The following is a 50,725-nucleotide window of genomic DNA, read 5'->3' on the forward strand; positions in this document are numbered from 1 at the left end:
ACTGCCGACCGGCCGGCCCGACTGGTGGTTCGATATTGTGGACGGGCTGCCCGACCCGCTGGTAAAGGACGGCTATATCGAAGTGCTCGACCGGCCCGGCATGGGGGTTGAACTCAACCGCGACCGTACAGAGCCATACCTGCGCGAAGAGGATAAGGATTTCTTCGAATGACCCACACGCCCGACATCACGCGCCCCGACCGGTCGGTCATCGAGGCGCTTTCCGGCATCGGATCGGCCACCGCCAGCGCCGAGCTGCACCGGCTCGGCATCCGCAACACCCATATAGAGGGGCTGACCAGTTGGACGCCGGGCAAGTCGATCGTCGGCCCCGCGATCACGCTGCAATTCATGCCGTTGCGCGAGGATGTCTATCAGGACGATGAATATGGCGATCCCGAAGCACAGCTGCACCGCCATGCGCTCTATCATGTGCAGGACGGTGACGTGGTCGTCGTCGATGCGCGCGGCAAGCTCGACAGCGGCGTCTTCGGAGAAATGATGATGACCTATCTGAAGGGCCGCGGCGGGCAGGGGGTCGTGATCGACGGCGCGCTGCGCGACTGGCCCAATATCCAGAAGGTCGATATCGGATGCTGGATCCGCGGCGTCACGCCCAACTATCACACCCAGCGCGACATCTTTCCCTATGCGGTCAACGTGCCGATCGCCTGCGGCAACTGCTATGTGGCGCCGGGCGATATCATGGTGGCAGACGATGACGGCGCGGTGGTCGTGCCGGTCGGCATGGTCGATGCGCTGCTGGAGCGGGCCGTGTCCCATGTCGAGTGGGAGGAGTTTTCGCGCCTGAAGCTGAGCGAGGGCGGCGACTTGCGCCGCTATTACCCGCTCTCCGACGATGCCCGTCCGGAATATGAAGCCTGGAAGGCCAAGCAGACATCCTGAAACCCCGGCGCGGTCGCACCCGTCCGCGCCTGTTCCATACCGACAGAGGAGACATGCGGTGAAAATCACCGATCTCAAATGCGCCGTGATCGCGGACAGCCCCGTTCTGCGCATCACCACCGACGAAGGCATCACCGGCTGGAGCCAGATCGAGACGCCGAAGCCCTATCTGCAGCCGATCGTGCTGCAACTGAAGGACTGGATTGTCGGGCAGGACCCGCGCGACGTGGAACGCGTGATGCGCCGGATCCGCGTGCGCGGGGGATTCAAGCCGTTTGGATCTGCCGTCAGCGCCATCGAACATGCGCTCTGGGACATCGCGGGCAAGGCAGCGGGCGTGCCGGTCTACCGGCTGCTTGGCGGCAGGGTGCGGGACCATGTCCGGACCTACCGCACGCTCTACCAGCACGAGATGGGCGTCGGTCACACGCCCGAGGACTATGTGAAATGGGCGGAATATGGCAAGTCGCTGCCCGAGGGCTTCACCATGTTCAAGCTGCCGACGAGTTTCCATTCCGCGATGGTCAGCGACCATCCTAATTTCTTCTACGGCGATGTCCAGACGGACGCGCCGTTCCCCTATCCGCACAAAGGCGTCATGACCGAAGACGGGATGGCGCATCTGGTCGATTGCGTGACCGCGGCCAAGGAAACGCTCGGATCTGCCTGCGGCCTCGCGGTTGATGCGGGCCCCGGCTACATGCCGCAGGATGCGCTCAAATTCGCCCGCGCGGTGGAGCATCTGAACCTGCTCTGGATCGAGGATATGATCACCGGCGACTATTCGCCCTTCGTCAATCACGATGTCTATCGCGATGTGACCCATGCGACGACCACGCCGATCCATACCGGCGAACAGATCTATCTGCGCCAGAACTACAAGCATCTGATCGAAAGCCACGCGGTCAATGTGGTCGGTCCCGATCCGTGCGACGTGGGCGGGCTGGCCGAATTGAAATGGGTCGCGGAACATGCGGACCTGCACGGAATCGCGATGGCCCCGCATGGCACGGCCAACGGCATTCTCGGGCTGGCGGCGCTCATTCAGGTCAGCGCGACCCTGCCGGATAATTTCATCGCCTTCGAATATCCTGCCCGGTTCGAGCCGTTCTGGTACGACATCACCGAAGGGTTCGATGGCGTGCCGGTGAAGGACGGCCGCATCGCGGTGCCGGACCGGCCGGGCCTCGGCGTCGATCTGGTGCCCAAGGAGGCGAAGAAATACCTGTCCGAAGGGGACGCGGACTTTTTCGACTGACGGGCGGGCAAGACCGGCGGGGCTGCGTCAGCCGGTCTTCAGCCCGGCTCGCAGCCGTTCGACCGCGCCGTCAAGGTCGGTCTGGAAGCCGGGCAGGAACAGGTCGCGCACAGCGGCGTTGAGCGCCTCGTCGGCGGCGGCTTCCGCGGCGCTCGCACCACCGGTCAGTTGTTCGAATTCCTCGAAAGCGTCGAGGATCAAGAGCGGCTCGTCGAGCACACCCTGCACCACCATGCTGATCGACATATGCTCGATCTGGTTGTCATTCTCCGCCGGTCCGACGAAACGCGGCGCGAATCCCGAGACCCCCCAGATTTCCGCATCGCGGGCGGGTGTCCCGGTCTCATATTGCCAGATCGTCCCGAGGTGGAAGCGCCGCGCGAACCCGTGATCGAAAATCCGCATCTGCGTCAGCGGGTTGGTCCGAGTCGCGCCGGATATAAGCTGCTGCCACGCGTAGAGCGCCTTTTCCGATGGCGTGTCGAGATAGGGCGATTGCTCCAAGAGATGCTCTTGCGGCACTTCGAAGAGGAGCGCCAGCACCGGCGCGAACATGTCGAGCGCCGTATCGAGCGCCGTATCCTCCACGCCTCCGGTCTTGAAGCTGTGAAACCGCGTCCAGGCCGCACCGAGCGCGTCGAGATACGGCTTCCCCTCGGTCGTATTGAGCGCGGCCACCACCTTGTAGCTCGTCCAGCCGTCGGCCAGCATGTCCGCTGTTTCGGCATCCCAGAACGCTGGCGGGATCGGCTGTCCAGCCGCGGCACTTTTTTCCGTCAGCGCCGCAATGCCCGCAGCATATGCGGCCAGCGTGCTGGCATCGACCGTCCCGTCCGCAAGGCGCGCCATATGGCCCGATACGGCAATATCTCCGAGGCGTGGCTCGGCATGCAGTCCGGCATCGCGCAAAGCATCGGCGATCCGGTCGGGGCTGGCTGGTGCTGCGTCGGCCGGTGTGGCCGGCGCCGACAGGCGATCCTCCGGCAGCCCGAAGAAGATCAGCCGCAATTGCGGCACCATCACCACCGCAAGCGCGAGGATGAGCAGGATCAGAAGGATCGAATAGACCAGCGTTTTCATCGAGCGCCCCACGCGCAGATCATGATTTGGTCAAGTCTAACGCTTGCGGGGCGGCTTCGGTTCAACTTTCCTTGGTATAATCCTCGAACCCTTCCACGGACCCGCCGATCACGGTGCAGTTGCCGGCTGCGCGCACGTCCGGATCGGTCCAGTTCACGTTCCAGTTCACGATCACCGTGTTCCCGTCGCGCGATGCCGGAAAGACCGATATGGCGGCATTGGGCAGCCCGTTGAATTCGGGCACGTCCCACAAATAGTCATGGCACAATTTGAGCGCATTCGTGGTTTCGCGATCAAAGGCCAGAGCCGGCGCTGCGAGTGTCATGGTTGCTGCAAGGGCAACGAACAATGGTTTCATCTGTCAGGTCCTTCCCTGCTGTAATTCTTGATTGGAAAAGTCTTTCGTGGTGCCAGAGCCTAGACACCCGCGCAGGGCCGTCAAATACACAAGCGGGTGATTGCCGATCCGCTACTTTGCACCGGTCCGTTGCGGCATCAGCATGGCGCGGAAGTCTAGCCGCAATACGGCAAAGGCAACCAGTGCCAGCGTGCCAACAATGCCCGGCCAGGGCGAATACCCAAGCGCCGTGGCCGCTTGTCCAACCCCTGCGGCACCCATGCCCCCGTAGGTCCAGAGCATGACATGGCCATGCGTGATCTTTCGTGAAACGCGACCGCGTGAATAGCGCGCGAGCAGCACCCCCGCACCGAGCGACATCAGGCTGACAATCGCCAGGTAGTGGAAAATGCCAAGCGCTTCCGTGTCCTCATGAATGCCGAAGACGATCAGGTTCGACAGGACCATCATGGACACGAACAAATGTCCCATCCGCTTGTGCTGCCCGTCGCCCTTGCGCCGGGCAAGGATCGCCGCGCCTAAGAGGAGCGCGGCGATCATCAGGCCAAGGTGCATGAGGCCGAGAATGGTCATGGGGACGAGGCTCGCAGCGGCGTGGGCAGCCTGTCAACTGAAAGGAGAATTGCTGCAAATCAGCGTGCGCCGAAGCCTTTCAGAACGACCAGAACGGTCCGCCGCAGGATGAACATGTCGAGCCCGAATGATGCCATCTGGACATAGGCCCGGTCATAGGCCGCCTTGCGCCGCACCAGATTTCCGTCGTCGGCATAGCCGTTCATCACCTGTGCCATGCCGGTGATCCCCGGTGTCACCTCAAGCCGCCGGTCGTAATGCGGGACCGTCCGGCAATAGACGGTCGCATGGTCGAACATGTCCGGCCGGGGTCCGACGAGTGTCATCTGGCCCCGCGCGATGTTGATGATATTCGGCAATTCGTCGATCCGGTAGGTCCGCAGCATGGTGCCGAGCCGCGTGATGCGGCCTGTTTCCAAAGGGTCGTCATGCCCGCGACCCCTGTCTGCTGCCGCCACCATCGTGCGGAACTTGATCATCCGGAAGGGCTTTCCATACCGCCCCATGCGGGTCTGGACGAAAAAGAGCGGCCCGGGGTTCCACACCCGGTTCGCCACCGGCAGGACCAGACAACAGATCACCAGCGCGGGCAGGGCGGCGACCAGAAAGACGAGATCAACGGAGCGTTTCGCGAGCCTGTACCGGAGCGGATTTCCGAGCTGTCGCCGACGGCGGGTTTCGCTCTTGAGTTGAGCATCCACCATTCCGTCCAGTGTCTCGGCATATGCTTTCATCAGCTATCCCCAAGCCTGAGAATGCTGCCCGTTTTCGGGTTTCTTCTGACCCGCTTTCGTTCACATCCATACTGACACTAAATCTGGTCACGAATTCGGTGGGGGATGCGCAGCGCAAAGAAATAAGTTGCGCCACGTGGGCAATCACGAGTTCGCTGCGACGGATGCGAGTTCAAAGAATATTAATTAATGTAACGATTCGTCTAGTTTTGATCTAAACTTCAACATTCGGAATGGTGGGAGATTCTGCGAATACTGTCTGATAGTTTCCAATGCAGCGAGAACCATTCAAATGCCGGATAGCTGGATGTGTGGTCCGAGCAGCATTCGGGCGGAGGGACAGGTTTTCTCACCCGGCACGTTTCCTTGTCCACGGTCGGACTTGGACTATCGCATTGGTTGCGCCTTTTTGCGCGCAGGTGCACAAATGATGATCCGGCCGGAAGTCTCGCTTATACTGCCGGGAGGCCTATGAACAAACCAGATCAGTCCTATCGTGGCGTTGCGCCTTCGACCATTCCCGATGGTCGGCCTGTGGATGATGACGAGATCGACCTTCTGGCGCTGCTGAACAGCCTGTGGCGCGGCAAGTGGATCATTCTTGCCGCGACGATCGCCTGCCTGTGTGGCGGCATCTACTACGCATTCGTCCACGCCACGCCGGTCTACACGTCGACAACGGTGATTGCGCTCGACAATCGCGACCAGACGCCGCTGCTCGACATTGCCAGCGTCATGTCCGGACTGTCCGGCGACCAGGCGACGATCAACACCGAGACGGAGGTGCTGAGATCGCGCAACCTCGCCGGACGGCTGGTCGAGGATCTCGGCCTTCTGGAAGATCCGGAATTCAACCGGTCTTTGCAGCCGGTATCGCCCTATGCCCCGAACGCACTGATCGCAACGGCACTTGTGGCGCTCGGGCTGCGCGAGGCCGAGGCCGGACCGCCGCCGCTGGAGAAGCAATTCACCGACACGACCTCTCAGCTGCTCGATGCCACCAGTGTCAGCAATGCGCGCGACAGTTACGCCTTCCGCGTCAGCGCGACGACTGAGGAGCCCCGGAAGTCTGCCGCCATCGCCGACCGGTTGGCGGAGATTTATATCGACGACCAGATGCGGGTGAAGTTCGAGGCGACCGAGCAGGCCGCCAAATGGCTGACGGAGCGGGCCGCGGAATTGCGGGTCACGCTCGAAGCGTCCGAGGAAGAGGCCAAGCGCTTCAATGCGGAAACCGACCTTGTCAGCCCGCAGGCGCTAGAAGGGCTGAACCGCCAGTTGAAGGACATGCGCGACAGGCTGGTCGATGCCGAGGTGGCGCTTGCCGCGGCGGAAAGTCGGTCCGCGGATATCGCTGCTGCAACATCCGCCGGGGATGTGGCGGCCGCCGCTACCACGCTTGACGACCCTATCCTCCGCGCGCTTCTCCAGTCCGGGGACGGGGCGCCAGACCAGTCCGAAAAGCTGCAGGCGCGACTGTCGCAACTGCAGGCGCAGGCCGCGCTCGACGTGCAACGCCGCACCCGCACCGTCCAGACGCTGGAGGCGAGCGTCAGCGACCTGTCGGATCAGGTCGCGAAACAGGGGGGCGACCTCGTCCGGCTGGAGCAGCTTCGCCGGGAAGTCGAAGCCAACCGCATGATCTACGAGAATTTCCTGATCCGCCTGCGCGAGATTTCGGTCCAGCAGGGGCTGCAGACGCCGGATGCGCGCATCATCTCAGCCGCGGTTGTGCCGACTGTGCCCTCGGCACCGAAAAAGGCGCGCATTCTGGCCCTGTCGGCGCTCTTCGGCCTGATACTGGGCATCGGGCTCGTGCTCTTGCGCGAGATGCGGGCCAAGGGCTTCCGGACGGCGCAGGAACTGGAGCAGGAGACCAGCCTGCCTGTGCTGGGGGAAATCCCGCTCATGCCGGTGCGCCGCCGGAACCGTATCCTGAACTACATCATCTCCAAGCCGGCCTCTCCGGCGGCGGAATCCGCCCGGAACCTGCGGACCTCGGTGGAATTGTCGAGTGCCGGAGCGCCGCCGCAAGTCATCCTCTCGACATCCTGTCTGCCCGGCGAGAGCAAGACCACGACCTCGCTCCTTCTGGCCCACCATTTCGCGCGGCTCGGGCGCAAGGTGCTGCTCATCGAATGTGATGTGCGCCGCAAGGTCATGACGACTTACTTTCCTGAAGCCGAACCGGTTCTGGTCGATGTGATCCAGGGGGTGCGGCCGCTGCAAGATGCCGTACACAGCGATCCGGCGCTCGGCATCGACGTGCTGCCCGGTCAGAGCGCGGAAGTGAATGCCGCCGATCTTTTCTCATCCAAGGCGTTTCGGACGTTCATCGCCCAGGCACGGGAAGAATATGACCATATCATAATCGACACGCCGCCCGTGCTTCTGGTGGCCGATGCACGGCTCATCGCGCATGAGGCCGATGCGGTCCTCCTCAATGTGAAATGGGACAGCACCACGCGCCAGCAGGTCGCGCAGGCCCTGCGCGCCTTTGAAACGGCGCGGGTCAAGGTGCAGGGGCTAGTTCTGACGCAGGTAGACTATAAAGGCATGCGCCGCTACGGTTACGGCAAGTCCTACGGCGGATACTCCTACCAGAGTTCCGGATATTACAAGAATTAGGGGACAGGAAAGGGCAGAGAGATGAACGGTCCGGTGCGCAATTACTGGCGCGGCTCGGCAGTTCGGACATATTTTGCCTTTCTCTTGGCCGCTGTTTCAGCCACTGGTGCCTTTGCCCAGTCCGGTCCGGCCTATTCGCTCTACGGCATGCCGGGCATGGTGGATATGCCGTCGGCAGAAACCATTCCCGATGCACGAATTTCGACGATGGGCGTGGTGCGGGACGATTTTTACCGCGTGTCGCTCAGCTTTCAGGCCGCGCCGCGGCTGACCGCGAGCTTCCGCTATTCCGCGCTCGACATGCAGGCCAGCGGCAGCGGCACCAACTATGACCGCAGCCTCGGCTTCGCCTTTCGGTTCATCGACGAGGGCGAGGTCCGGCCGGCCTTTACCATCGGCATCAACGACCTGCTCGGCACCGGGCAATATGCCGGCGAATATGTCGTCGCCAGCAAGACATTCGAGGACCGGTTGACCCTTTCGGCCGGGATCGGCTGGGGGCGGCTCGGCAGCTATGGCAGTTTCCAGAACCCGCTCAGCATCTTCGGATCGAGCTTTGACACGCGGCCCGGCTTTCAGGAGGGCGACCTTGGCGGCCGGCCGACGAGCAGCGACTGGTTCCGTGGTCCTGCGGCGCTGTTCGGCGGCGCGCGCTGGACGATCAATGACCAATGGGCCCTTGTCGGCGAATATTCCTCCGACGCCTATGAGAACGAGGTGGCGCGCGCCGGGTTCGACCGCCGCAGCCCGTTCAATTTCGGCCTGCTCTATCGGCCGACACCGGGGATCGATCTCGGGCTTTACAGCCTCTACGGCTCCAAGGTGGCGCTCTCGGCAAGCTTTGCCACCGATCCCCGCAACCCGCCGCGCCCGGGCGGCCGCGATCCGTCACCGCCGCCGATCATGGCGCGGGCAGATGTCCCCGAAGGACCATGGAGCGACGCGCGGCAGGACCGGCTCGCCGATGCATTCGAGCGGTCGGGCCTGACGCTCCAGCGGATCACGATCGAGGGCCGCCATGCGCGCGTCCTCTTCGAGAACCGCCGCTACGATGCGGAACCGCAGGCCATCGGGCGCGCCGCGCGTCTCCTGTCACGCAGCCTGCCGCCGCAGGTGGACAGGTTCGAACTGGTGCCTGTCTCGCTCGGCATGCCGCTCGTTGCCGTGACGGTCGAGCGGTCTGATCTCGAAACGCTGGCCTTTGAACCCGACCGGGCATGGCAGTCTTACGTCCGGGCCGGGGTTGCGGATGGCGCTGATGTGCCATCTTTCGGCTTCGCGCCGTCCATCGCCGGCCCGCAGCAGTCGTTCCGCATCACGCCCTACATTTCCGCGGCGCTCTTCGATCCGGATGCGCCGCTGCGGGCGGATGCGGGCCTTGACTTTGATGTCGCTTTCGCGCCGGTGCCGCAATTCATCCTGTCGGGCAAATACCGGCAGAAACTCGTCGGCAATCGCGACGAGTCCACGCGCGAGCTTGATACGGTCCTGCCACCGGTGCGCTCCAACGTGGCTGAATATGACCGGCAGGGCAGTTCCTATCTGAGCCACCTGACGGGTGAGCTGTTCCAGCGCCCGGGGCGCGACCTGTTCGGCCGCGTGACGGTTGGATATCTGGAGCGGATGTTTGCCGGCGTGTCGGGGGAATTGCTCTGGCGTCCCGTGCAGGGGCCCTTCGCCTATGGGGTGGAGGTCAACTATGTGCGCCAGCGCGATTTCGACGGCGGTTTCGGGCTGCAGGATTACGGCGTCTGGACCGGGCATGCGTCGGGCTATTTCGACATGGGCGGCGGCTATGAAATGCAGCTCGACCTCGGACGTTACCTTGCCGGGGACTGGGGCGGCACGCTGTCGGTGAGCCGCCGCTTCACCAGCGGCTGGCGCGTCGGCGCTTTCGCGACGCTGACCGATGTGCCGTTTGACGATTTCGGCGAAGGCTCCTTCGACAAGGGCATTTTCATCGAAGCGCCGTTCTCCCGGCTGTCGGGTGAGCCGTCGCGCGACACGTTCGCGGCGCTGATCCGTCCCGTGTCCCGCGACGGCGGCGCGCGCCTTCGGGTCCGCAACCGCCTGAACGATGTGGTGCAGGGCTATCGCGAGCCGGACCTGCGCAACAGCTGGCCGAGATACTGGAGATGAGCGTGCGGAGCTTTCTCTTCCTTCTGCCGCTGCTCTTCGGGGCCTGCACGGTCACCGACCTCGATTGGCCGGGCCAGACGCAGACCGTCACGGTCGACACATCGCAAATTGCGGCCGCCAAGGGGCAGGGCCTGATCGTGCAACTGGTCGACCGTGGCACCGCCAACAGGTTCCGGCCGGTCGGCCGGATCAACGGCGTCGTGACATGGGCCGCGCCCGACGGTGTTTCTGTCAGCCTGCGCGACGGCATGGTTGTGAACACGGCCGGTCTGGCCCCCGACCTTTTTGCAGCCGACACGTCGGGCGTACGGCTAGCGGATGCGCCGGCAAGCTACACGCGGGTCATGCGCTACCTTGACGGAGAAGACCGGATCGCGCTGCGCAGCTACCATTGCGACCTGACCGATCGCGGGCCGCGGCAGATCCCTTTCGGGTCCGGCATGGTGATGGCCCGCCAGATGGTCGAGGATTGCGGCAGCAGCAGCCACGCGTTCGAGAACCTGTATTTTCTGGATAGCGATGGACGAATACTTGGAAGCCGGCAATGGCTTGGTGACGGAATAGGAACTATCATCCTGATACAGCAAGATGCGGGCTGAACAGAGGCAGTGAAAAGGTACAGAACATGATCATCCGGATCGCAATTCTTTCCATGGCACTCTGCCTCGGCGCGTGCGGCGTCGCCTATATCAGCCCCGATGTGCGGGAAGACAGCGTGAACGGGAATTTCGTTCGCGTGGTTCCGATCACGCCCGACACGGTGCGCGTTGCAAACCAGTCGGCCTACCGCCCCGATACGCTGCCCGCGATCTTTGCCCAGACAACCGCCACCGGCAGCCGCCGCGCGCCCGACGGTTCCCTTCCGACGCCGTCGAACGGCCCGCAGAACGGCCAGCCGGTGATGGAATTGCGGGTGCCACCGACCCCACCGACCGAGCCCTACCGCGTGGGCGTTGACGATATTCTGGTCCTCGCCACCCGCGCCCCGGGCAATTCGGTGGAGGAACTGTCAGGCCTTCTTGCGTCCCAGAACCGGCGGCAGGAATACAGGGTGCAGGATGATGGCAGCATCAGCATTCCCGATGTCGGCCGCGTGCGCATCGTCGGCCAGACGATCGACGAGGCCGAGGCGACGATCTTCAACGCATTGGTCGAGGCCCAGATCGACCCGGCCTTCAGCCTGGAGGTGGCACAGTTCAATTCGCGCCGCGTGTCGGTCGGCGGGGCCGTCGGCACGCCCGGCGTCCAGACGATCGGCCTGTCGCCGCTGCTTCTGAACGAAGCCCTGTCGGCCGCTGGCGGGGTGCGGGTGCAGGATATCGATTTCGCCTCGATCCGGCTCTACCGCGACGGCCAGCTCTACCAGATCCCGCTGATGGAGCTTTATTCGCGCCGCAGCCTGCAGCGCATTCCGCTGGCCGCCGGCGACAGTCTTTTCGTGGATACTGACTACCGGCTCGACCGGGCGGAGACCTATTTCCGCGAACAGATCCAGCTGTCCGATGCACGCCGCGATGACCGTCTGGCGGCGTTGAGCGAGCTTGAGACCGAGGTTGATCTGCGCCGGGCGCAACTGAACGAGGCGCGCGACAATTTCCTGACCCAGATCCAGCTTGATGCGGTCGACAGGGACTATGTCTACCTGACCGGCGAAGTGACGCGGCAGCGCCGGATGGTCATGCCGTTCAACCAGACGGTCTCGCTCGCCGATGCGCTTTTTCAGGAGGGCGGGTTCCTGACCGAGTTCGGCAACCCCTCGCAGGTCTATGTGCTGCGCGGGTCGAGCAATCCCCGTGACAATGCTGCCGTTACCGCGTGGCAGTTGAACGGGCGCGACGCGACTTCCTTCCTGCTCGCGACACGGTTCGAGCTTCGCCCCAACGATGTGCTCTTCGTGGCCGAGCAGCCGATCACCCGCTGGTCGCGCGTCGTCTCGCAGCTGACACCCAGCGTCTTTACCCAGCCCGTGATTGCCGCCGTGCAGTGAGGTGGCCCGCCGGTGGCGAGGCCGTGTCGGCTTGAGTTTTTTATGTAAATCAGTGATAATTACCCCGTAATTCGGAGGTAAAAGATGAAAAAAATTCTTTTGTTGACTTCGGTTGCTTCCCTTGCAGGGTCGATTTCTTTCGCTGAAACTATCCAGGAACCGATGACGCTTGCAGTCGAGTCCGGTGTGTGTGGCGAGCGGCCGGTGGCCGGCGCGGTCTATACGGACGCCAACACGCTTGAAGTCCGTTGCGGCATCAATACGGCAGGCGATGTCGGCCCGATAATCGCCGTTGTCGGTGGTGCGGCGCTCTTTGCCCTTCTTATGGCCAATGACTCGAGTGGCGGCACAAACTGACAGACGCGCCCCGGTCGAGTTGCGCCATTTGCGGCTTGAAGGGTCGGCAGATACGGTCGGCGAACGCCTGCCCTGAACAGGTCTTACGCTGCGCAGTCACCGCAACGCAAACCGACCTGAAAGTGACTCCCGCTATAGTCGCGGCTGCGCCGAGCCGTTAACCTTTCGCCCGTTCGACCGGCCACCTTGCCGGATGAACCGCAGGTGCGGGGGGCTGTGTGCATGGCGACAGAAACGAGCCAATCGATGGCGGACCGGCGTGGCGCCCGCCTCGCCAGTCTGACGGGTGTCGCGGTGCTCGCGGTGCTCTCTGTCTCCTTCGCCATAGCTCTGACCTCGATCATTTATGTCGGGCCGCTCAGCGTCCATGCAGACCGTGGGATCGGGCTGGCGCTCCTGGGCGGCATCGCCATGCCGGTCGTGGCGGCGCTGCTCAGTTCCTACCGTGCGCTCGTTTTCCATATCCAGGATATACCGGCACTCCTGATTTCCCTGACGGTCGCCGGTTTTGCCGCCGATCTGGCGCCGGACAGCGCCTTTGCCACCGTGGCCGTGCTGGCGGCGGGGTCGGCCTTCCTGTCCGGTGTCGCGCTCCTTGTCGCGGGCATGCTGAACCTCGGCTTTCTGGCGCGCTACATTCCCTATCCGGTCATCGGCGGGTTTCTCGCCGCGACCGGCTTCCTGCTGACGACCGGCGGCCTTGGCATGATGGTGCGCGAGCCGGTCTCGGCCTTCACGCTCGGTCATCTTGCCGCGCCGGAGTTGCTCAAACTCTGGCTCCCGTGGTTCGGTTTTGCCCTGGTTCTGGTCTGGGCGACCCGCCGCTTTGCATCCCCGCTTGTCCTGCCCAGCCTCATCATCGGCGGCACCGCCGCCTTCTACGCGTGGCTTGGCTTCACCGGCACCGACCTGAACCGTGCGGGCGACATGGGGCTGCTCGTCGGTCCCTTCGCAGAAGGCGGGTTCCTCGACGGCCTGTCGCTGTCCATTCTGTCGGACGCTGACTGGTCCATCATCAAATCCGAACTGCCGACTGTCTTCGCCGTTGTCGCCATGACCTTCATCGGCGTCCTCTTGAACTGCAGCGGGCTGGAAGTGGCGCTCGGCCGCGATTTCGACATGCAGCGCGAACTGCGCGCCAGTGGCGTGGCCAACATTGTCGGCGGCGCCATGGGCGGCATGACAAGCTTCCACCTGCTCGGCGAAACCATGCTGGGTTGCCGGATGGGCATTCGGGGGATCGGCGCGGCCTTGGGAATCTCCGCCGCCTTCACCTTCGTGCTCTTGTTCGGGGCGAGCGCCATCGGCAACTTGCCGATCGGTCTGCTGGCTGCGCTCATCATCATGCTCGGTGTCGATTTTCTCTATGAGTGGCTCTGGGTGAAACGAACGAAATTTCCCCGTGGCGACAGAGCCATTGTCGCCCTGATCGTCGTCGTGGCGGCCACGATCGGTTTTCTGGAGGCATTTTTCACCGGCCTTTTTGCGGCGGCAATCCTGTTCATCCTTTCCTATGCGCGCACCGATGTCGTGCATCTTGTGACCACGGCCGCTGCCCGCCCATCCTCGGTCGAACGCAGCGTGGCGGACCGTGCGCGTCTGGATTCCAAGGCCGAGCGCATCGCGATCTACGAATTGTCCGGGCACCTCTTCTTCGGCACGGCCAACAGTTTGCTGGACCGGATCCGAAGCGACCTGGACGTCGCGCCGCGCGGTGGCGGGCTCATCGTGGATTTCGCACGCGTCACGGGGATTGATTCCTCCACCGGTTTCGTCCTCGACCGCATCGCGGCACTGGCCGCACAGCGGGGCCGGACGGTTGCGCTATCGGGCATGTCCCACGATCTGCAAAAGCGGTTCGCCGCGGAAATCGGTGCCGCCGACGGGCTGCAAGTCTATCCGACACTCGACGAGGCGCTGGTCGCCTACGAGTCCCGTCTACTCGACAACACGGCGCGGGCGGCAATCGATCCCGTCGCGCTCATGGATGGGTTGATGGCCCGCCATCCCGATCTTGATATCGGTGCCTATACCGCGTTGCACAGGCTGGAGGATGGCGAGGCCCTCATCCGTGCAGGCGACCCGTCGAAAGCGGCATTTCGGCTCCTGTCGGGCGGCATGCGCGCCGAGGTCGAAGGGCGCGCCGGCACCCGCTATGTCGTTACCCGCTTCGAGCCCGGCGCTCTGTTGGGCGAGATGGCCTTCTATGCCGATCAGCCGCGCACCGCCGATCTGGTGGCGTCGGGTGCGTGCCTTCTCCTGCGCTACGATCTGGAGGCGCTGAATGCCGATCCGAAGGCAGTGGCGCTGGCCCGCGAAGTGCATCTCGAAGCCGCGCAACTCCTGTCACACCGGCTCTACCGCATGACGCAATTGGCGCGCGACGCCGGACTATGAGCCGGGCACCCCCCTCTCACAGAGCACGGAATGATGAAAGCGACCAGCCGTTGCGCAGCGATGTAGCGAAGGAAGTTGTGGCGCGCAGCTGGATATCGTTGATAAGAAATTCCTATCGTTGCCCTTAGATGATCCAATTAGATTTTATCAATCGCCACCGCTAGCATTGCGGCCAGAGAGAAGATTCCACGCAAAACAGGAGAGTCCCATGGACGGCAATTCACTGACTTCGGGCGGCTGCCCGGTCATGCATGGCGGCAATACCGGAATGGATACCAGCCCGACGCGCTGGTGGCCCAAGGCGCTCAACCTCGACATTCTGCAACAGCATGATGCGCGGGTCAGCCCGATGGACCCCGACTATGACCATCGTGAAGCGGTCAAGGCGCTCGATTTTCAGGGTGTCTGGGACGATGTGGACAAGCTCTTGACCGACAGCCAGGTCTGGTGGCCGGCCGACTGGGGCCATTATGGCGGGCTTTTCATCCGCCTGTCCTGGCACGCTGCCGGGTCCTATCGCCTCGGCGACGGGCGCGGTGGTGCCGGCACCGGCAACATCCGGTTCGAGCCGCTCAACTCCTGGCCCGACAATGCCAGCCTCGAGAAAGCCCGCCGCCTGCTCTGGCCGGTGAAGAAGAAATACGGCAACGCGCTGTCCTGGGCCGACCTGCTCGTGCTGGCCGGCACGGTGGCCTATGCCAATATGGGGCTGAAGGTCTACGGCTTCGGTTTCGGACGCAAGGATATCTGGGGGCCGGAAAAGGACATCAACTGGGGGAGCGACAGCGAGATTCTCGCGCCCTCGAACGAACGCGTAGATGATATTTCCGATGCCGACACGATGGCCAATCCGCTGGCCGCGTCGCATATGGGGCTGATCTACGTGAACCCCGAAGGTGTGAACGGCAATCCCGATCCGGCGGAAACGGCAAAATATGTCCGCACGACCTTCGCGCGCATGGCCATGGATGACGAGGAAACGGCGGCCCTGACCGTTGGCGGCCACACGGTCGGCAAGGCGCATGGCGGCGTGAAGGCCGATCAGGTCGGCCCAGAGCCGGCCGGTGCAGGGCTGGAGGCCGCCGGCTTCGGCTGGGCCGATCCGGGCAATGACGGCAATGCCAATACGGCGCATACGTCCGGCCTCGAAGGCGCCTGGACCAACACGCCGACCAAGTGGGACAATGCCTATCTGAACCTGCTCTTCAAGTATGAGTGGGAGCCGGTCAAATCCCGCGCCGGCGCCTGGCAGTGGGAGCCGATCGACATTGCCGAAGAAGACAAGGTGCCCGATGCGACGGACCCGTCCATCAAGCACAATCCGATCATGACCGATGCCGATATGGCGATGAAGGTCGATCCGGTCTACCGCGAGATTTGCGAGCGGTTCCACAAGGACCCGGACCATCTGGCGAAGACCTTCGCGCGGGCCTGGTTCAAGCTGACGCACCGCGATATGGGACCGAAAGCCAACTATGTCGGCCCCTTTGTTCCCGACGAAGACCTGATCTGGCAGGATCCGGTGCCCGCCGGCCCGACCGGTTGGGATGTGGATGCGGTCAAGGCGCGGATTGCCGAGAGCGGCCTGTCGGGCGCAGACCTGATCGCCACCGCATGGGACAGCGCGCGGACCTATCGCGGGTCGGACATGCGCGGCGGAGCCAACGGCGCGCGCATCCGGCTGGCGCCGCAAAAGGACTGGGCAGGCAACGAGCCGGAGCGTCTGGCCCGCGTCCTATCGGTGCTGGAACCGATTGCGGCGGATGCCGGAGCATCGGTCGCGGATGTGATCGTGCTGGGGGGTGTCGTCGGTCTGGAACAGGCGATTGCGGCAGCGGGTGCGGACGTTTCCGTGCCTTTCACGCCCGGCCGTGGTGACGCGACCGACGCCCAGACCGACGCAGGCTCCTTCGACGTGATGGAGCCGCTCGCAGACGGGTTCCGCAACTGGATGAAGGACATCTATCCGGTGAAGGCCGAGGAACTGCTCCTCGACCGGGCGCAACTCCTGGGGCTGACGATTGCCGAGATGACGGTCCTTGTCGGCGGGTTGCGGGCGCTGGGCGTCAACCATGGCGGCAGCGCGCATGGTGTCTTCACCGATCGTGTCGGACAGCTGACGAACGACTTTTTCGTCAACCTGACGGACATGGGTTACAGCTGGCACCGCACCGATACGGACGGGATCTACGAGTTGCGTGACCGGGCGACCAGTGCCGTGAAATGGACCGCGACCGGCGCCGATCTGGTCTTCGGTTCCAACTCGGTCCTGCGGGCCTATGCGGAAGTCTATGCGCAGGACGATAATGGCGAAAAATTCGTCCGCGACTTCGTGGCGGCTTGGACCAAGGTGATGGAGGCCGACCGGTTCGACCTCGCCGCCTGACGGGGTGTGCCACCATATCATTCGGGACGCCCGCGGCACCGTGCTGCGGGCGTTCTGCCTTCGCTACCAGATTGCGGGATTGTTGAAGGCCGGCACGCATTGGGACGGGCCGGCAACCGGTTTGAACCCATCACCCGCCAGATCCTGCCCGAGCCAGCCATGTGGCTGCTGCAAGGGGAAGGGCGGGGCGGCCTGATCCGTGGTGATCTGCCGGAAGCCGACGCGCCCGTAATAGGCCGGATCACCGTAAGTGATGGCGATATCCACCCCGTCCGACCGCAAGCCGTCGAGCGCATGGCGCAACATCGCCGTGCCGACCCCTTGCCTCTGCCGCTCCGGCGTGACGGCAACAGGCGACATCAGGTAGACCCTGCGCGGATCGGCATCGTACCGGAGCCGCGTGAAGAGCGCGGCAGCAATCAAGCGGCCGCCGTCGTCTGTGACACAGGATCTCAAATCCTCCGCCGGCGTCGTCTCGCAAATGGACCGCACCAGTCCCGCGATCAGCGCGCCTTCATCCGCGCCTTCGGAGGCCGCGAAACTGTCCTGAAAGAGCGCCGCGAGCGCATCGACCTGAAGGTCGCTGTTCATCAGATGATCCATGCCGGGCGCCTCCTGTCATTGCGGACCATCCGACCTTATCCGCCAAAGGCCACAGTGCAAACGCGCGGCACCCGGTCAGTAGGCGGGCTTCAGCGGGAACCAGCCGGGCCGCGCCGGGTCGAGATAGGCGCCCGCGATCTCCGACACTTCAAATTCGCGGATCGCAGCCGGATCGGGTGTGACCCCGAGGCCCGCGGCGGTCGGTGCGAGATACCGGCCGCGCTCCAGCACCGGCGTGTCGGGCGCGATATCGGCGGTCAGATAGGTGCGCTCCGTGTCGATCGCGATGGACAGGTTCGGCACGCTCAGGCCCAGATGCACATAGGCCGCCTGGCTGATGGCAAGTTCCGCACCGGAATGCAGTCCGACAGGAATGCCGCGCGCCTCGCAGATGCCCGCCGCCTTCAGCGTGGTCCAGAGCCCGCCCGCCTGATGCGGGTCGAGCAGCACCACGTCCGCCGCGTCGGCCTGCACGATGTTGGACACATCCTGCAGCGTATAGGCGCTTTCATCGAGCGCGATCGGCACCGACTGAACCTGACGCAGGGCTGCGTGACCTGCAATATCGTCGAGTTCCAGTGGCTGTTCGACATAGGCGGGGTCGAGTTCGGCCAGTTTGCGCAACTGCCGCCGCGCTGTGCCGGGGGTCCATGCGCCGTTCACATCGAGCCGCAGGTCGCGCCCTCCGATCGCGTCGCGCGCGGTGCGGGCGAGTGCAATGTCGCTCTCCGCATCGAAACCGATCTTGACCTTGAACGTCTCGAAGCCGCGGTCCCGGAATGCGCCCAGATGCTCGGCCAGCGCATCGCGGTCGCGCGTGAACGTATAGGCTGCGGCGGGCACGTCCGAGCGGAACCCGCCGCCCCAGAGCATGTAGCAGGGCAGGCCCGCGATCTGGCCGAGCGCGTCCCACATGGCCATCTCGAGCGCGGCCATGGCCATGACGGCTGCGCGTTTGTGGTGGTAATAGCCTGCGCCCAGCATGTGGCGCGAGAAGGCTTCGGCCTCGGCCACGCTGCGGCCGGTTGCCAGCGGCGCGACGACCTTGTCGAAGACGGCGGGGACCGTGTCGATCAGGCAGAGCGTCTCCCCCCAGCCGACCGCGCCGCTGTCGGTTTCGATGCGGCAGATCAGACGCGTGGTGCCGATCCGCGCCCCCGATCCCCAGTTGATCGTTTCGGAGAAGGGCACGCGCACGAGCCAGCGCTCGACTTTTTCTATGATCATCGTTTCGCCTTGACTTGGAACTCAGTTCCAAATTATGTCACGAGGACCGTCAGTGCAACAGGGAGGCGCATGGATGGCCCGGAAAGCAGCAATGGAACCGCGGGAGCCCGCGGAAGAGGCCGGCGCCCAGCCGGGGATGCAGGCGCTCTTGCGCGGCTTGCGAATCCTCAACCTTGTTGCCCAGTCCGACAGCCCGATGCGGTTCACCGCCCTGCTGGAAGCCACAGGCCTGCCCAAGGGCACGCTGCACCGTATCCTGCACACTTTGATCGACGAACGCTATCTGGTGCTGAAGGAAAGTGACCAGACCTATGTGCTCGGCTCGAAGCCGTTCCAGCTGGCGCACCGCGTGTGGGACCAGTTCGACCTGCGCGGCGCGGCGGAGCCGGAACTGGACCGGCTGGCGGAACTGACCGGAGAGGCCGTGCGGCTCGGCATCCTCGACGGTGACAAGGTGCTCTATATCGACCAGCGCGACCTGCCGCGGCAGATCCGGCTGGCCAACGGGATCGGGTCCCGGTCCTCGATCCATGCGACGGCGCTGGGCAAGGCCATGGCCGCGCATCTGACCGCGGCCGAGCGCCAGCGTCTGCTGACCGGCGTCGATCTGGAGAGTTTCACCGACCAGACGATCGTGCAGGCCGGCGATCTCGACCAGCAGCTCAACATCATCAAGGCGCGCGGCTATGCGATCTCCATCGGAGAGCAGCATGATGACGTGAGCGGTGTCGCCGCCGCGATCCTCGACCATCGCGCCCGCCCGCTCGGCGCGATCGGCATTGTCGGACCGTCCTACCGCCTGCCGGCCGAGACGCTCCATTCCTACGGGCGGGAGGTGATCGAGGCCGCGCGGCGCATCTCGGGCAATATCGGCGAACTGGCCATGTCCATCGCGGTCAATCCGCGCCCGCTCGACCTTGGGGGCGATGTGCGCTGTGTCATCCCGGGCGAGGATTTTCTGGGCGAGGGGCCGTTCTGGGACGCCGACGCGGGCCGCCTCCACTGGGTCGATATTCTGGCGCCGGGCGTGGTGTCGGGCGATCCTGTGACCGGCGAGCGCAGCTTCCGTGCCATGAACGAACTGATCGGTGTGGCCATTCCCCGTGCCAAGGGCGGGTTCGTCTGCGCGACCGAGACCGGCATCAAGCTGATGGATGACAAGGGCGACATTTCCGTGCTCGCCACGCCGGAGGAAGACCGCCCCGGCAACCGGTTCAATGACGGGAAATGCGACGCGAAAGGGCGGCTCTGGGTCGGATCGCTGGCGATCAACACCGAACCCGGTCGCGGGCGGCTCTGGCGGATCGAAGGCGACGGCGCGTCGACCATGATGGAAGACCAGATCCACATCGCCAACGGGCTCGGCTGGAGCCCGGACAACCGCACCTTCTATTTCACCGACAGCGGCGCGCGGACCATCTGGGCGCATGATTTCGACCTCGAGGCCGGCACCCTGTCGAACCGCCGTGCTTTCGTGACATTCGATCCCGGCGACGGGGTCCCGGACGGGATGACCGTCGATGCCGAAGGCGGGGTCTGGACCACGCTCTGGGACGGCTGGGCCGTGCGGCGATACCATGCTGACGGCACGCTCGACCGCTCGATCTCCGTGCCGGTGCCGCGCCCGACAAGCTGCACTTTCGGCGGGCCGCAGGGCGAGACGCTTTTCGTGACATCCGCACGCATCCGCCTGTCGGCGAAACAACTTTCCGACGCGCCGCTCTCCGGCAGCGTCTTTGCAATCGAGACCGGGCTCAAAGGGCAGCCCGACCGGCCGTTCGCCGGATAAGGAGGACCAAAATGGCAGATCTGCAAATCAACGGGCTCTGGAAGCGCTACGGCACCGTGGAGGTGCTGAAGGATATCGACCTGAGCATCGGGCATGGCGAATTCGTCGTCTTTGTCGGCCCCTCGGGCTGTGGCAAGTCCACGCTTCTGCGGATGATCTGCGGTCTGGACGAGGTCTCGGACGGGCAGATCGCCGTCGATGGCGAGATCGTCAACGACGTGCCGTCGTCGAAGCGCGGCATCGCAATGGTGTTCCAGTCCTACGCGCTTTATCCGCATATGACGGTCGCCCAGAACATGGGCTACGCGCTGAAACTCGCGGGCGAGCCGAAAGACGAGATCGCCCGCCGGGTGCAGGAAGCCGCTGCGGTGTTGCAGATCGAACCGCTGCTCGACCGCAAGCCGCGGCAACTTTCCGGCGGCCAGCGCCAGCGCGTCGCCATCGGCCGCGCCATCGTCCGCGAGCCCAAGGTCTTCCTGTTCGACGAGCCGCTCTCCAACCTCGATGCAGCGCTGCGCGTCGATATGCGCATGGAATTTGCGCGGCTGAAGGAACGGCTCGGCACCACGATGATCTATGTGACCCACGATCAGGTGGAGGCGATGACGCTGGCCGACAAGATCGTCGTGCTTAACGCCGGCCGGATCGAGCAGGTCGGCTCGCCGATCGAGCTTTACCAGCGTCCGGCCAACCGCTTTGTTGCCGGTTTCATCGGCTCGCCGAAGATGAATTTCCTGAAAGCCGATACGCAGGCCGGCAGCGTCACGCTGCCCGGCGGCCGTCTGTCTGTCGCCCATCCGCCGGCGGGTCTGGCCGAGATCGGCGTGCGGCCTGAACATCTGCGGATCGGCACCGACGGTGACGGCCGGATCGAGGGCGTTCTGGAGGCGACCGAGCATCTCGGCTCCGACACATTCGCGATCCTTGCCGTGGAAGGCGCCGACCGGCCGCTCATGGTTCGCCTTCCCGGCGAGCAGCGGCTCGACCGCCTGTCCCGCGTTTCCGTCACCTTCGATCTGGCCGATGCCTACGGGTTCGACTCGGACGGGCAGGCGGTGGACCTCGCACAGGGTCAGGCCAACGCGGCATGATGCTGGAGACCTCCGACCATCCCGAACTTGTCCCCCATCCGGTGGACGAGGCGCGTTACCCCTCGCTTGACGGCAAGGGCGTCATCATCACCGGCGGCGCGTCCGGCATCGGCATGTATCTGGTCGCGGCTTTCTGCGCGCAGGGCGCGCGCGTCGGCTTTATCGACATAGACGGGCAGGCGGCCGAGCGGGTCGCCGGTGTCTGCGAGACGGCCACCGGCAACCGGCCGGCATTCGCAGTGGCTGACCTGCGCGACATCGAAGCACTGCGCGGCGCTGTCGACACGCTGCGCGAAACATGCGGGCCGGTGCAGGCGCTGGTGAACAATGCCGGCAATGACGACCGGCTGCCGGCGGCCGAGGTGACGCCCGATTATTGGGACGACCGGATGGCGGTGAACCTGCGCCACCAGTTCTTTGCAGCGCAGGCGCTGTTCGATGACCTGGAATCCACAGGCGGCGCCATTGTGAATATGGGGTCGACCAGCTGGATGCAGGGGGCGGCGGGACTCATTGCCTATACAACCGCGAAATCGGCGGTACAGGGGATGACGAAATCGCTGGCCCGCGAGTTGGGGCCGCGGGGCATCCGCGTCAATGCCATCGCGCCGGGCTGGATCCTGACCGAGCGGCAAGTGAGCCGCGCCAAGGCGATCTACGCCGACAAGTTCGATGACTACCTGACAAGGCAATGCCTGAAATCCTTCCTGCTGCCACCGGACGTGGCGCGGATGACGCTGTTCCTCGCGGCCGATGACAGCCGGATGATCACGTCGCAGACCTTCGTCGTGGACGGTGGCGTGACATGAGCCGCCAGCCCGATATTCTGTTTCTGCTGCCCGACCAGTTGCGGCCGGATTTCCTTGGCTGCTACGGCGCGGGGTTCCTGAAGACGCCGCATATCGACGCGCTGGCCGAAGCCGGCCTGCGCTACGAGACCTGTATTTCCCCGTCGCCCATTTGCGTGCCGGCAAGGGCCTCGATGCTGACCGGCCAGTCGGCCATGGGCTGCGGCGTGATGGACAATCTGCACTGGCCGCGCCCCGACCGGCCTGCAATGGGGCTGCGGACCTGGCCCGACCATTTGGCGTCTGCGGGCTATGCGACGGCAGCCATCGGCAAGATGCATTTCTACCCGTGGGACATTTCCGAAGGCTTTGACACGCGCGTGATCGCCGAGGACAAGCGCCACATCCATATCCGCGACGATTACGACGCGGCCCTGCGGGCGGCCGGCCTGCGCAAGGTCCATGCCCGCGAACAGGAAGGCTATGTGGACGGCAAGGGCGCCAGCATCAGCGACCTGCCGGAACCCTATCAGGTCGACCGCTGGGTGGCGGGGCAGGCGGCGGAAGCGATCCGCGCGGCCGACCCCGACCGCCCGCTTGCGATGATGGTCGGCTTTCCCGGCCCACATTGCCCCTACGACCCCCCGCGCGAGGCGCTCGACAGCATCGATCCGGCCAGCCTGCCGGCACCCCTGCCGCGGACGGCCGAAAGCGCGACCCATCACGCGGCGTTCGTCGCCTCCTACAAGCGGGGATGGGCGGATATCGACTATTCCGACCTGACCGACGCGCATGTGCGCGGCATCCGCCACCATTATGCCGCGCTTGTGGAACGGCTCGATCAGGATGTCGGCACGATCATCGCCGCGTTGCGCGAGAGCGGGCGGCTCGACAATACGATCGTTATCTTCGCCTCCGATCACGGGGATTATCTGGGCGATTTCGGGCTGGTCGGGAAAACCTATTTCCATGAGCCTGCGATCCGCGTGCCGCTCATCGTGGCCGATTTCCGCGCCCCCGCACCCGGGGTGGAGGCGCGTGCCGTCTCGCTCCTCGATCTCTACCCGAGCTTCCTCGACTGGGCCGGCGTCGAGGTGCCGTGCCATGCGCGCGGGCGGCGGCTGGGCGACATAGACCGGGACCGGATCATCACCGGCGCGACCGTCCACGGGATGATGGCGCGGGGGCTCGGCTGGAAGCTGGTGCGGTACCGGAACGGCACCGTGGCGCTTTTCGATCTGACCCGCGATCCGCAGGAGCAGCAGAACCGGATCGGCGACCAGCCGGAGATTCAGGCTGTACTCGATCACGCGCTGACCTTAGCCGTGCTTGACGGGTTTGCCGCGGCCCATGCCGACAAGAAAGTGGCCGAGGCGCAGGCCGGTCCGGACCATGATTTCTACGGGCGCGGCTGGCAGCGTCCCTATCCTGCGCCAATAAACTGAAACCGAGTTTCAAAAAACTTGCCGGAACGGCGAAGCTCGGCTAAAAGAGAAATTGGAACTGTGTTCCAAACAATGATTCAGGGAGGAAGACACTGTGAAACTGATTCGAGAAACGCTGACGGCGGGCCTGCTGGCCGCGGCTGTCGCGGTGCCGGCCCAGGCCGACACGGTCGAGTTCATGAACTGGACCTTTACCGAGGATTCCGGACGCGACCGCATCCAGGCGCTGATGGACAACTACGCCGCCAGCTCCGACCATGAGGTCGAGGCGATCGGCTATGCATGGAGCGACATCAACAAGAACGCATTCCTGCGCGCACGGACCAACACGCTGCCCGACGTGATGCAGGTGCAGGGCCGGTTCCTGCCGACCATCGCAAATATCGACCAGATCCTCGATCTGAACGAGGTGTTCGGCAAGGACGCGCTGGAAGCGCAGTTCCCGCCGGGTTTCCTTGCCATGGGGCAGGTCGACGGCAAGCAGGTTGCGCTGCCGTGGATTGCCGGCACGATCGGCATGGTCGCCAACAAGCAGGTGCTGGAAGCCGCCGGCGTTGACGGCATCCCCGAGACGGTCGAGGAATTCCGCGCCGCGCTCGAAAAGGTCCGCGATACGGTCCCGAACTCGGTGCCCTATGGCATGGCCACCAAGAACAACAATTCGATCCTGCTCGACTATCTGATCTGGGCCTGGACCTTCGGCGCCGACGTGATCGGTCCGGACGGCAAGCCGGATGTGAATTCCGAAGCGGGCGTGGCCGCGATCGACTTCATGGTCGGCCTGATGAACGACCGTCTGTCGGCACCGGAAATCGACCGCCCCGACGCGCGCCGGCTCTTCGGCCAGGAAGCAACGGCCTTCTATTTCGACGCGCCGAGCGCCAAGAAATTCGCCGCCGACTTCTCCGGTCAGGGGGACGCATATATCCCCAACGTGATGCCGATGGAAACGCCGACGCTGGCGGCCGACGGCACGCCGGCTGCGATCCAGTGGGGCCATGTGCTCGTCATGTTTGGTGACGACAATGCCAGCGGCGACAGTGCCGCCGCCGGGTTCGTGCAGAACATCCTGTCCGACGAGGTCCTGATCGACTTCGCCGTGGGCGGGGGCGCCCTGCCGCCGACCACATCGGCGCTGGCCAGCGATACGGTGAAAAGCGACGCCTATCTGACCGCTTGGGCCGAGGCCGCCGTGGCTCCGCGTCCGAACCCGATCGCGCCGCTCTCCAACGGTGGTGCCATCTCCGACATGATCGGTGAAGAGGTGCAGGCCGCACTTCTGGGCCAGAAGTCGCCGCAGGAAGCTGCCGACGATCTGCAGGCCCGCCTCGAAGAGGCGCTGGAGTAACTGAAACTCCCCCCGGAGCGCCCGCTCCCGTCCCACGCGGACGGGGGCGGGCATAAAGACCCGACCCCCGGACATACAGGAGTGAGACATGTCTTCGACGACCCAAAGTCTGACGGCCCCTGAACTGGCCGACTATGAACGCGACGGTTACGTGATCCGCAAGGGGTTGCTGTCCGCCGAAGAGGTCACGGCCCTCAATGCGGTTGTGAACAACGACAAATCGATTGCCGACGCCGTCTATGGCCGGACCGACGCCAGCGGCGCGACGACAGAACTGGCGCTCTGGCAGGATCTGGGCGACGACATGTTCGGCGCGCTGGCCCGGTCGCGCCGGATCGTCGACAGCATGAACGCCATGTTGGGCGGCGAAGCGGCCTTTTTCCATTCCAAGCTGACCCTGAAACGCCCCAAGGTGGGCGGCGCCTGGGACTGGCATCAGGATTACGGCTACTGGTACCGCTCGGGCTTCCTGATGCCCGACATGGCGTCGGTCTTCATCGCGCTCGACCCGTGCCGCAAGGAAAACGGCTGCCTTCAGGTGCTGAAAGGCTCCCACAAGCTCGGCCGTATCGAGCACGGGATCAACAAGGAGCAGGTCGGCGCCGACATGGGCCGCGTCGAAGCCGCAATGAAGCGGATGGAGCTTGTCTACGCCGAGATGGACCCGGGCGACGCGCTTTTCTTCCACGGCAACACGCTGCATTCCTCGTCGGCCAACACGTCCGACCGGACACGCAATGTGCTGCTCTGCTGCTATTCGCGGGCCGATAATCCGTCGATCCTCGACAAGCCGAACACCAAGATCACTCCGATCGACCCGCTCGATGATGACCGCGTGATGGACTGGCTCGACAAGCCCATCGACGCGCAACGCCCCTTTGCCAAGGCCTCTCCGGCCGCATGAGCGATATGACCTACACTTCTGAAATGACCGCCCCGACCCGCGTCTCTCCCGAAGCGCGACGGGGCGGGTTGAAAGCGGCGGAGCGCCGGTTCGGACTCCTGTTGCTGGTGCCAGCGCTCGCCGCTTTCGGCATTGTCGTGCTCTTCCCCTTCCTTGAAGCGCTCGGCCTGTCCTTCTACGCCTACACGATCGAAATGTCGGAGCCGGAATGGAACGGCATCGACAATTTCGTCGAGGTTCTGACCGATGGCGCGGTCATTTCCTCCTTCTTCACGACGATGATCTTCGTCGGTCTCGCCACCTTCTTCTCGATCCTGCTGGGGCTCGGCTGGGCGCTGATCCTCAACCATCCGTTCCCCGGCCGCACAGTGCTGCGCGGCCTGTCGCTGATGCCCTGGGTCATGCCCGCGATCGTGGCCGCATTCATCTGGGGGTGGATCTTCAACTCGCGCTACGGGCTGATCAACGCGCTCGGCATGGAGCTTGGGCTTCTGGAACATCCGCTGGCCTATCTGTCGACGCCTGCCGGCGCTATGGCCGCCGTGGTTATTGCCAAGGTCTGGCTCTCGGTCCCGCTCTTCATGGCCTTCTTCATCGCCGGTCTGCAAAGCATGGACCGCGAACAGATGGAGGCCGCCCGCGTCGACGGGGCCGGCAACTGGCAGATCCTGACCCACCATGTGCTGCCGCATCTGAAACCGGTCATCATGGTGACGGTCGTGCTCGGCATGGTCGGCAACCTGCAGCATTTCGATACGATCTGGGCGCTGACCGGCGGCGGTCCTGTCCGGGCCACGACGGTGCTGTCGATCGAGGTCTACCGCCGCGCGTTCGAGCAGTGGGATATCGGCATGGCCGCCACCGTTGGCGTGGTCTGGGTCGCGACGATCCTGCCGCCCGCTTACTTCTACCTCCGCGAATTGATGAAGGGCACGGAATGATGCTCGACCTGACCTCCACCAAGGCCAAGATCGGCTTCGGCGCCACCGCGCTCGTGATCGGCTTCTTCCTGTTCTTTCCGGTCTACTGGCTGCTGATTTCGGCCTTCAAGACCAACGAGGAACTCTACCGGATCATCCCGACCGTCTATCCACACACATGGTCGCTGGAACATTTCCGCTACGCGTTGAGCGAGGGCGGGTTGCTCCTCCAGCTTGGCAACACGCTTTTCGTGTCGCTCGGCTCGGCCGTCATCAACTGCACCATGGCGGTCTATGCGGGCTACTCCTTCGCGAAATACCGCTATTTCGGGCGGCGTCCGATCATGCTCTTCATGCTCTCGGCGCAGATGTTCCCCTTCGGGCTGCTGCTCATCACCATCTACCCGATGTTCACGACTTGGGGGCTGCTCGACACGCGGGGCGGGCTGATGCTGTCCTACATCGTCTTCGCGCTGCCGGTGGCGACCTACATGCTCTACAGCTATTTCAGCCAGGTGCCGAACGAGCTGATCGAGGCGGCGCGCGCCGACGGGGCGTCTGACCTGCGGATCTTCCACACGATTGTCCTGCCGATCTCGGTCGCGCCGATCGTGACGGTGTTCCTCTACAGCTTCATGTGGAGCTGGAACGACCTGCTCTATTCGCTGACGCTGATTGTCAGCGAGGACAAGCGCACCGTCGGGCCGGGCATCCTGCTCACCTATCTCAATGACAGCCATTCGGACTGGGGCGGCGCCATGGCGGCCTCCATCCTGGCGTCCGTTCCGGTCATCCTCGCCTTCATGGGGCTGCAACGGTTCTTTATCGAAGGCGTGACCGCAGGAGCAGTCAAATGACGTTGCGCGGATGTTTTCCCGTCCTTTGCACCCCCTTCAATGATGACGGATCGGTCGCACCGGACGATTTCGACAATGTGATCGACTTCTGCCTGTCGGTGGATGTGGACGGTGTCGTCTTTCCCGGCGTGGCGTCCGAGGTCGATACGTTGAGCGCCGACGAGCGCGCGATGCTGGTCGACCGGCTCGGCCGGCGCGTGAAGGGCCGTGTCCCGTTCATCGTGGGCGCGAGTGACGCCGACCCGGCCGGCGTGGCGCGCCATCTGGAGAGCGGCACCGCCGCCGGTGCGGCAGGGGCCATGGTCATGGCGCCGGGTGTCGCGGGCAAGGATCTGGCCGCGCAGGACGCGTTCTTTGCCGCCGTGACCGGTGCTGCAACCATTCCGGTCATGTTGCAGAACGCGCCCGTGCCGATCGGGGCCGGACTGCCGCCCGAGGATGTGGCACGTCTCGCCGCACGGGACGGGATCGACTATGTGAAGGAAGAGACGATGCCCTGCGGTCAGAACCTGACCCGCATCGCCGATGCAGCGGGCGCATCCATCAAGGGCGTCTTCGGCGGTGCTGGCGGGCGCTACATCACGGATGAACTGGCGCGCGGCTCGCTCGGCACGTTGCCGGCGAGCGAACTGGCGGACCTGCATGTGCGGCTCGTCCGCGCCTGGGCAGCCGGTGACGAGGCCGAGGCCCGCCGCCTCTTCATGGTGACGATGCCGCTCCTGAACTTCCAGGCGATCTTCCGCATGGACATGACCAAGACCGTGCTGAAGGCCCGTGGCGTGATCTCCGCCACACATGTGCGCGGCAAAGGTCCGCGGATGGACACCGGCGACCGGGCAGAGCTTTTCGCGCTGCTCGACCAGATCGCCCCCGAACTGAACGATTATGAACTTGCCCCGAGAAAGGCCGCTGAATAATGACTCGATCCGACACGTCCCCCCAACCGCTTGACCGGATCGCCAAGGTCGAGAGCTTCATCGTCTCGATCCCGCGTGAGGTGCCCTATCTTGGCCCGCTCCGCGACGGCGAGTTCATCAACGAGAAGGGCTATCTGATCCGCAAGGGCAACCGGTCGATCTATCCGGCATCCGACATGTCTGTGCTGGTGAAGATCACCGGCGAGAGCGGCCGCATCGGCTGGGGCGAGACTTACGGCATTGCTGCGCCCGAGGCGGTGACAGCCATCATCGACAATCTGCTCGCGCCGGTTCTGGTCGGTCGCTGCCCGTCAGAGGCCATGGTGATCTGGGAGGATCTCTATGACCTGATGCGCGTGCGCGGCTTCTTCGGCGGCTATTATGTCGATGCTCTGGCGGGCGTCGATATCGCGGTCTGGGACCTTTATGGCAAGGGCGCCAACCTGTCTGTCGCGCAACTGCTCGGCGGGGCGCGGCACCGGACGCTGCCGGCCTATGTGTCGGGCCTGCCGCGCGCCACATTGCAGGAACGCTGCGATCTGGCACAGGAATGGGTGGCCAAGGGCTATCGCGCGATCAAGTTTGCCGCGGCCGTCTCTGACGAGGGGATCGTGGCCGAGATGGCAGCGCTGCGCGAGGCCGTCGGCGCCGAGGTCGACCTGATGGTCGATCTGCACTGGAAATTCGAGGCGAGCGAGGCGATCCGCCTGATCCGCCGGTTGGAGCCCTACAATCTCTACTTTGCCGAAGCGCCCTGCCAGGCCGAGGATATCGAGGGGCAGGCACGGGTTGCGGCGGGCATCGGCGTCCCGCTGGCGCTGGGTGAGGAATGGCGCACGGTCTACGAGGTCCGTCCGCGCCTGATGGCGGCGACCTGCGGCATCCTGCAACCCGAGATCGGCCATACCGGCATCACCCAGTTCGCCCGCATCGGCCAGATGGCGCAGGCCTTCCACAAGAAACTGATCCCGCATGCCTCGATCTCGATGGGGCTCTTCATGGCGGCGAGTCTTCAGGCAACGGCGGCGCTCCAGCGCGTGCCGTATCATGAATACCAGCATTCGATTTTCGACCGGAATCTCGACTTCACCGATGGCGACATGGGCTGCGAGGCCGGTCACTACCGGATCCCGACCGGGCCGGGCCTCGGCGTCGAGCCGAATGACGCGCTGCTGCAGCATGTACGGGGGCTTTCATGACCAAACGCCACGGCATCTACCCGATCCTCTACGCTTTCTGGGACGATCACGGGCGGCTCGACCGCGACGCGATGGCGAGGCAGGTCGACTATTGCATCGATCAGGGCGCGCACGGGATCGCGGTGCTCGGTCTGGTGACCGAAGTGCACAAGATGGACGTCAACGAGCGGCTGAACCTCGTGGAGATGGTCGGCGCGCAGATCGCGGGTCGTGTGCCCTATGCGGTGACCGTGGCCGAACCGTCGATCGAGGGACAGATCGCCTTTTCCCGCGCCGCCGCCGGGGCGGGCGCTGACTGGGTGATCCTGCAACCGCCGCCGATCAAGGGAACGTCAGCTGCCGACCTGATCCGCTTCTTCGGCACCGTGGCCGACGCGATCGATATCGGTGTCGCGGTGCAGAACAATCCGGTCAATCTCGACGTGGCGCTGAGCGCGCAGGGCCTGATCGATCTGCACAAGGCCCATCCCAATATCTCGCTCCTGAAGGGAGAGGGCTGGTCGGTCGACATTGCCCGCGTGATCGAGGGGTCGGACGGGGCTTTCGCGGTCTTTGGCGGCCATGGCGGGATAGAATTTCCCGCGCTGCTCGCCTCGGGCGGGGCGGGGCTCATCCCCGCGCCCGATTTCCTGCCCGCGCAGATCGCCATGTACGAGGCCTGGCGCGCCGGTGACCGTGCGGGTGCGATGGAGATCCACCGCCGCCTTCTGCCGGCAATCGTCTTCATGTCGCGGTCGGTGCCTGGGATGCTCTGCTACGGAAAACGGCTCTTTGCCGAGCAGGCCGGCATCACCATTTCGACCGAACGCACGCCTGCGCTGCAGCCGACCGAATTCGGGCTGGCCCAGATGGCCGAATTTGCGGCCGATATTGCGCAGGCAGCGCGGCTGCGCCGGCCGACCGAAGCGGCCTGACGCAAAGATCTGGCGGCGCGGTCTGCGCCGTCAGTTTTCCGGGCTCGTGTAGGGCACCACAGAGTCGGCTTCCATCGAATAGCTCACCTCGACCGCCAACTGTCCGTCGCTGAGCGTGACATCTTCCACCAGTTGTTCCGACCGGAGCGTGCCTTCGATCCAGACAGGCTCGTAAAGGCCGCCGGCTTCGATCCCTTCGGCAAAGGTCACATGCACCATCTGGTTGGCAGGCGGCGGCGGTACGTGGATGCAGGCCCCGACTGTCGGGACGAGCAGGAACTCGTGCACCTTGCGGCCCACAACGTCGAGCGGCAGCAGGTAGCCCGGCATGCGGATTTGGCGGTCCACGACATCGGCGTTCACGCTGGTTTCCGCGGCACGGCGCGCGCTCATGATCTCGAGCCGTTTCTCGAAGAGCCAGTCGACGTCAAGTCCGTCCGCGGCCAGTTCGGCGCGAATCTCGGCGGCGCGCTCAAGATCGGCAGCGTCGGCAGCATCGCCCGCCGCTTCGAGTCCGAGGATGGTGCGCAGCCCGTTCATCTGGTCCGCGTTCAATTCCTCGAACGGATTGTCGATTTCGAACATCTCAGCCGGCATCAGCTCTTCCCAGCCGATGGTCGCTGGCGCGGCGGCCGCGCCGAGCGGCAGACATGCGATCAGTGCGCTTGCGCAAAGTGTCGGAACCAGTTTCATGCAACTCTCTCCAGTGATGCCGGTCAGAGCCGGATCGACAGGCCGTCGGCCAATGTCATGCGATAGACCCGCGCGGCGGGGATCAGCGCGGCGACAAGGCCAGCGGCGAACAGACCCAACAGGATGCCCAGATCTTGAGGAACGTCAATCCAGAGCGGCAGCGACAGGCCGAACCGTGCCGACAGGACCGGATTGGCAAGCGCCGTTGCGGCGGCGAGCAGGGCAAGGCCCGCCAGAATGCCGCCCGCCATCAGGAGCGCGGCCTCGGTCACGATCATGCCGGTGATGCTTCCCGGCGTCGCCCCGACAGAGCGCAGGATCGCAAATTCGCGGCGGCGGGTTTCCAGCGTGGCAGACAGCATCACGATCATGCCGATCATCCCCGCAAGGGCCACCGCCCAGCCCATCACGAGCATTGCGCGTTCGGCCGTGCCGGTGATCGACCAGAGTTCGGCCAGAGCCACAGCAGGGATCACCGCCGAGACCGGATCGGTCCGCAACTCGGTCAGCTGCCGCTGAAGCCCGAGAATGGCCCGGCGGTCCTTGAGGCCGACATAGATCGCGTTGATCTGGTCCGGCTCGTGCGCATGGTCATGTGGATCCTCCTGATCGTCGCCATGTGCGTCATCCGCGTGATCGTGATCATCCTCGCCGTGACTTTCGTCCGCGTGGCCGTGGTCGTCATGGTCCTCGCCGTCCGCATGCGTCTCGTCGTGCCCATGCTCGGCCTCGGCGTCATGGCCATCCGCGCCCTCATGGTCTACGTCCTGCGCCGGCGCGTCAGGGGCCGCCGCAATACTTTCAGCCGCGAACGGGTCCGCCTCGGGCGGGGTGCGTTCGGCATGGATCTCGTCAAATCCGGCGAGCGAGACGAAGACCATCTTGTCGGTGGCCGTGCCGGTGCGGGCGAGGATGCCCGAAATCTCGAACGGCGCTTCGTCATGCATGTCGAAGGACACGTCGCCAAGCCCGTGCGCGTTGACGATCACGTCGCCGATACCGTAGCCGAACCGCTCGGCTACATCCGCGCCGATCACGGCTTCCTCGGACTCGCCCGCGCCGAAGGGGCGGCCTTCGGCAAATTCGAGCATCTGTCCGCCGGAATGGCGGAAATGGTCGAAATAGCTGCGCTCCGTTCCGATGACCGGATAGCCACGATGATTGTCGCCCATCTGCATGGGCACGGCCCAGCCGACCTGATCGAGCGCCTCGACCGTCTGATACGTGTCCCATGTCAGGCCGGTGCCGGTCGAGCCGGCGCCGAATACCGTGGCCATCAGGATCTGCACGCTGTTGCCGCGCGGGGCCACGATCAGGTCGATGCCGGAGGCCGAGTTGGCAAATCCGTTGCGTGCCTCGTTCCGCAGGCGCTCCACGCCAAGGATCAGTGCGACGCTGAGCGCGATGGAGAGGATCGTGAGTGCCGCGAGGAACCGGCGGTTCCAGAGGCTGCCGAACGCCAGACCAAACATCAGGCTGCCCCTCCGTTCAGCGCCTCGAAGTCGAGCGATGCATCGAAATGCGGTTCCAGACTGCGGTCATGGCTGACGAACAGCAGCGCCGCACCGGCGCTTTCTGCCTCGGCCCGCAACAGGGTGATGAACCGGACCTTGGCGGCCTCGTCGAGGGCGGATGTGGGTTCGTCCGCCAGGATCACCTCGGGCGCGCCGATGAGCGCACGCGCGGCCGCCACGCGCTGTTGCTGCCCGACGCTGAGTGTCCGCGCAGGTGCCGTGGCGAGCGCGGGATCGTCGAGACCGAGCTCTGCCAGCAGCCGGTCGGCGCTTGCCTTCGGGTCCGGTCCTGCCGACGCTTTGCGCCGCGCGGAATAGCGGCAGGGCAGAAGCACATTGTCCCGCGCGCCGAGCCAGGGCACCAGGTTGAAGACCTGAAAGATCATCCCGATATGGTCGGCCCGCACGCGGTCGCGTTTTGCTCCGCCAAGGGATGACAAGTCGATCCCGGCAATCTCGATCCGGCCGGCGCCGGGGTCGAGCACGCCGGCCAGCGCGGCAAGAAAGGTTGATTTCCCGCAACCGCTGGGACCGTAGAGGAACAGGCTCTGGCCCGCATCAAGCGAGAAGGCGGGAATATCAAGTGTCGGAGCCGCCTGTCCGGGCCAGACGAAACGCAGGCCGGAGGCGGAAATAGCGGGCTGTGGGGCGGTCTGGGACATGGGAGAATCCCTAGCCAAAGCCGGATCGGTTTTCCAGCCTGTAAGCCGCCCGTCACGAATGTGTCAGACGAAGAGTTGGTGGCCACGGGTGTGACGATCGGCATGACGCGGCGACCGCTGCCGTGTTATGGCACGGGCAGGAGAGGGAGCTTCGGTCATGAGCACGACGGACACGGTGCGCGAAGACGGCTACAGATGGGTCATTGTCGGGGCGGCATCGCTGCTGCTCGCCATTGCCATGGGCACGCTCGTCAACGGGCTGTCCGCGTTCCTGCTGCCGCTGGAGATGCAGTTCGGTTGGGACCGGGCCGATGTGTCGGCCATCAACAGTTTCGGGCTGGTCGGCATTGCCGTGGGCGGCATCGTCATGGGGTTTCTGGCCGACCGGGTTGCCACCCGCAACATCTGCCTCGCCGGGGCCGCCACCCTGTCGCTCGCGCTCCTGCTCGCCGGACGGGCCGATGCGCTCTGGCAGTTCTACACGCTCTTTTTCATCGCGGGCGCGATCGGCGGCGGCGCGCTCTTCGCTCCGGTGATCGCGCTTGTCGGTGGCTGGTTCCGCAGCGGGGTCGGGCTGGCCATCGGGATCGCATCTGCCGGGCAGGGGCTGGGGCAGGGGCTCGTGCCCTTTGCCGCGGGCTACCTGATCGACGCGACAGGTGTCCAGATGGCCTTCACCATCCTCGGCCTGTTCACGGCGCTGACGCTGGTGCCTCTGTCGCTCCTGATGCGCGACCCGCCTGCGGCCGACACCGCCGCTGCGGGCGGCGCCGAGCCAGCCCCGCTCATCCGGCCCGCAATCCTGCTGCCGGCCCTGTCGATTGCCGTCCTTGGCTGCTGCACCGGTATGGCCGTGCCGCTCATGCATCTGGTGCCGCTTATCCAAGGGGTCTGCGGCGTGGGTGCGGAAGCTGGCGGTCCGCTCCTTCTGATGCTGGGCGCGGCGATTGTCGGGCGGCTCTTCTTCGGCCGCCTATCGGACATTATCGGTCCGGTGCGGGCGTGGATGGCGGCCACGGGCTGGCAGACGCTGTTGATGATCGGCTTTGTCACGCTCGGCTCGATGCAGAGCTTCTGGCTTTTCGCGCCGCTCTACGGGTTCGGCTATGGCGGAGTGATGACCGGCGTGCTCGTCACGGTGCGGGCGCTGACACCAGCCGCGCGGCGCGCGTCCGCGACGGGCATCGTGCTCGCCTTCGGTTGGCTCGGCCATGCGCTCGGCGGCTGGCAGGGCGGGCTCTTCTTCGATCTGACCGGGGCCTATTTCTGGACCTTCGCCAATGCGGTCATCGCAGGCATGCTCAATCTGGCCATTGTCGGCACGATCTGGTGGGTGCTGCGGCAGCGCAGCCGCGCGACCGCCTGAACCGCCGCACGGCGTCGCGGTCAGATCAGGCCGCGTTCCGCCAGATTGGCCATGAACACCCGGATGCCGAATGTCCATTCGGGGCAGTCTGTCGACAGGCGCACCCGGTTTTCCAGCCGCCCCAGTTCGGGGCAGGCGATCGTCACGCGGTCGCCGATCTTGTGGGTGAAGCCGCCGCCCGGCGTGTCGCGATCCTGCGTCGGCGCGAAGAGCGTGCCGAGGAAGAGCATGAACCCGTCTGGATATTGGTGATGCCGCCCGATCGTCTGGGCGACGAGATCCTCGGGCTTGCGGCTGATCTCGCGCATCGAACTGTGGCCGTTGAGCGTGAACCCGTCGGCTTTCCCAGTGACCGTCAGGTCAAGCTCCAGCCCGCGCACCGTGTCGAGCGTGAACCCGTCATCGAACAGCCGGATCATCGGGCCGAGCGCACAGGAGGCGTTATTGTCTTTGGCTTTCGACAGCAGTAGCGCCGAGCGCCCCTCCACATCGCGCAGGTTGACGTCATTGCCGAGCGTCGCGCCGCGTATCTCGCCGCGCGAATTGACCGCCAGCACAACCTCGGGCTCGGGATTGTTCCATGTCGAGATCGGGTGCAGCCCGATATCCGCCCCGTGGCCAACCGCCGACAGGACCTGCGCCTTGGAAAACACTTCCGCGTCCGGGCCGATGCCGACTTCCAGATACTGGCTCCAGAGCCCTTCCTCGATCAGCGCGGCTTTCACCTCGGCCGCTTCCGTGGAACCGGGGGTGATGTTTGACAGGCTGTCACCGATCCGCGCGCCGATCCGGTTCCGGATCTCCGCCGCACGATCCGGATCGCCCGCGGCCTGCTCCTCGATCACCCGTTCGACCATGGAGCCAGCGAAGGTCACGCCACAGGCCTTGACCGCCTGCAGGTCGCAAGGCGCGAGCCAGCTGTGCCCGGCATCGAGCGGGCCGATAGTCTCGCCCTCGGCCGTGCTTAGCCATGCTACCGGATCGTCCATTTCCAGAATGTCGCGCACGGTGGGCGCGGCGCGGCAGGTCACATCGACAAGGGAACCGTCGCGCAGCGTAACGATGGCAGGTCCGATGCCCGCCCGTTCCACACGTCCAAGCCAGCTGCCTTCCGGCAATTCGATCTGCGCCATGGTGACGAACCTCCTGTCATTGAACGCTTTTCGCCCCGAAAGGGGGACGGTTGCGCGATTTTGGGGTGACGCTAGGGAAGACAGGGCGGCGGGTCAATCTCGCTCATACGGTCTTTCCGGTCCTGCACGGGCGCGGTTCAAGAAATCTTGCCTTTTCTTCGTGCCGGTTCGCGCTAGGCTTCGGGCAAGGACCCGCCACCCGTCTCTGCCCACATGGAAGGAGTAGCCCTATGCCTGCCCGGAAAACTCTCGCCTATGCCGCCACAGCCGCTTTGCTCGCGGCCCCCGCAACAGGTTCCGCCGAGGGGGTCGCGGACACGATCTACACCGGCGGGCCGATTGTCACCATCGACGATGATGCGCCGACCGCCGATGCGGTCGCGGTGCGCGACGGCACCATATTGGCCGTTGGACCGCTGGCAGAGGTGATGGCCCATCAGGGCGACGGGACGGTGCTTTTCGACCTTGACGGGCGGGCCATGCTGCCGGGCTTTTTCGACAGTCACGGCCATGTGCTTTTCGGCGGGCTGCAGGCCATGTCGGCCAACCTCCTGTCACCGCCAGATGGCGAGGTGACGGATATTGCAAGCCTGCAAAAGACCCTGTCCGACTGGATGGCGGACAATCCGGACACGCTGGAGAAGGTCAATCTTGTCATCGGCTTCGGCTATGACAATGCGCGGCTTGCGGAATTGCGGCACCCCACGGCTGACGATCTCGATGCCGTTTCCACCGACATTCCGATCATCATCATTCACCAGTCGGGGCATCTGGGTGCGCTCAACAGCGCGGGACTTGCGGCAGCCGGCATCACCGCCGCCACCGAGAACCCGCCGGGCGGGGTGATCCGCCGCAAGGATGATGGCAGCCCCAATGGCGTGGTGGAGGAATATGCATTCTTCAATGCGTTCATGCCGCTTCTGGCCGATCTCGGGGCCGAGGGACAGTTGGCCTTTGCCAAGGCCGGCGCCGAGATGTGGGCGCGGTTCGGCTATACGACAGGGCAGGATGGCCGCTCGTCGGGTGCCTCCGTCGATGCGCTGCGGCAGGTCGGCGCGGCAGGTGATCTGCCCATTGATGTCGTCGCCTTTCCCGATGTTCTGGCCGATCCTCAATCGATCGAGGGCCATGTCACGCGCAATTACGAGAACGGCGTCCGCGTCGGGGGCTGCAAGGTCACGATCGACGGCTCGCCGCAAGGGTTCACGGCCTTGCGCGACCGGCCCTATTATGATCCGGTCGGCACCTATCCGCCGGGCTATCTGGGTTATTCTGCGATCACCGCCGAGCAGCTTCAGGACGCGGTCAACTGGTGTTTCGAGCGCGACTACCAGATCCTGACCCATGCCAATGGAGAGGGCGCGATGGATATGCTGATCGGTGCTATCGGTGCAGCGCGCGACGCCTATGGCGACAAGGACACACGGCCGGTCATCGTCCATGGACAGTTCATGCGCGAGGATCAGGTCGACAGTTTCCAACGGCTCGACGTGTTTCCGTCGGTCTTTCCGATGCACACCTATTACTGGGGCGACTGGCACCGCGACCATACGGTCGGGCCGGAGCGGGCCGACAATATCTCGCCCACCGGCTGGATCCGCACGCGCGGCATGATCTTCGGCAGCCACCATGACGCGCCTGTGGCGTTGCCCAATTCCATGCGGGTGCTTGCGGCAACCGTGACCCGGCGCACCCGTTCGGGCGACATTCTTGGCCCTGCGCAGCGGGTCGACGTGCTCACCGCGCTCAAGGCGATGACGCTCTGGCCCGCCTGGCAACATCACGAGGAGGACCGGAAGGGCAGTATCGAGGTCGGCAAACAGGCGGATTTCGTGATCCTGTCCGACGATCCGACGGCGGTCGATCCCGAAACGCTGGCCGATCTTCAGGTGCGGGTGACGATCAAGGCGGACAAGGTCGTCTACGAGGCTGATGATGCGACGAAGGAGGGCCATCTCGATACGGGTCCGGTCCTGCGGAGCCCAGCGGCTGCGCATAATCTGCTGCACATCCTCTATTCGGGGATGAACCCGACCTGAGGCGGGATTGGCAGCCGATCACGATCCCGCGCGGTCGGCTGTTGCGCGGCCATTGGTCCGGCTATCCTGTCCGGAACGGCGTTTGACGCCATTTCGCGACAGGTCAGGGGAGTCGAGATGCAGAAATCCAGTTTGAACCGCCGCACCCTTCTGGCTGCTGCAGGTGCGACGGCGCTTGTCGCCGGGCCGGCGCGGCTCCTGACACCGGCCATGGCGTCCGGGCGGTTCGCCCCGACGGAGACGATGCGCGGCGGGGCCAACAATTACATGCCGAACGCACCTTTTGTGGACCGGCTTGGCAAGGGGTTCCTGATGTCAGGTCGCGTGATGCGCGCCGGAGACGGGGCGCCGCTTGGCAATATCCGCATCCAGATCTGGGCCGCAACCACGCTTGGCGGGGAGCGCGAGCCGCGCAACCATGGCAGCGTGCTGACCGGACCCGACGGGCGCTACCAGTTGGAGATGGAACAGATCGTGCCGAATTTCGGACAGCCGCATGCGCATCTGGCCTATGATGATGGCGCCTTCAGGACCGTGTTCCTGCGCCCGGTCATGCCCAGCCCGAAGGACACATCCCTGACCGCCGATTTCATCCTCGATCCGGCCTGACCTCCCGAGGATGGCCGGTCCGGACGATCAGCCGAAAACGGGCGGCGCAGGGGTGCGGGCGGGCCGCGTGGCCGGATTGGGTCTGCTGCTCCTGCTGACGGTGCCCATCCTCATCGCGGCGGCGAGCCCGCTGCAATCCTATCGCAGCATTGCCTATGTCAGCGGCAGCCTTGCCGGCGTCACTGCGCTCATGCTGCTGATCGCGCAGCCGCTGCTCGCAGGTGGCCTCTGGCCCGGGTTGACGCGCGCGGCGACCCGCCGCTGGCACCGGCGGGCCGGGGGCGTGCTCGCCGCTTCTGTGCTGGTGCATGTGGGCGGCCTGACCATCGCGTCCCCCGCAGATGCGATCGACGCGCTGATGCTTGTCTCGCCAACGCCCTTTTCCATCTATGGCGTGACCGCGATGTGGGTCACGGTCCTGACCGTCCTGTTGGTGGTCCTGCGCCGCCGCCTGCCCGTCCGGCCGGTCACATGGGCGTGGCTGCACAACGGGCTGGCGCTCCTGCTCGTGGGTGCCACGGTCGTCCATGCGATGATGATCGAGGGGACGATGGGGCCAGTGTCGAAAGGTCTGGCCTGTGCCGCCGCGCTTGTCGCGGGGACAGGGATCATCGCCTATCTGCGGGTCTGGAGGACACTCCGGCACCGCGCATGAGACGGGCGGCCAAACAGGCCGCCCGATCCTGTAGAAACCTCCGGTTCAGACCAGATAGGTCTCGAAATGTTTCAGCGTCCGCTCCCATGCGAGCATGGCCGCGGCTTCGTCATAGCGGGGCGTGGTGTCATTGTGGAACCCGTGATTGGCACCGGCATAGATATGCGCCTCATAGGTCTTGCCATTGGCCTTCAGCGCTTTCTCGTATGCCGGCCAGCCCGCGTTGATCCGCTCATCCAGCTCGCCATAGTGGATCAGGAGCGGCGCCTGAATGGCGGGCACATCTTCGGCTGCCGGCTGCCGGCCGTAGAAGGGAACCGATGCCGCCATGTCCGCATAGGCCACCGCGAGCGCGTTGCAGACCCCGCCGCCATAGCAAAAGCCGACAGCGCCCACCTTGCCCGTTGACCCTTCATGGCCGACGAGAAATTCGTAAGCCGCGAAGAAATCCTCCATCAGTTTGGCCGGGTCGAGTTCGCGCTGCATCGTGCGGCCGTCATCATCATTGCCCGGATAGCCGCCAAGCGGCGTCAGCCCGTCCGGCCCGAAGGCCAGATATCCGGCCTTGGCGGTGCGGCGGACCACGTCTTCGATATAGGGGTTGAGGCCGCGATTCTCGTGGATGACGAGCACGGCAGGCAGCTTGTCCGTCGCGCCGGCCGGTTTGGCCATCAGACCGCGGATTGTGCCATGCCCGTCCGGGCTTTCATATTCGGCCACCATCGTCTCGATCGACGGATCGTCCGGAGCCACCTGCTGCGCGAGCGCATAGTTCGGCTGCAGGCTTTCCAGAATGGCGGCCGCCGTCACGCCCGCAGCGGCATAGCGGCTGGCATTGGTCAGGAATTCGCGTTTCGTCATCTTGCCATGCACATAGCCGTCGAACAGTTCAAGGATATGCGGGTCGAAGTCGGAGGCTTTCTTGCGTTCCATTCTTATTCTCCTCGGGATGATGTGAAACGGGTTGTCACTCGGAATCGATCGTCCGCAGGAAGGCTTCCAGATCGGACGCATCCGCCGGCGACAGGCCGAGCGGCACAAGGATGTTTTCCCCGTCAGCATGGAGCCGCTCCGGATCGATTGTCGAGTAATGCGCGATCACGTCACCCAAAGTTGATAGCGACCCGTCATGCATATAGGGCGCCGTGCGCGCGACGTTGCGCAGGCCCGGCACCCGGAACCGACCGAAATCGGCATGGCTGTCGAGAACAGAGCGCACCGCCCATGCACCGGTGCGGTCGGGGTCATCGCTCCACGAACCATCAAGCGTGTATGGGCTTGCGCGCAGGAGTGTCAGGCCGCGATGCCGCCCCGGATCGACGCCGCCCTGCGGCAGGAAATAGCCCACCGCCGCATCGTGAAACTCGCCATTGGTGAAACGCGGTCCGCTGTGGCAGAGCGCGCAATTGCCCCGCCCGATGAAGAGTTTCAGGCCCCGCTGGGCGGCTTCGGGATAGGCTGCAGCGGCGGTCAGGTCCCCCGCGGCCAGCGCGTCGCGGAACCGGTCGAACGGGGTCGGACCGCTCAGGAGCGTTTCCTGATAGGCGGCAAGCGCCTTTGAGATGTCGATGGCGACGTCTTCCGGCGACCGGTACGCCAGAGGTCCGAAAAGCGTTTCATAGTCCGGCCGCCAGGGCGCGGTGCCGGCGGCCGTTTTCAACCGGCCGAAATCCATGTCCATCTCTTCTTCGTTCAGGAGCGGCAGCAGCGATTGCGACCAGAGATTGTCGCTCCGCCCGTCCCAGCCGAACCAGCGGTTGAACGCGACATCGACGAGTGCGGGACTGTTGCGCGGCAGGCGCCGCGCCTGCGCCGGCGTGGCGCGGCCGTCCTGAAACATCCGGTCGGGTCTGTGGCAGGTTGCACAACTGGTGGCCCCGTCGCGCGACAGGGCGGGGCTGGTGAAAAGGATCCGGCCGAGCGATATTGCGTCCCGGTTGCCCGAGAGCCGGTTGCTCGGATCCTGAGGGGGCGGCGGCGGCCATGGCCCGTGACGGAGCGTGGCGGCAATCTCGTCGGGATCGAGCAGCAGGCGGGGCGGTTCCGCCCCTGCACCCGTGGCCAGACAGAGCACCATCAGGAGTGCGGGCAGGGCGCGGCCTGTCATTCCGCCGTCACCTCCGCAGCATAGCGCCGGGTTTCTCCCGCCGCTTGCAGCACGGCCTCGATCCGCCAGAGCCCGGGCATGTGGAACAGGAGCCCGTCGATCCTGTAGGCTCCGGCCCCGTCCTGACGGATGGTCGGCCGGTAGTTCATGCCGTGCCCGTGCGCCGGCATGGTCGCGGTCACGTCCCGAAGCTCGCCATCCGCGGGGTTGCAAAGGACAAGCAGCGCGGCAAACGGGACGGATACGGGCGCCAAGGGCGTTCCCATGTCGAAAAAGACCGGTGTTTCCGTGCCGCTTGAGCGGAGGGCAATCGCCCCGTCGGGCGGTACACATGCAGCCGACGCAGCGCCTGCCTGAATGACGGCGCCAAGCGACAGGGCGATAGCAGGGCAATGCCTCACTGTGCCGCCTTCAGCATCGCGGCTGCATTTTCGTGGGCGATCCGTGCGGCCAGTCCGTCAGGCAGATCCGCCAGCCATGAGCGTGAAAATTCCGCATGCGGCCCGATATAGTACCAGCGCTCGGGCGCGAACGTGTCGGTGCCGACCATGAACCGGTCGGGAAACTCCTCGAACGCGGCCCGCCAGTCGGGATCGACCTTGCCGTCGCGTGCCATGTCCGACCGGTAGGCGAGGTCCGACCAGAGCGCATCATGCTTTCGGAGCATCCCGCGGACCGCAGCCGGTCCGTCGAAGCCCGAATGCGCCCAGAGCACGCGTGCCTCGGGCCAAGTCTGGAAAATCAGGTCTATGGCCTCCGCGTCGGAATGGGCGTGCAGGAGCAGGTTCCGCTCCCGCGCCAGTTCGATCATGCGTTGGACGACGGGCGTGTTGATGTCTGTGCCGAACGCGTGAAATTCGCCGATCGCGCGGTAGGAAAAGCGCGAGAGGCGGTCCTCCAGATAGTCGATCACGGTCGGGTCATGCATCCAGGTCCCGATCTCGCCGCGCCGCCGGTAGGGGCGCAGCGCCGGAACAACAATGTCGGGTGCGGCCGCCAGAAGCCGCTGCGTGCCAGTGTCGTCCGAACTCGAGACGAGCGCGGCGACGACGCCGGCTTCCCGCAACAGACGCGCGGCCTCCTGCGGCGGCACGCGCTGCACGGCGTCGTGGCTGTAATGCACATGCGCATCGAATATCGGCAGGTCCCCGGCGGCGACAGGGGCGGGAAGGAATTTCGTGGCGATCAACGCGAGTGCGGCAAGGGCTGCGCGGATCGGGTATGTGCGTCTGTCGGACATGGTCTGGTTCCCCGCTTCTGTCTCTACCGGAACAGGATTGCAGAAAGCCGCGCCCGGGTCACTTTACCCTCCCGTCAACCTGCTACAGTCGCGGGGACGCCACGGGTTGACCGACGCTTGGTGGCCCGCATAGTGTAAACTTTGAAAATTTACGCGCGTAGCGATTGAAGGGCCGGAACCTGCCATGTCGAAGACCAAGATCCGCAACATGGAGGAGTTCTCGGCCATCTGCGGCATCTCGCGGCCGACCCTGTCCAAGTTTTTCAACGATCCGACCAGCGTCCGGCGCTCCACCCGCGCGAAGATCGAGGCCGCGCTCGAGAAATACGACTACCGCCCCAACATCTATGCGATGAACCAGAACCGGACCAAGACCCGCACGATCGGGATTCTGGTGCCCTATCTGGCCGACCCGTTCTTCTCCGAGATCGGGCGCGCGGTGGAACTGGCCTGTATCGAGGCGGGCTACAGTCCGCTCCTGCTCAGCTCCCACGGCAGCCGCCAGCAGGAAGTGGACAATCTCGATCTGTTGCGCGGGTTGAAGCCGGCGGGCGTGCTGCTTGCGCCGCTTGGCCGCGATTCCGACGCCGAGGTGATCCGCCGGTTCGGCCGCGATGTGCCGCTTGTCCTCTTTGACGCCAATATCGAGGATGCGGGCGAAGCCTTTGTCGGGTCGGACAATTTCCAGAGCATCGACCTCATGGTCGATTATCTGTGCCGGTCGGGCCAGCCGCCCTGTCTTTTCGAGATGAAATCGCCGGTGAACCCGAATGCCAACAAGCGCCGCGCAGCCTATCTGGACAGTATGGCCCGCCACGGTCAGACCGCGCATGTGTTCCAGGCCGACGGCACCGGTTGGGATTTCGAGGAGATCGGCCTTAATGCGGGCGGCAGGATGCTCGCGGATGGGGCGTTTCCCACCGACACGATCCTGTGCAGCAACGACCGGCTGGCGATTGGGATGCTGTCGGCCGCCTTCGGCCTGGGTATCCGTGTCGGTCACCGGGAGGGGGCGGCGCTGCGCGTGGCGGGTCATGATGACCACCCGTTCGCCCGTTACACCGCACCGCCGCTGACGACCATCGCGCAGGACTATTCTGCCATTGCCGCCCGCGCGGCCTCGACGCTCTTTGCCCTGCTGGATGGCGGAGACCATACGCCATCGCGAGAGGAAACGCTTTTTGACGGCCGGTTGGTGATGCGGGATTCGGCATGAAGGACAGGGTATTCGCCGCGCGCACCAGTTAAAATTAACGCGCGTAAAATTTTAATTGACTTCGCGTCAGCCGACTGACTAGATTTTCCCATCATCCAGCCAAAGGGGGGAATCAGGATGTCTTTGAGGAAATTGCTTGCCGCTGCGACGGCACTCACGGTCGCCGGTGGCACCGGGGCATTCGCCCAGACCATCACCATCGCGACCGTCAACAATGGCGACATGATCCGTATGCAGGGATATACGGACCAGTTCACCGAAGCGACGGGGATCGGCGTCGAATGGGTCACGCTGGAGGAGAATGTTCTGCGCCAGCGCGTGACGACCGATATCACCACCAAGGGCGGCCAGTTCGACATCATGACCATCGGGATGTACGAGACGCCGATCTGGGGGGCGAACGGCTGGCTGGTGCCGCTCGACGATCTGTCGGACGAGTATGACGTGGGTGATATCCTGCCGGCGATGGCAGGTGGCCTCAGCCATGACGGTACGCTCTATGCTGCGCCCTTCTACGGCGAAAGCTCGATGATCATGTATCGCACCGACCTGATGGAGCAGGCGGGGCTGGAGATGCCCGAGGCGCCCACCTGGGAATTCATCGCCGAGGCGGCCCGCGCAATGACCGACCGCGAGAATGACATCAACGGCATCTGCCTGCGGGGCAAGGCCGGCTGGGGTGAGGGCGGTGCCTTTATCACCGCCATGTCCAACAGCTTCGGTGCCCGCTGGTTCGACGAGGACTGGAACGCCCAGTTCGACCAGCCGGCATGGGCCGAGACGCTGAATTTTTACGTCAACCTGATGAACGATGCCGGCCCTCCGGGCTACTCGACCAACGGGTTCAACGAGAACCTCTCGCTCTTCCAGCAGGGCAAGTGCGGCATGTGGATCGACGCGACTGTTGCGGCATCCTTCGTGACCAATCCCGACGAATCCACCGTAGCCGACAAGGTCGGGTTCGCGCTGGCGCCGGATAACGGTCTCGGCAAGCGTTCCAACTGGCTCTGGGCCTGGGCACTGGCCATTCCCGCGGGCACCCAGCAGGAAGCCGAAGCCAAGCAGTTCATCGAATGGGCAACCTCGAAGGACTATATCGCGCTGGTGGCGGAAAATGAGGGTTGGGCCAACGTGCCGCCGGGTGCGCGCACCTCGCTCTACGAGACGCCCGAATATCAGGAAGTGCCGTTCGCGCAGATGACGCTCGACTCGATCCTGTCGGCCGATCCGAACAACCCGACCGTCGATCCGGTGCCCTATGTCGGCATCCAGTTCGCGGCGATCCCGGAATTTGCGGGCATCGCCACCGAGGTGAGCCAGGAATTCTCCGCGGCCTATGCCGGCCAGCAGAGCGTCGAAGAGGCGCTGGAGAAAGCTCAGGCGCTGACCAACGACGCGATGGAAGCCGCCGGCTACCGCTGATCGCGTAAAACCGCATATCCCGGGGGCGGCCATGCGTCGCCCCCGGGGACCCCGCTCTCCGGCCCTCACACCAGATATCCCGAACGTCTCAAGCGGCTGCGCGCCGTGCGACAGGAGAAGACCCATGGCCACCAAGGCATCCAGATCTGCCGCTCGCGTCATGATGGCCCCGGCCGTGGTCCTGCTTCTGGGCTGGATGCTCGTCCCGCTGACGATGACGCTTTTCTTCTCCTTCAAGAAATACCTGCCGCTGCGCGGTGACTCGCTGGAACGTGGCCTCGACTGGGTCGGTTTCGACAATTACATCCGCTTCGTATCGTCGAGCAGTTTCTGGCCGAGCGTGCAGACCACGCTCATCATGGTGGGCGGCGTGCTCGTCATCACGGTGGTGCTCGGCATCCTGCTTGCCATGCTGCTCGACCAGCCCTTCTGGGGGCAGGGGATCGTGCGCATCCTTGTCATCGCACCCTTTTTCGTGATGCCGACCGTGTCCGCGCTGGTGTGGAAAAACATGTTCATGGACCCGGTGAACGGCATCCTAGCGCATCTGTGGCGCTTCTTCGGGGCCGAACCGGTCCTGTGGCTGTCCGATGCCTCGCTCGCCTCGATCATCCTGATCGTGTCCTGGCAATGGCTGCCCTTCGCGACGCTGATCCTGTTGACCGCAATCCAGTCGCTCGACAGTGAACAGCTGGAAGCGGCCGAGATGGACGGCGCGCCGCCGCAAAAACGCTTCTGGTTCATCATCCTGCCGCATCTCAGCCGCGCCATCACCATCGTGATCCTGATCCAGACGATCTTCCTTCTGTCGATCTTCGCGGAGATTTTCGTCACCACCGGAGGGGCCTTCGGCACGCGGACATTGACCTATCTGATCTTCCAGCGGGTGGTGGACAGCCAGAATATCGGGCTCGGCTCAGCCGGCGGTGTCTACGCCATCATCCTCGCCAATATCGTTGCGATCTTCCTGATGCGCATCGTCGGCAAGAATCTGGACGCCTGAGGGGGGAGCGGAGCCATGGCACGAGCAACATCGACGCAGCGCAAACTCGGCACAACACTCCTGGCCTGGGCCGTTGGACTGCTGATCTTCTTCCCGATCTACTGGACGATCCTGACGAGCTTCAAGACCGAGGCGCAGGCCATTTCCGACCCGCCGGTCTTTCTTTTCTTCGACTGGACGCTGGAGAATTACAGCATCGTGCAGGAGCGGTCGGACTATATGCGCTTCCTGTGGAACTCGGTCATCATTGCCGGCGGCTCGACGCTTCTGGGCATCCTGATCGCCGTGCCTGCCGCCTGGTCGATGGCGTTCGTGCCCTCGAAGCGGACCAAGGATATCCTGCTCTGGATGCTGTCGACCAAGATGCTGCCGGCCGTGGGCGTGCTCTATCCGATTTCGCTCATTTTCGTGGAGTTCAACCTGCTCGACACGCGGATCGGTCTGGTGATCGTCCTGATGCTCATCAACCTGCCGATCATCGTCTGGATGCTCTACACATATTTCCGCGAAATCCCCGGCGAGATTCTTGAAGCCGCGCGGATGGACGGGGCGTCGCTTGGCAAGGAGATCCTCTATGTGCTGACGCCGATGGCGGTGCCGGGCATTGCCTCCACCATCCTGCTCAACATCATCCTTGCCTGGAACGAAGCCTTCTGGACGCTCAACCTCACCGCCGCCAATGCCGCGCCGCTGACCGCCTTCATCGCCAGCTATTCCAGCCCCGAAGGGCTGTTCTTCGCCAAGCTTTCCGCCGCTTCCACGATGGCCATCGCACCGATCCTGATCCTTGGCTGGTTCAGCCAGAAACAGCTGGTGCGCGGCCTGACCTTCGGCGCCGTCAAATAGGACCTCGGACCCATGGGACAGATCACTTTAGAAAATGTGACCAAGAGCTTCGGGTCGACGGAGGTCATTCCGCCGCTCGACCTGACCATCGAGGACGGGGAATTCTGCGTCTTTGTGGGTCCGTCGGGTTGCGGGAAATCGACGCTTCTGCGGCTGATCGCGGGGCTGGAGGATGTCACATCGGGGCAGATCCTGATCGACGGGGCAGAGGCGACGACGACCCCGCCCTCGAAACGTGGACTGGCGATGGTGTTCCAGTCTTATGCGCTCTACCCGCATATGTCGGTGCGCAAGAATATTGCCTTCCCGATGCGTATGGCGAAGATCCCGGCCGAGGAACAGGAGCGGCGGATCGAGGCGGCGGCCAGGGCGCTCAACCTGACCGACTATCTGGACCGTCGGCCGGGGCAGCTTTCGGGCGGCCAGCGCCAGCGTGTCGCGATCGGGCGCGCCATCGTGCGTGAACCGGCGGCCTTTCTTTTCGACGAGCCGCTCTCCAACCTCGACGCGGCCCTGCGCGTGGGCATGCGGCTCGAGATCAGCGAGTTGCACGAGCGGCTCAAGACCACGATGATCTATGTCACCCACGATCAGGTGGAGGCAATGACCATGGCCGACAAGATCGTGGTGCTGCGTGCGGGCCATATCGAACAGGTCGGCTCGCCGCTCGACCTCTACCGGGCCCCGCGCAACCTCTTCGTGGCGGGGTTCATCGGTTCGCCGAAGATGAATTTCATCGAAGGGGAGGAGGCCGCGCGCCGCGGCGCCGCGACCATCGGCATTCGGCCTGAACATATCGCTGTCTCGACCGACAGCGGACCGTGGGCGGGCACCGTCAGCGTGTCGGAGCATCTCGGGTCGGACACGTTCTTCCATGTGCAGGGCACCGGTCTGGCCGAGACCATCACCGTGCGCGCGGATGGCGAGGTCGGGTTCCGGCATGGCGACCGCATCCACCTGACACCTCGTGACGATGTGATCCATAGGTTCGATGAACAGGGGCTGCGGATCGCATGACACGTCTGGCTGGAAAAACCGCACTCATCACCGGCGCGGCCCGTGGGATCGGGCGCGGCTTCGCGGAAGCCTATCTGCGCGAGGGCGCCCGCGTGGCCATCGGCGATATCGATCTTGAACGCGCGCGCGAAACCGCCCGCGAACTTGGGCCGGAAGCGCTGCCGCTGCACATGGATGTAACCGATCAGGCCAGTATCGACGAAGCCGTGGCCGAAACGATCGGCCAATTTGGCCATATCGACATCCTGATCAACAATGCCGCCCTCTTTTCCGCCGCCCCGATCGTGGAGATCGAGCGCGCCGACTATGCCCGCATTTTCGATGTGAATGTCGCGGGCACGCTCTTCACCCTTCAAGCAGTGGCCCGTCACATGGTCGCGCGGGGCAAGGGGGGAACGATCATCAACATGGCCAGTCAGGCCGGACGGCGCGGTGAGCCGCTGGTCGCCGTCTATTGTGCCACCAAGGCGGCGGTGATCAGCCTGACCCAATCGGCGGGCCTGAACCTCATTTCGCACGGGATCAACGTCAACGCGATCGCGCCCGGCGTCGTCGATGGCGAACATTGGGACGGGGTTGATGCGTTCTTTGCCAAATATGAGGGCAAGGCACCGGGCCAAAAGAAGAAAGAGGTCGATGCCGGCGTGCCCTTCGGGCGTATGGCCGTGCCCGATGACCTGACCGGCATGGCGATCTTCCTCGCCACCGAGGAGGCCCGCTACATCGTCGCGCAATGTTTCAACGTGGATGGCGGCCAATGGATGAGCTGATCCCGCTTCGCGACGCCCGGCTGGGCGACCTGTCCGTGCCGCGCCCCGGCTATGACCGGTCGCGGCTGAAACCGGGCATCGTGCATATCGGGGTTGGCAATTTCCACCGCGCGCATCAGGCCTGGTATCTGCACCGGCTGATGCAGGATGGCCAGGCACTCGACTGGGCGGTGCTTGGTGCTGGCGTGCGGGACTATGATGCCGCGATGCGCAGCCGCCTGCGGGCGCAGGATTGCCTGACGACACTGGTGGAACTCGGGCCGGACAGCATCTCGGCAGAAGTGACCGGCGCGATGGCCGACTATCTGCCAGTAGAGGCGGACAATGCGGCGCTCGTTGCCGCAATGGCCGATCCGGCGATCCGGATCGTGTCGCTGACCGTGACCGAGAGCGGCTATTTTGTCGATCCGTCCAGCAAGCGGTTCGATGCCGACCATCCAGATATCCGCCACGATATCGCGCACCCCGGCACGCCCCGCACGGCCTTCGGCGCAATGGTTGCCGCCCTGTCGCGGCGGCGGGCGGCGGGGCTTGGGCCGTTCACGGGCCTCAGCTGCGACAATCTTCAGGGCAATGGCGATATCCTGCGCCAGACGATCCTGTCTCTGGCCGGCGCGACGGATCCAGAACTGGCATCGTGGATCGAGAGCCGGATGACTTTTCCCAACAGCATGGTCGACTGCATTGCCCCGGCCACCGGACCGGCGGAATTGGAGCTTGTGCGCGGCTTCGGGATCGACGATGCGGCACCGGTCACCCACGAGCCGTTCCGCCAATGGGTGATCGAGGACCGGTTCTGTGCGGGCCGGCCGGATTTCGACCGCGTCGGTGTCACATTCTCGGACGATGTGCACGCCTATGAGACGATGAAGATCCGCATCCTGAACGGCGGGCATCAGGTGGTCGCCAATGCAGGCGAACTGCTCGGGCTCGACACGATCACGGAGGCCATGCAGCACCCGCGGATCGCGGCGTTCTTCGGCAAGGTGCAGGCGGAGGAGATCGCGCCGACGGTGGCCCCTGTTCCGGGGCGTACGCCGGAGGCCTACGTCGCGCTCATCACCGAACGTTTTGCCAATCCACGGATCGTGGACACTGTGCGCCGCGTCGCCTTTGACGGCTCCGCCCGCCATGCCGGATTTATCCTGCCGGTGATCGAAGATCGGCTGGCCGCGGGCGGGACTATCGCAGGGCTGGCACTGGTCGAGGCCATCTGGGCGCGCATGTGTGCCGGCACGCGTGAGGACGGGTCGGCCATCGAGCCGAACGATCCGCTCTGGACGGACCTGACGGAAGCCGCGGCGGCGGCCCGGTCGGACCCGTCCGTCTGGCTGGCGCAATCGCGGATTTACGGCACGCTCGGCCGCGAACGCCGCTTTGCGGAAGCGTTCGATGGCTGGCTGAACCTGATCTGGTCGGAGGGCTGCTCGGCCGCGCTCGACCGCTATACCAGTCCGCGCTGACTGGACCGTCAGGCCGCAGCCCGCCCTTGGTGGTTGGCTGGCAGCGGGACGACGGCATCCGGTAGGGGCATCCGCGCGGGACTGGACGGCGCATGGGCCGTGACCTGCTTCCGAGGGCAGGCCACGGCCCGCGCCGGCAGACAAGAGAAAGCCGCCCGCCGGGCA

At 64.6% G+C, this 50,725-nt stretch carries 46 protein-coding genes (1 of these 46 running past the window's edge); 32 read left to right on the forward strand and 14 right to left on the reverse strand.

Translation table 11 applies throughout. The annotated features are described in order from the left end of the window. The 3 genes in view from GSH16_RS06315 to GSH16_RS06325 are tightly spaced (at most 58 nt apart) and all read left to right on the forward strand, a layout consistent with a single transcriptional unit that may run on beyond the window. A protein-coding gene (locus GSH16_RS06315) for a mandelate racemase/muconate lactonizing enzyme family protein (protein ID WP_160853169.1) crosses the window boundary here: on the forward strand, positions 1-172 show its final stretch. 1,028 nt of this gene lie to the left of the window's left edge; only the last 172 of its 1,200 coding nucleotides appear in the window; its start codon lies beyond the left edge, outside the window; it ends in the stop codon at positions 170-172. Beyond that, the gene (locus tag GSH16_RS06320) at positions 169-906 is read left to right on the forward strand and encodes an RraA family protein (protein WP_160853171.1); all 738 of its coding nucleotides are present in this window, start codon (positions 169-171) and stop codon (positions 904-906) included. The genes GSH16_RS06315 and GSH16_RS06320 overlap by 4 nt, the downstream gene beginning before the upstream one ends. Before the next feature lie 58 nt (positions 907-964). Further along, positions 965-2,164, forward strand: coding sequence for a mandelate racemase/muconate lactonizing enzyme family protein (locus GSH16_RS06325; protein ID WP_160853173.1), 1,200 nt, complete (start codon positions 965-967; stop codon positions 2,162-2,164). 27 nt (positions 2,165-2,191) lie between these two features. On the opposite strand, the gene GSH16_RS06330 is transcribed toward GSH16_RS06325, so the two are convergent. The 4 genes from GSH16_RS06330 to GSH16_RS06345 form a co-directional block, all read right to left on the reverse strand. After that, on the reverse strand, positions 2,192-3,244 hold the full coding sequence (locus GSH16_RS06330) for a hypothetical protein (RefSeq protein WP_160853175.1): 1,053 nt from the start codon (positions 3,242-3,244) through the stop codon (positions 2,192-2,194). Between the two features lie 61 nt (positions 3,245-3,305). Further along, on the reverse strand, positions 3,306-3,602 hold the full coding sequence (locus tag GSH16_RS06335) for a hypothetical protein (RefSeq protein WP_160853177.1): 297 nt from the start codon (positions 3,600-3,602) through the stop codon (positions 3,306-3,308). A gap of 111 nt (positions 3,603-3,713) precedes the next feature. Beyond that, entirely contained in the window at positions 3,714-4,175 is a 462-nt protein-coding gene (locus tag GSH16_RS06340; protein WP_160853179.1) for a DUF2306 domain-containing protein, read from the reverse strand. A 59-nt stretch (positions 4,176-4,234) separates the two neighbouring features. Next, complete coding sequence (locus GSH16_RS06345; RefSeq protein WP_235913054.1) at positions 4,235-4,909, reverse strand: sugar transferase; 675 nt, start codon at positions 4,907-4,909, stop codon at positions 4,235-4,237. 471 nt (positions 4,910-5,380) lie between these two features. On the opposite strand from GSH16_RS06345, the gene GSH16_RS06350 reads away from it, so the two are divergent. The 7 genes from GSH16_RS06350 (at position 5,381) to katG (ending at position 16,803) form a co-directional block, all read left to right on the forward strand. Next, a complete protein-coding gene (locus tag GSH16_RS06350; protein ID WP_160853181.1) occupies positions 5,381-7,537 on the forward strand; it encodes a polysaccharide biosynthesis tyrosine autokinase in 2,157 nt (718 codons plus the stop codon). A 21-nt stretch (positions 7,538-7,558) separates the two neighbouring features. Beyond that, entirely contained in the window at positions 7,559-9,676 is a 2,118-nt protein-coding gene (locus tag GSH16_RS06355) for a YjbH domain-containing protein (protein WP_160853183.1), read from the forward strand. Beyond that, the gene (locus GSH16_RS06360) at positions 9,673-10,275 is read left to right on the forward strand and encodes a YjbF family lipoprotein (protein ID WP_160853185.1); all 603 of its coding nucleotides are present in this window, start codon (positions 9,673-9,675) and stop codon (positions 10,273-10,275) included. The genes GSH16_RS06355 and GSH16_RS06360 overlap by 4 nt, the downstream gene beginning before the upstream one ends. Before the next feature lie 26 nt (positions 10,276-10,301). Continuing rightward, positions 10,302-11,663 carry a polysaccharide biosynthesis/export family protein gene (locus GSH16_RS06365; protein WP_160853187.1) on the forward strand — a complete coding sequence of 454 codons (1,362 nt, stop codon included), beginning with the start codon at positions 10,302-10,304 and terminating at the stop codon, positions 11,661-11,663. Positions 11,664-11,747: 84 nt separating this feature from the next. After that, entirely contained in the window at positions 11,748-12,020 is a 273-nt protein-coding gene (locus tag GSH16_RS06370; protein WP_160853190.1) for a hypothetical protein, read from the forward strand. Positions 12,021-12,242: 222 nt separating this feature from the next. After that, positions 12,243-14,417: a SulP family inorganic anion transporter gene (locus GSH16_RS06375; RefSeq protein ID WP_160853192.1), complete on the forward strand. Its 2,175-nt coding sequence runs from the start codon at positions 12,243-12,245 to the stop codon at positions 14,415-14,417. Between the two features lie 208 nt (positions 14,418-14,625). Beyond that, entirely contained in the window at positions 14,626-16,803 is a 2,178-nt protein-coding gene (katG, locus tag GSH16_RS06380) for a catalase/peroxidase HPI (protein ID WP_160853194.1), read from the forward strand. 63 nt (positions 16,804-16,866) lie between these two features. Here the strand turns inward: katG and GSH16_RS06385 are convergent, their stop codons facing one another. Further along, positions 16,867-17,406 (reverse strand): GNAT family N-acetyltransferase, encoded by a 540-nt coding sequence (locus GSH16_RS06385; RefSeq protein WP_160853196.1) that lies wholly within the window; start codon positions 17,404-17,406, stop codon positions 16,867-16,869. 75 nt (positions 17,407-17,481) lie between these two features. Further along, positions 17,482-18,633 (reverse strand): mandelate racemase/muconate lactonizing enzyme family protein, encoded by a 1,152-nt coding sequence (locus GSH16_RS06390; RefSeq protein WP_160853198.1) that lies wholly within the window; start codon positions 18,631-18,633, stop codon positions 17,482-17,484. A gap of 73 nt (positions 18,634-18,706) precedes the next feature. Between GSH16_RS06390 and GSH16_RS06395 the strand changes: the two genes are divergently transcribed. The 11 genes from GSH16_RS06395 to GSH16_RS06445 all read left to right on the forward strand — a co-directional run bounded on the left by GSH16_RS06395 (position 18,707) and on the right by GSH16_RS06445 (position 30,805). Next, a complete protein-coding gene (locus GSH16_RS06395; RefSeq protein WP_160853200.1) occupies positions 18,707-20,422 on the forward strand; it encodes an SMP-30/gluconolactonase/LRE family protein in 1,716 nt (571 codons plus the stop codon). An 11-nt stretch (positions 20,423-20,433) separates the two neighbouring features. Then, positions 20,434-21,513: an ABC transporter ATP-binding protein gene (locus tag GSH16_RS06400; protein WP_160853202.1), complete on the forward strand. Its 1,080-nt coding sequence runs from the start codon at positions 20,434-20,436 to the stop codon at positions 21,511-21,513. Further along, a complete protein-coding gene (locus GSH16_RS06405; protein ID WP_235913055.1) occupies positions 21,510-22,322 on the forward strand; it encodes an SDR family NAD(P)-dependent oxidoreductase in 813 nt (270 codons plus the stop codon). Before GSH16_RS06400 ends, GSH16_RS06405 begins: the two co-directional genes overlap by 4 nt. Further along, positions 22,319-23,746 (forward strand): sulfatase family protein, encoded by a 1,428-nt coding sequence (locus GSH16_RS06410; RefSeq protein WP_160853204.1) that lies wholly within the window; start codon positions 22,319-22,321, stop codon positions 23,744-23,746. The genes GSH16_RS06405 and GSH16_RS06410 overlap by 4 nt, the downstream gene beginning before the upstream one ends. A 94-nt stretch (positions 23,747-23,840) precedes the next feature. Then, positions 23,841-25,094 carry an extracellular solute-binding protein gene (locus GSH16_RS06415; protein WP_160853206.1) on the forward strand — a complete coding sequence of 418 codons (1,254 nt, stop codon included), beginning with the start codon at positions 23,841-23,843 and terminating at the stop codon, positions 25,092-25,094. A gap of 88 nt (positions 25,095-25,182) precedes the next feature. Further along, complete coding sequence (locus GSH16_RS06420; RefSeq protein ID WP_160853208.1) at positions 25,183-25,998, forward strand: phytanoyl-CoA dioxygenase family protein; 816 nt, start codon at positions 25,183-25,185, stop codon at positions 25,996-25,998. After that, entirely contained in the window at positions 25,995-26,939 is a 945-nt protein-coding gene (locus GSH16_RS06425) for a carbohydrate ABC transporter permease (RefSeq protein WP_160853210.1), read from the forward strand. The genes GSH16_RS06420 and GSH16_RS06425 overlap by 4 nt, the downstream gene beginning before the upstream one ends. Then, a complete protein-coding gene (locus GSH16_RS06430) occupies positions 26,939-27,775 on the forward strand; it encodes a carbohydrate ABC transporter permease (RefSeq protein ID WP_160853212.1) in 837 nt (278 codons plus the stop codon). Before GSH16_RS06425 ends, GSH16_RS06430 begins: the two co-directional genes overlap by 1 nt. Continuing rightward, positions 27,772-28,692, forward strand: coding sequence for a dihydrodipicolinate synthase family protein (locus GSH16_RS06435; RefSeq protein WP_160853214.1), 921 nt, complete (start codon positions 27,772-27,774; stop codon positions 28,690-28,692). The genes GSH16_RS06430 and GSH16_RS06435 overlap by 4 nt, the downstream gene beginning before the upstream one ends. Further along, positions 28,692-29,891 (forward strand): mandelate racemase/muconate lactonizing enzyme family protein, encoded by a 1,200-nt coding sequence (locus tag GSH16_RS06440; protein ID WP_160853216.1) that lies wholly within the window; start codon positions 28,692-28,694, stop codon positions 29,889-29,891. The genes GSH16_RS06435 and GSH16_RS06440 overlap by 1 nt, the downstream gene beginning before the upstream one ends. Next, positions 29,888-30,805, forward strand: a complete 918-nt coding sequence (locus GSH16_RS06445; RefSeq protein WP_160853218.1) for a dihydrodipicolinate synthase family protein — start codon at positions 29,888-29,890, stop codon at positions 30,803-30,805. The genes GSH16_RS06440 and GSH16_RS06445 overlap by 4 nt, the downstream gene beginning before the upstream one ends. A gap of 30 nt (positions 30,806-30,835) precedes the next feature. Here the strand turns inward: GSH16_RS06445 and GSH16_RS06450 are convergent, their stop codons facing one another. From GSH16_RS06450 to GSH16_RS06460, 3 genes are read right to left on the reverse strand one after another with little or no spacing between them, the layout of a single operon-like run. Continuing rightward, positions 30,836-31,498 (reverse strand): DUF3299 domain-containing protein, encoded by a 663-nt coding sequence (locus tag GSH16_RS06450; protein WP_160853220.1) that lies wholly within the window; start codon positions 31,496-31,498, stop codon positions 30,836-30,838. Positions 31,499-31,521: 23 nt separating this feature from the next. After that, a complete protein-coding gene (locus GSH16_RS15995) occupies positions 31,522-32,970 on the reverse strand; it encodes an ABC transporter permease (protein ID WP_160853222.1) in 1,449 nt (482 codons plus the stop codon). After that, positions 32,970-33,674: an ABC transporter ATP-binding protein gene (locus tag GSH16_RS06460; RefSeq protein ID WP_160853224.1), complete on the reverse strand. Its 705-nt coding sequence runs from the start codon at positions 33,672-33,674 to the stop codon at positions 32,970-32,972. The genes GSH16_RS15995 and GSH16_RS06460 overlap by 1 nt, the downstream gene beginning before the upstream one ends. Before the next feature lie 157 nt (positions 33,675-33,831). Between GSH16_RS06460 and GSH16_RS06465 the strand changes: the two genes are divergently transcribed. Further along, positions 33,832-35,040 carry an MFS transporter gene (locus GSH16_RS06465; protein WP_160853226.1) on the forward strand — a complete coding sequence of 403 codons (1,209 nt, stop codon included), beginning with the start codon at positions 33,832-33,834 and terminating at the stop codon, positions 35,038-35,040. A gap of 20 nt (positions 35,041-35,060) precedes the next feature. Here the strand turns inward: GSH16_RS06465 and GSH16_RS06470 are convergent, their stop codons facing one another. Further along, entirely contained in the window at positions 35,061-36,173 is a 1,113-nt protein-coding gene (locus tag GSH16_RS06470; protein WP_160853228.1) for a fumarylacetoacetate hydrolase family protein, read from the reverse strand. A 230-nt stretch (positions 36,174-36,403) separates the two neighbouring features. On the opposite strand from GSH16_RS06470, the gene GSH16_RS06475 reads away from it, so the two are divergent. The 3 genes from GSH16_RS06475 (at position 36,404) to GSH16_RS06485 (ending at position 39,476) form a co-directional block, all read left to right on the forward strand. After that, the gene (locus tag GSH16_RS06475; RefSeq protein WP_160853230.1) at positions 36,404-38,212 is read left to right on the forward strand and encodes an amidohydrolase; all 1,809 of its coding nucleotides are present in this window, start codon (positions 36,404-36,406) and stop codon (positions 38,210-38,212) included. 117 nt (positions 38,213-38,329) lie between these two features. Continuing rightward, complete coding sequence (locus tag GSH16_RS06480) at positions 38,330-38,821, forward strand: peptidase associated/transthyretin-like domain-containing protein (RefSeq protein WP_160853232.1); 492 nt, start codon at positions 38,330-38,332, stop codon at positions 38,819-38,821. 10 nt (positions 38,822-38,831) lie between these two features. Continuing rightward, positions 38,832-39,476: a ferric reductase gene (locus GSH16_RS06485; RefSeq protein ID WP_235913056.1), complete on the forward strand. Its 645-nt coding sequence runs from the start codon at positions 38,832-38,834 to the stop codon at positions 39,474-39,476. A 45-nt stretch (positions 39,477-39,521) separates the two neighbouring features. Here GSH16_RS06485 and yghX read toward each other — a convergent pair whose 3' ends face one another. From yghX to GSH16_RS06505, 4 genes are all read right to left on the reverse strand, one after another. After that, a complete protein-coding gene (yghX, locus tag GSH16_RS06490; RefSeq protein WP_160853234.1) occupies positions 39,522-40,409 on the reverse strand; it encodes a YghX family hydrolase in 888 nt (295 codons plus the stop codon). Between the two features lie 34 nt (positions 40,410-40,443). Beyond that, the gene (locus GSH16_RS06495; RefSeq protein ID WP_160853236.1) at positions 40,444-41,583 is read right to left on the reverse strand and encodes a cytochrome-c peroxidase; all 1,140 of its coding nucleotides are present in this window, start codon (positions 41,581-41,583) and stop codon (positions 40,444-40,446) included. Beyond that, entirely contained in the window at positions 41,580-41,849 is a 270-nt protein-coding gene (locus GSH16_RS06500; protein ID WP_160853238.1) for a hypothetical protein, read from the reverse strand. Before GSH16_RS06500 ends, GSH16_RS06495 begins: the two co-directional genes overlap by 4 nt. 131 nt (positions 41,850-41,980) lie before the next feature. Next, a complete protein-coding gene (locus tag GSH16_RS06505; RefSeq protein ID WP_235913057.1) occupies positions 41,981-42,823 on the reverse strand; it encodes a TatD family hydrolase in 843 nt (280 codons plus the stop codon). Positions 42,824-43,007: 184 nt separating this feature from the next. Here GSH16_RS06505 and GSH16_RS06510 point away from each other — a divergent pair, with 184 nt between their 5' ends. The 7 genes from GSH16_RS06510 to GSH16_RS06540 all read left to right on the forward strand — a co-directional run bounded on the left by GSH16_RS06510 (position 43,008) and on the right by GSH16_RS06540 (position 50,560). Continuing rightward, a complete protein-coding gene (locus tag GSH16_RS06510) occupies positions 43,008-44,039 on the forward strand; it encodes a LacI family DNA-binding transcriptional regulator (protein ID WP_160853240.1) in 1,032 nt (343 codons plus the stop codon). Positions 44,040-44,156: 117 nt separating this feature from the next. Beyond that, positions 44,157-45,461: an ABC transporter substrate-binding protein gene (locus tag GSH16_RS06515; protein ID WP_160853242.1), complete on the forward strand. Its 1,305-nt coding sequence runs from the start codon at positions 44,157-44,159 to the stop codon at positions 45,459-45,461. Between the two features lie 124 nt (positions 45,462-45,585). Continuing rightward, positions 45,586-46,464 (forward strand): carbohydrate ABC transporter permease, encoded by an 879-nt coding sequence (locus tag GSH16_RS06520; protein WP_160853244.1) that lies wholly within the window; start codon positions 45,586-45,588, stop codon positions 46,462-46,464. A gap of 15 nt (positions 46,465-46,479) precedes the next feature. Continuing rightward, entirely contained in the window at positions 46,480-47,310 is an 831-nt protein-coding gene (locus tag GSH16_RS06525; protein WP_160853246.1) for a carbohydrate ABC transporter permease, read from the forward strand. A gap of 12 nt (positions 47,311-47,322) precedes the next feature. After that, the gene (locus GSH16_RS06530; RefSeq protein ID WP_160853248.1) at positions 47,323-48,327 is read left to right on the forward strand and encodes an ABC transporter ATP-binding protein; all 1,005 of its coding nucleotides are present in this window, start codon (positions 47,323-47,325) and stop codon (positions 48,325-48,327) included. Continuing rightward, positions 48,324-49,097, forward strand: coding sequence for an L-iditol 2-dehydrogenase (locus tag GSH16_RS06535; protein WP_160853250.1), 774 nt, complete (start codon positions 48,324-48,326; stop codon positions 49,095-49,097). The genes GSH16_RS06530 and GSH16_RS06535 overlap by 4 nt, the downstream gene beginning before the upstream one ends. After that, positions 49,085-50,560, forward strand: a complete 1,476-nt coding sequence (locus GSH16_RS06540) for a mannitol dehydrogenase family protein (protein WP_160853252.1) — start codon at positions 49,085-49,087, stop codon at positions 50,558-50,560. Before GSH16_RS06535 ends, GSH16_RS06540 begins: the two co-directional genes overlap by 13 nt. Positions 50,561-50,725: the final 165 nt, after the last annotated feature.

Origin of the sequence: Oceanomicrobium pacificus (genome assembly GCF_009833495.1) — a bacterium.
GTDB lineage: Bacteria > Pseudomonadota > Alphaproteobacteria > Rhodobacterales > Rhodobacteraceae > Oceanomicrobium > Oceanomicrobium pacificus.

Coding starts and splice junctions, on each gene's coding strand:
- GSH16_RS06530 (WP_160853248.1), top strand. CDS start 47,323: ATGGGACAGATCACTTTAGAAAATGTGACCAAGAGCTTCGGGTCGACG.
- GSH16_RS06370 (WP_160853190.1), top strand. CDS start 11,748: ATGAAAAAAATTCTTTTGTTGACTTCGGTTGCTTCCCTTGCAGGGTCG.
- GSH16_RS06375 (WP_160853192.1), top strand. CDS start 12,243: ATGGCGACAGAAACGAGCCAATCGATGGCGGACCGGCGTGGCGCCCGC.
- GSH16_RS06435 (WP_160853214.1), top strand. CDS start 27,772: ATGACGTTGCGCGGATGTTTTCCCGTCCTTTGCACCCCCTTCAATGAT.
- GSH16_RS06425 (WP_160853210.1), top strand. CDS start 25,995: ATGAGCGATATGACCTACACTTCTGAAATGACCGCCCCGACCCGCGTC.
- GSH16_RS06410 (WP_160853204.1), top strand. CDS start 22,319: ATGAGCCGCCAGCCCGATATTCTGTTTCTGCTGCCCGACCAGTTGCGG.
- GSH16_RS06355 (WP_160853183.1), top strand. CDS start 7,559: ATGAACGGTCCGGTGCGCAATTACTGGCGCGGCTCGGCAGTTCGGACA.
- GSH16_RS06470 (WP_160853228.1), bottom strand. CDS start 36,173: ATGGCGCAGATCGAATTGCCGGAAGGCAGCTGGCTTGGACGTGTGGAA.
- GSH16_RS06340 (WP_160853179.1), bottom strand. CDS start 4,175: ATGACCATTCTCGGCCTCATGCACCTTGGCCTGATGATCGCCGCGCTC.
- GSH16_RS15995 (WP_160853222.1), bottom strand. CDS start 32,970: ATGTTTGGTCTGGCGTTCGGCAGCCTCTGGAACCGCCGGTTCCTCGCG.
- GSH16_RS06350 (WP_160853181.1), top strand. CDS start 5,381: ATGAACAAACCAGATCAGTCCTATCGTGGCGTTGCGCCTTCGACCATT.
- GSH16_RS06430 (WP_160853212.1), top strand. CDS start 26,939: ATGCTCGACCTGACCTCCACCAAGGCCAAGATCGGCTTCGGCGCCACC.
- GSH16_RS06480 (WP_160853232.1), top strand. CDS start 38,330: ATGCAGAAATCCAGTTTGAACCGCCGCACCCTTCTGGCTGCTGCAGGT.
- GSH16_RS06525 (WP_160853246.1), top strand. CDS start 46,480: ATGGCACGAGCAACATCGACGCAGCGCAAACTCGGCACAACACTCCTG.
- GSH16_RS06405 (WP_235913055.1), top strand. CDS start 21,510: ATGATGCTGGAGACCTCCGACCATCCCGAACTTGTCCCCCATCCGGTG.
- GSH16_RS06420 (WP_160853208.1), top strand. CDS start 25,183: ATGTCTTCGACGACCCAAAGTCTGACGGCCCCTGAACTGGCCGACTAT.
- GSH16_RS06395 (WP_160853200.1), top strand. CDS start 18,707: ATGGCCCGGAAAGCAGCAATGGAACCGCGGGAGCCCGCGGAAGAGGCC.
- GSH16_RS06540 (WP_160853252.1), top strand. CDS start 49,085: ATGGATGAGCTGATCCCGCTTCGCGACGCCCGGCTGGGCGACCTGTCC.
- GSH16_RS06400 (WP_160853202.1), top strand. CDS start 20,434: ATGGCAGATCTGCAAATCAACGGGCTCTGGAAGCGCTACGGCACCGTG.
- GSH16_RS06510 (WP_160853240.1), top strand. CDS start 43,008: ATGTCGAAGACCAAGATCCGCAACATGGAGGAGTTCTCGGCCATCTGC.
- yghX (WP_160853234.1), bottom strand. CDS start 40,409: ATGGAACGCAAGAAAGCCTCCGACTTCGACCCGCATATCCTTGAACTG.
- GSH16_RS06385 (WP_160853196.1), bottom strand. CDS start 17,406: ATGGATCATCTGATGAACAGCGACCTTCAGGTCGATGCGCTCGCGGCG.
- GSH16_RS06465 (WP_160853226.1), top strand. CDS start 33,832: ATGAGCACGACGGACACGGTGCGCGAAGACGGCTACAGATGGGTCATT.
- GSH16_RS06475 (WP_160853230.1), top strand. CDS start 36,404: ATGCCTGCCCGGAAAACTCTCGCCTATGCCGCCACAGCCGCTTTGCTC.
- GSH16_RS06495 (WP_160853236.1), bottom strand. CDS start 41,583: ATGACAGGCCGCGCCCTGCCCGCACTCCTGATGGTGCTCTGTCTGGCC.
- GSH16_RS06440 (WP_160853216.1), top strand. CDS start 28,692: ATGACTCGATCCGACACGTCCCCCCAACCGCTTGACCGGATCGCCAAG.
- GSH16_RS06320 (WP_160853171.1), top strand. CDS start 169: ATGACCCACACGCCCGACATCACGCGCCCCGACCGGTCGGTCATCGAG.
- GSH16_RS06445 (WP_160853218.1), top strand. CDS start 29,888: ATGACCAAACGCCACGGCATCTACCCGATCCTCTACGCTTTCTGGGAC.
- GSH16_RS06505 (WP_235913057.1), bottom strand. CDS start 42,823: ATGTCCGACAGACGCACATACCCGATCCGCGCAGCCCTTGCCGCACTC.
- GSH16_RS06450 (WP_160853220.1), bottom strand. CDS start 31,498: ATGAAACTGGTTCCGACACTTTGCGCAAGCGCACTGATCGCATGTCTG.
- GSH16_RS06460 (WP_160853224.1), bottom strand. CDS start 33,674: ATGTCCCAGACCGCCCCACAGCCCGCTATTTCCGCCTCCGGCCTGCGT.
- GSH16_RS06365 (WP_160853187.1), top strand. CDS start 10,302: ATGATCATCCGGATCGCAATTCTTTCCATGGCACTCTGCCTCGGCGCG.
- GSH16_RS06500 (WP_160853238.1), bottom strand. CDS start 41,849: ATGGGAACGCCCTTGGCGCCCGTATCCGTCCCGTTTGCCGCGCTGCTT.
- GSH16_RS06335 (WP_160853177.1), bottom strand. CDS start 3,602: ATGAAACCATTGTTCGTTGCCCTTGCAGCAACCATGACACTCGCAGCG.
- GSH16_RS06535 (WP_160853250.1), top strand. CDS start 48,324: ATGACACGTCTGGCTGGAAAAACCGCACTCATCACCGGCGCGGCCCGT.
- GSH16_RS06520 (WP_160853244.1), top strand. CDS start 45,586: ATGGCCACCAAGGCATCCAGATCTGCCGCTCGCGTCATGATGGCCCCG.
- GSH16_RS06390 (WP_160853198.1), bottom strand. CDS start 18,633: ATGATCATAGAAAAAGTCGAGCGCTGGCTCGTGCGCGTGCCCTTCTCC.
- GSH16_RS06330 (WP_160853175.1), bottom strand. CDS start 3,244: ATGAAAACGCTGGTCTATTCGATCCTTCTGATCCTGCTCATCCTCGCG.
- GSH16_RS06515 (WP_160853242.1), top strand. CDS start 44,157: ATGTCTTTGAGGAAATTGCTTGCCGCTGCGACGGCACTCACGGTCGCC.
- GSH16_RS06360 (WP_160853185.1), top strand. CDS start 9,673: ATGAGCGTGCGGAGCTTTCTCTTCCTTCTGCCGCTGCTCTTCGGGGCC.
- GSH16_RS06485 (WP_235913056.1), top strand. CDS start 38,832: ATGGCCGGTCCGGACGATCAGCCGAAAACGGGCGGCGCAGGGGTGCGG.
- katG (WP_160853194.1), top strand. CDS start 14,626: ATGGACGGCAATTCACTGACTTCGGGCGGCTGCCCGGTCATGCATGGC.
- GSH16_RS06345 (WP_235913054.1), bottom strand. CDS start 4,909: ATGAAAGCATATGCCGAGACACTGGACGGAATGGTGGATGCTCAACTC.